The organism is Variovorax sp. AC194 (assembly GCF_979257995.1).
Genome location: NZ_OZ409823.1, coordinates 2,758,446 through 2,812,351 on the forward strand (window position 1 = coordinate 2,758,446; position 53,906 = coordinate 2,812,351).

A 53,906-nucleotide genomic window follows, 5' to 3' on the forward strand; every position below is an offset into this window, starting at 1 on the left:
GGCACGGACGTGAAGATCTCGGGCTTCGGCAACTTCCAGATCCGCGTGAAGGCGCCGCGGCCCGGTCGAAATCCGCGCACCGGCGAAGCCATTCCGATCGGCGAGCGCCGCGTCGCCACGTTCCATGCGAGTGCCAAGCTCAAGGAACAGATTCACGGAAGCATCGAGCAGAGCGGCTCGTCCGAAGTCGAGTGGAGCCTGGGCACGGAATAGTGCTTGGTGCTCGGCGGTTGCGTAGAGTAATCTCTGAGGTTTCCCGCGCACCGTCTTGATTTCAATGGAGAAAACACTCCCGCCGATTCCTGTCAAACGCTACTTCACCATCGGTGAGGTCGGCGAACTTTGCGGCGTCAAGCCGCACGTGCTGCGCTACTGGGAACAAGAGTTCACGCAGCTGCGGCCCATGAAGCGCCGCGGCAACCGTCGCTACTACCAGCACCACGAGGTGCTCATGATCCGCCGCATCCGCGACCTGCTCTACGACCAGGGCTTCACGATCAGCGGCGCGCGCAACAAGCTGCAGGAGCTGGTGCAGGGCGAACGCGATCGCCGCAAGGCCGGCGAGGTGCCGCTCGAAGGCATGGAAGCGATCGAGATCGACCAGGAAGAATTCGACGCCGCCGTACAGGACAGCCCCGACCCGACCGCGCCGCGCACGGTCGATCTGTCCCAGTTGTTGCACCTTCGGCGCGAGCTTTTTGAAATTCGTGAGCTCCTGACCGTCGGACGCTGATTTCAGCCGGCTATAATTGAGAGCTTCGGTGTGTGGCGCAGCCTGGTAGCGCACTTGCATGGGGTGCAAGGGGTCGAAGGTTCGAATCCTTTCACACCGACCAAAACGCTAGATAGAACAACGGGTCAGAGCCACAAGCTCTGGCCCGTTTTTCTTTGTCGGATCGAAATGCTATGCGGCCTTTCCGAAGCCGCCGCCGATCATTTCCAGACGCTCCCAGTCGCTCGCTGCGAGCTGCTTCACTCCCGCAACCCTCACACGCCAGACGTAAAAAAGCCCTCGCAAGGAGGGCTCTTGTCACACGCCTTGCGGCGCCAGCTTCAACGCACCCAATGGCAAACCCGGTGGTGATGACGCGCATCCCACTTGCACACCTTGTGCGCCTTGTGGGGCGCAGCCGAAGCGATGGTCGGTGCGAATGCCGCCAGGGTGGCGAAGGCGACGAGGCTGGAGAGAACGAGCTGCTTGATCTTCATGTGTTTCTTTCTAAGCAATGGCATCAAAGGGTGCGCCGTGTGAACGACGCCCCTTGATAACGTTCGACTTCGTTCTCCGACGACACGCCGGAACCCGCGAATTGCACAAGCCGATCGGCCAAGAAAAAGCCCGCACGAGGCGGGCAAGGGTAGCCCTGAGAAGGGGAGGAGGGAGAAAACAAGGGGCTACCGAAGTGAAGTCTAACGTATTAATTCTCTCTGTGGCGAAAAGTGATTTAGCCGGGAAGGAACGCGCGCCTTTCAATTCCATTGAATGGAATTGGGAGGATGCGGCCAAATGAACGCGGGCCTAAGCTGATCCGTTGAGCAAAAAGATGTCCGCACACAGCGATGCATCCCCAAGGAGACCCGATGCCCCCAACCCTCGCCCCTTCCCGGCGCCACTTCAACGCCATGGGAGGCGCACTCGCGCTCATGGCGCTCGCCCCGCGCGCCTGGGCCGACACCTTTCCCTCCAAGCAGATCCGCATCGTCGTGCCGTTCTCGCCCGGTGGTCCCACGGACCTCATGGCGCGCGCGATCGGCAAGATCATGTCGACGAACCTGGGCCAGCCCGTGATCATCGACAACAAGCCCGGTGGTGGCGGCGTCATCGGCATGAGCGAGGTCAAGCACCAGCCGGCCGACGGCTACACGCTGGTCTTTCCGTCGATCCTGGCGGTCACCAATCCGGCGCTGATGCCCGGCTACCCCTTCGACACGTTGCGCGATTTCGCGCCGTTGACCGTCGTGGGCTTCGTGCCCCACGCGGTCGTGGTGCGCACCGACTTTCCCGCGGCCGACCTGCAGGCGCTGGTCGCGAGCGCGAAGGCCAAGTCGGACGGCCTGTCCTACGGCTCCTCCGGCAACGGCACCTCGGCGCACCTGGGCGCGGCGCTCTTCGCGCAGCGCGCCGGCATCCGCGCGACGCACGTGCCCTACCGGGGCGCGGGCCCCGCGGTGCAAGACCTCCTGGGCGGGCAGATCCAGTTCATGTTCCTCGACATGAGCAGCGCACTGCCGTTCATCCAGGCCGGCAAGCTTCGCGCGCTGGCCGTCGCGACGGCCACGCGCTTCGAGGGACTGCCCGCCGTGCGGACCGTGGCCGAGCAGGGCTTTCCCGGCTTCGAGGTGCACGGCTGGTACGGCCTGCTGCTCAAGGCCGGAACGCCGGCTGCCGTGACGCAGCGCCTCTACGCCGAAGTCAAGCGCGCCCTCGACACCAAGGAAGTGCGCGATCTCTTCAAGGCCCAGGGCATCGCCCCCGGCGGCATGCCGCCCGAGCAGTTCACGGCGCTGGTTCGCAACGACCTGGCGATGTGGAAGCGCACGGTCGAAGAACTTCACATCACGCTGCAATGAACAAGGAGCACCCGCGCATGCGCATCGCCATCCCCGACGACTATCAGGACTGCGTCCGAAGCCTGGACTGCTTCACCAAGCTCGACGCTCACGAGACGCGCATCTTCAACGACACGGTCAAGGGCACCGACGCGCTGGCCGAGCGCTTCGCCGATGCGGAGGCCATCGTGCTCACGCGCGAGCGCACGCGCATCGATGCGGCGCTGCTCGATCGCCTCCCCAAGCTGCGCCTCATCAGCCAGACCGGCAAGCTCGCGGGCCACGTCGACCTGTCGGCCTGCACGGCGCGCGGCGTGCTCGTGGCCGAAGGCAGCGGCGCGGGATCCGCCACCGCGGAGTTGAGCTGGGCGCTCGCGCTCGCGAGCCGCCGCCATCTGGTCGACGAGGCCAACCGCATGCGTCAAGGGCTCTGGCAAGGGCACCTCGGCCAGCAACTGGGCGGGCAGCGCCTGGGCGTCTGGAGCTACGGCCGCATCGGCCGGCAGGTGGCCGCCTACGGCCGCGTGTTCGGCATGAAGGTCTGGGTCTGGGGCCGCGAGGCATCGACCGCCGCGGCGCGCGCCGACGGGTTCGAGGTGGCGCCGTCGCGCGAAGCCTTCTTTGCCGAGAGCGATGTGGTCAGCCTGCACGTGCGGCTCACGGCGGAGACCCACGGGCTGGTCACGGCAGACGACCTCGCGCGCATGAAGCGCACGGCGCTGCTCGTGAACACCAGCCGCGCCGAGCTGGTTGCCGAGGGCGCGCTCGAGCAGGCGCTGCGCGCGGGCCATCCCGGTTTCGCCGCCGTCGACGTCTACGAGCAGGAGCCCGTCATGGCGCCCGACCATCCGCTGCTCGCGCTGCCCAACGTGCTGTGCACGCCGCACATCGGCTATGTCGAGAAGGACAACTACGAGCGCTATTTCGGCATCGCCTTCGACAACATCAATGCGTTCGCCGAAGGGCGGCTCACCGATGTCGTGAACCCTGAAGCGCTGGAGGCCGCGCGCCGCAGGACCTGATCGGCGGCGCCCAGCTCAACCGCGTGCGAGCACGGCCACCCCGTCCGCCGCACGCACGCCTTCTCCCTTCGGCAGCACGAACACCGGATTGATCTCCGCCTCCACGAGCCGCTCGCCGAGCGCCTCGATCATCCGGGAGAACGCGACGATCGCCGACACCAGCGCGTCGACATCGGCCAGCTTGCGCCCCCGGAAGCCATCGAGCAGCGGCCACGTGCGCAGCTCGCGCACGAGCGACAGCGCCTCGTCTCGGCTCAACCCACCGGGCGGCACCATGCGCAGCGCCGTGTCCTTGAGCAGCTCGGCCGTCACCCCGCCCATGCCCAGCAGCACGGCCGAGCCCAGCGGATCGCGATGGCAGCCGAGGATCAGCTCCACGCCGCCTTCGACCATCTCCTGCACCAGGAATTGCCGCGGCCGCACGCCGGCGCGCTCGTTCACCTCGGCGGCCATGCGCTCGAGCCGTTCGCCGACGCGGTCCGCGGAGATGCCGACGGCCACGCCGCCGACGTCGCTCTTGTGCGTGATCTCGGACGACAGGATCTTGAGCACGACCTTGCCTTCGCCCAGTTCGCGTGTCGCCGCCACCGCCTCTTCGGCATTGCCGACGATGCGCTCGCGCACGCACGGCACACCGAAGCGCGCGAAGAGGTTCTTCGCCTCGGCTTCGTTCAACGCGCCATCGGGCAGGTCGTCGATGCGAACGGTGACCGCCTCATCGTCGCCTCGCGCCGCGGGTTCTTTCCATCGCGCCGTCTCCAGCATCGCCGCGAGCGCGCTCGTGCAGCTTTCGGGCGCCATGAAGGCGGGCACGCCGCGCCGGTTCAAGAGGCTCGCGATGCCGGGCGCATGCGGGCTCACGAACACGACCAGCGGCTTGTCGCTGCCCGGCAGGCTGTCGTGGATGGCGCTGGCCATGAGGTCGGGCATCGCCAATCCCGAAGAGCCGACGATCACCACCACCGCGTCGTAGCTCGGGCTCGACAGCAGCGAGGTGATCGCGCCGCGCAGCAGGGCAGGCTGCAGGCCCGCCAGCGTGACGTCGATCGGGTTGCGGTCCAGCACCGCATGGTCGCCGGACTGCAGCGCGCGCAGTGCCGCGGCCGTTGCTTCGTCGGGTGCCGGCGTCTCGAAGCCCGCAGTGCCGAGGCTGTCGGCCACCAGCGTGCCCGCGCCGCCGGTGGATGTGAGCACCGCGACGCGACGGCCCGCCAGGCGCCGGCCCGTGACCAGCGCGGCGGGCAGGTCGAGCAGGTCGGAAAACGCCTGCGCGCGGATGACGCCCACCTCGCGGAACAGCGCGTCGTACATGCGGTCCGCGCCCGCGAGCGCGCCGGTGTGCGACACGGCCGCCGCCGCGCCCGACTCGGAACGCCCGACCTTGAACACGACGACCGGCTTGCCCTTGCGCGCGGCCTTGAGCGCCGCGGCCTTGAACTTCGCGGGGTTGCGCACGCCTTCCATGTAGAGCGCGATCACCGAGGTCGCCTCGTCATCGGCCAGGTGGTCGATGAAGTCGGCCATGTCCAGATCGGCCTCGTTGCTCGTGGAGATCAGTTTCGACAACCCGATGCCCCGCGCCGCCGCGCGCGACAGCAGCGCGCCCAGGATGCCGCCGCTCTGCGACACGACGCCGATGCTGCCGGCCGTGAAGTCTTCCAGCTCCAGCGCGCCGGTGGCCGAGAGCGTGATGCGGTCGGTGAGATTGACGAGGCCGATGGTGTTGGGCCCCAGGATGCGCATGCCGCCCGCGGCCTCCAGCAACTGCTGCTGGCGCCGCGCGCCTTCCGCGCCCACCTCGGTGTAGCCGCTGGCCAGCACGATGGCCGCCGCGGTGCCGCGCGCGGCGAGTTCGCGCACCGCCTCGTGCGCACGCTCCGCGCCCAGCAGCACGATGCCGACATCGGGCGCCTCGGGCAGCGACTGCACATCGGGATAGCTCTTGAGTCCGCCGATCACGTCGGCGCGCGGATTCACCGGATAGATCGCGCCGGCGAAGCCGTGCTTCGTGAGGTACGCGACCGGGCGGCCCGCGGTCTTCGTCGGGTCGGCCGAGGCGCCGATCACGGCCACGCTGCGCGGCTTCATCAGGCGCGCGATCGCGTTGTCGGGCATGTCAGGCAAGAGGGCGCTCATGCCGCCTTCTCCTTGCCCGCATTCAGGAACGCCAGCACCGCGTCGCGATGCTGCTGCGTCGTGTAGCAGATGCCCTGTGCCTGGCTGCCCTTGGCGAACACCTGCTCGGCCGGCGATTCGAAGCTCTGGTTGAGGATCGACTTGCCCAGCGCGATCGCGGCCGCCGAGCCTTGCGACAGCTCGGTGGCCCACGCATGCGCATCGGCGAGCAGGTTCTGCGCGCTGGTCACGCGGTCGGCAATGCCGAGCTTCAATGCTTCGTCGGGCTCGACCTTGCGGCCGGTGAAGATCAGTTCCTTGGCGCGCGAGAGGCCCACGCGCCGCGGCAAAAAGTACATGCCGCCGCCGTCCGGAATCAGCCCGCGCTTGATGTAGCTCCACGCGAAGCTGGCCGCGTCGGAGGCCAGCACGAAGTCGCAGGCCATCGCCATGTCCGCGCCCAGCCCGTTGGCACCGCCGTTGACGGCCGCGACGACCGGCTTGGGCATCGTGTGCAGCAGCGACACCGAGTGGTGCACGCGCTGTTGACGGCTCCAGCCGTTGAAGCCCACTTCGCCCGCGGGCGCGTCCATGCGCCGCTGCATGCCGGCCACGTCGCCGCCGGCGCAGAAGCCCTTGCCGGCGCCGGTCAGCACCAGCGCGCGCACGCTGTTGTCGGCGCCGATCTTCTCGAGCGCGGCGATGAAATCGCTGCGCATGCCGTCGGTGATGGCGTTGCGCTTCTCGGGGCGGTTCAGCGTCAGCGTCGCGATGCCGGCGCGGATCTCCAGTTCGATCAGCGACGGTGCGGTGTCCGGTGTGGTGCTCATGGTGGTGCTCCTCAGTCTGTGGTGATGTGGTTGTCCTTGACGACCTTGCGCCAGCGCACTTCCTCGGCGCGCACGTAGGTCTCCAGTTGCGCGGGCGCGCCGACATCGACGGCGAGCCCTTCCGATTCGGTCTGCTTGATGAAGGCCGGTGCCTTGACGGCTTTCTTGACCGCGGCGTTGAGCTGGTCGATCACGTCCTTGGGCGTCTTGGCCGCCACGTAGAGGCCGTACCAGCTCTCGGCCGCGTAGCCCGGCACGCCGGCTTCGGCGAGCGTCGGCACGCTGGCGTAGGCGGGGGAGCGGCGCGCGGTGGTCACGCCGAGCGCGCGCATCTTGCCGCTGTCCACGAAGGGGCGCACGGCCGAGGCAGTGGCGAACATCATGTCCACCTGGCCGCCCAGGAGGTCGGTCATGGCGGGGCCCGCGCCGCGGTAGGGAATGTGGGTGAGCTCGACCTTGGCGAGGTTCTTGAAGAGCTCGCCCGCCAGGTGCGCCGAGGTGCCGTTGCCCTGCGACGCGAAGGTCAGCTTGCCCGGCTTCGCCTTGGCCCCGGCGATGAGCTCCGCGACCGTCTTGTAGGGGCTGTCGGCGCGCACCACCAGCACGTTGGGCGAGACGCCGATCAGCGCCACGGGCGCGAAGGCCTTGTCGGTGTCGTAGGGCAGCTTGGGCTGCAGCCCCGGGTTCACCGCATGCGCGAACGTCGCCATGACGAGCGTGTAGCCGTCGGGCGCGCTCTTGGCGACGAACTCGCTGCCGATGATCGTGCCGGCGCCCGGCTTGTTGTCCACGATGACTGGCTGGCCCAGCGCCTCCGACATGCCGATGCCCAGTGAGCGCGTGATGGCGTCGGTGCCGCCGCCCGGCGCGAAGGGCACGACGATGCGCAGCGGCTTGTCGGGGAAGGCCGCCCGTGCGGCGACCGGGGCGAGCGGAGCGAGTGCGATCAGCGATAACGCGAGCGCACGAAACGGTGTGAATGTCGGCATGCCTGTGTCTCTCTTTGTAGGGGTTTGAAGCGAGCCTTCAGCTTAGGTCGCATACTCCCGCCGCGCACCGGCCCAATTCCACTGAATGGAAATGAGCGGCCGGTCGCGCCAATGAAATCCAAGGAGACGACATGGCAAGCACGCTCAATCGTTCGCTCGAACGCGGCATGGAAATCCTTCGCGCCTTCCGGCCCGGCTCCACCTTGCTGGGCAACGGCGAGATCGCCGAGCGCACCGGGCTTTCGCCCGCGACCGTGAGCCGCCTCACGCAGACGCTCGTGGCGGGCGGCATGCTCGCGCACGACCGCGGCGCGCGCGCCTACCGGCTGGCCGCGCCGGTGCTGAGCCTGGCGCATGCGATGCGCACCGGCTCGGTCGTGCTGCAGGCGGCCGCGCCGCTGATGCGCACGCTGGCCGAAAAGCTGCGCATCAACGTCGGCCTGGCGGTGGCCGACCGGTCGGAGATGGTCTATCTGGAATCGATCCGCTACAACCGCCGCGCATCGCTACGCAACGTGGTGAGCGGGCAGCGCGTGCCGATCGAGTTGACGTCGCTGGGGCGCGCCTGGCTGGCCGTCGCGCCAGCCGATGCGCGCGAGGCGCTGTACGCGGAATTCGCTGCGCGAAGAACCGACTGGCCCCGGCTGCGCAAGGACATCGACAAGTCCATCGAGAGCGTCGCGCAGCGGGGCTGGTGCGCCGCATCGTGGCAGCCGGAGGTGGTGGCGCTGGCCGCGCCGCTGAAGCTGGAATCCGCGTGGGGCTACGTGCTCAACGTGAGCGTGTCGTCCACGGAATCATCGAGCGACGTCGCCGCCGAACTGGGCGCGCCGCTGCTGGCCCTGAGCCAGAAGATCACCCGCGCTGTCGATACGCGAGAGCCCGCCGGCGCGATGCGCTAGCGGGCGTTGGTCGAGGTCAGCGGCGGACCTTGCCGTCTTCCGTGAGCATCGAGAGCTCGACGTAGTTCGACGCCTTGTGGTCGCGCGCGCTGAAGTCCACGTGGAAGCCGCCGAAGTCGGTGTTCTGCATCGACTCCAGCCCCGTGACCAGCGAGTCGCGCGTGGCCGGCTTGCCGGCGCGCTTCAGGCCTTCGGCGAACACCTTGGCCGCCACGTAGCCCTCCATGCTCGAGTAGTTCGGCCTGGCGTCGCCGCCGGCCTTGCGCACGGCCTCCACGTACTCGCGCGAGATCGCGGTGGTCGTGGAGAAGGGCGAGGGCATCACCTGGCTGATCACGACGCCGCGGGCGTCCTTGCCCAGCTCGTCGGCCAGCGCCTGCGTGCCGACGAACGACACGTTGAAGAAAGTGCCGCCGTAGCCGGCCTTGCGCGCTTCGCGGATGAACGCGGCGCACGCCTTGTAGGCGCCCACCTGGACCACGGCCGCGGGCTTGGCGGCCATGATGTCCTTCACCGCCTTGGCCACGTCGACCGAGTTGCGCTCGACCGTGCCGACCGCGACCGGCGCGAGGCCGATGGGCTTCATCGCGTGCAGCACGCCCTGGAGCCCGGCCTGGCCGTACGCGTCGTTCTGGTGGAACACGGCGATCTTCTGGATGCCCAGCGAGGTGAGCTGCTTGACGATGAGCGCAGTCTCGTCGTCGTACGAGGCGCGCACGTGGAACACGGTCTTGCGGAACGGATCGCGCAGGGCCTCGGCGCCGGTGAACGGGCCGAAGAACGGGATCTTCGCCGCATCGACCAATGGCATCGCGGCCATGCAGGTGGGCGTGCCGACGTAGCCGAAGAGGGCGAAGACGTCGTCCTTGATGAGCTTGTCGGTGTTGGCCTTGCAGCGCTCGGGCTCGTAGCCGTCGTCCAGCGTGCGCAGTTCGATGGTGCGGCCGTTGACGCCGCCGGTGGCGTTGAGCGCGTCGAAGTAGATGCGCGCGCCCTGGTTCATCTGCAGGCCCAGTTGCTCCGCGGGGCCGCTGAAGGCGGCGGACTGGCCGAGCACGATGCGGGCGGATTGGGCAAGGGCCGGAAGCGCGATCGCGGCGCCCGCGGCGGCAACGTACTTGATCGCGTCTCTGCGGTGAAGGGAAGTTTTCAGGGAGGACATTGGACAGGTGCCGAGCAGCTGAAGGCCTCAACAGAACCTGACAGGACCCCCACTGCTCATGTAAGAAGGTGATGCGCAGTGTAACCGCGGGTTCGGGTAAACCCTTGGTGTCGTCGGGCTATGTCGAACCTTGTCCGGGCCATGTCGGGCTATCGCACCCCGAACAAGCCGGCCGCGTTGCCCCACGCCACGCGCTGCGCCACGGCCGGCGGCAGGTCGCCGAGCCAGCCGCGGTAGCCCTGCATGATCTCGTCGTACGAACTCCAGCGCTGGTTGACCCAGGTGTCCGAGCCCACGAGAAAGCGGTCGGGAAACGCCAGGATCAGCTCGCGCCACGGCGCGCACAGCTTGCCGCCTTCGCAGGTGAGCCCGGGGCGGTACGACAGCTCGCCCATCAGCTTCGGATAGCGCTCGAGCATCTGCCGAACCCGCGCGATGGGCGCGCCGCCGATGCCGGTGTGCGCCCAGATCAGCCGCAGCTCGCGGCCCTGCGTGGGCGAGTGCGCCATCAGCAGGTCCACCGCCTCGTCGTCCACGTGCGCGAGCACGGCGAGCTGCCGTTGCTCGGCCAGCACCATCAGCTTCTTGGCGACAGGCCCGTTGGCGTTGGCGCTCTCGTAGAGGTGGAACTCGCCGATGCCGCGGTAGGGGCCGCTCGCCGTGCCGCGCGAAAGCTCGGTCTGCACCATCTCGTGAATGGTCTCGTCGCGGAACCAGTTGGTGTAGTCGGCGCGGGTGCGGTAGAGGCGCACGAAGGGCACGACCGTGACGCCGGCGTCGCGCGTCTCGCGCGAGGCCGCGAGCGTGCGCGTGCCCTCGTTGGGCCGCGAGTTGCCGACGATCGCGCGCACGCCGTTGCGTTGCATGCGCGCGAGCGCATCGGCCGGCGGAAACGGGCCGCTGCTGCCGTTCCAGGCCTCCTCGTTGTAGTGGAGGTGGGCGTCGAAGATCGGGCCGGTGTAGTCGGCTGCATGCGTGGCGAGGGCGAAGGCTGCACCGCAAGCCAGGAGCGCAGCGCGGAAGATCGGGGAGCGGGACATGGGTGTTCCTTGCGAGATGCACGGGGAAGATATGCGATGGTCGATGCAGAATCGGTTTCGATCAACGGAGCCTTCCCCGATGCCAGTCGAACAAGCCCCCCAGTACCCCACGCCGTACGAAACCGGCAACCACAACCAGACCACCACCTGGGCCGAGTGCATCGCCTTCTACGAGCGGCTCGCCAAGGACTTCCCCTCGGTGCTGCGATGGCAGCAGATCGGCACCTCCGACAACGGCATCCCGATGCACGCGGGCATCGTCACTGCCGATGCGCAGTTCGACCGCGAGGCGCTGCAGCGGCAGCGCCGCCCGGTCTTCTTCAACAACAACGGCATCCATCCTGGCGAGCCCGAGGGCATCGACGCCTGCATGGCGCTGGTGCGCGATTTCTGCACGCAGCCCGCGCGGCTCGCGGCGCTGGGCAGCACGGTCTTCCTCTTCATCCCGGTCTACAACGTCGACGGTTGCCTCAACCGGCAGAGCACCTCGCGCGCGAACCAGCTCGGCCCGGAATCGTTCGGCTTTCGCGGCAACGCGCGGCACCTGGACCTGAACCGCGACTTCATCAAGTGCGACAGCCTCGCCGCGCAGGTGTTCAACCGATTCTTCACCGCGTGGGACCCGGACGTGATGGTCGACACCCACACCTCCAACGGCGCCGACTACGCCTATACGATGACGTTGATCCCGACCCAGCCCGACAAGCTCGGCGGCGGCCTGGGCCAGTTCCTGCGCGGCCGCATGCTGCCGGCGATCTACGGCGGCATGGACGCGCGCGGCTGGCCCACCTGCCCCTACGTGAACTGCGTGGCCGAGACGCCCGACGACGGCATCGCCGACTTCCTCGACATGCCTCGTTTCTCGACCGGCTACGCGGCCCTGCACCACACGATCGGCTTCATGCCCGAGACGCACATGCTCAAGCCCTACGCCGACCGCGTGGCGGCGATGCGCACGCTGGTCGAGGTGGTGCTGGATTTCACCGTCGCGCATGCGGCGCAGATTCAGGAACTCCGCCGCGAGACGAAGGCCGGTGCGGCCCAGCAGACGCGCTGGCCGCTGTCGTGGCGTTCGGACCAGAGCCAACCGAACAGCTTCCGCTTCAAGGGATACGAGGCGGTCTATTCGCCGAGCAGCCTGGGCGCTTACCAGCGCCTGGCCTACGACCGCAGCCAGCCCTGGGAAAAAGACATTCCTTACTTCGACCGCTTCGTGGAAGACGTGGCCGTCGCCGCCCCCAAGGCCTATCTCGTTCCGCAGGCCTGGCGCGAAGTGATCGAGCGGCTCGAGTGGAACGGTGTGGCGATGCGGCGGCTGGAAGAAGACCAGGTCTTCGACAACGCCCGCGTCTACCGCATCGAGCGCGTGGCTTCGCGCCCCGGCCCGTACGAAGGGCACATGTTCCACGACGAGGTGACGCTCGTTGCGCACACCGAGACCGTGCATGCACGCGCCGGCGACGTGTGGATCTCGCTCGACCAGCCGAAGGCCCGTTACGTCGTCGAGACGCTCGAGCCCGAAGCCCACGACAGCTTCTTTCGCTGGGGCTTCTTCAACGGCGTGCTCGAAAAGAAAGAGTTCTTCTCGGACTACGTGTTCGAAGACACGGCGCACCGGATGCTGGAAGAAGAGCCGGCGCTGAAGGCCGCCTTCGAGGCATGGAAGAAGCGCCATCCCGACAAGCTCTCCGATCCGCGTGAAGTCCTCGGCTTCATCTTCGCGCACGGCCGGCGCCATGCGGAAGCTGGCTGGCGGCGCTACCCGGTGGTGGCGTTGACCTGATTCACTGCCTCAGGGCCGCGCGGCGCTCGCCGTCTTCGGCCGCGACGACGGCTCCCACGAATCGGGCGTGGTCGCGACCAGCCCCTTGAAGTCCTTCCACGACCGCGCGCCCGGCACGGTGCGCCCGCCGATCACCACCACCTTCGCATACGCCACCATGCGCTCGCGCAAATAGCGCCGGTCGGACTCGGGCCAGGTCTCGATCGAATGCGGACCGCGCGCCAGCACGATCTCCTTCACGCCGCGGATGCGGTTGTAGGCCGCGACGGTGCCTTCCAGCGTTTCCGCGCGGTCCCACAGCCCCTTGCCGAAGAAGGCCGCGGGCCACCGGTCCATGCCCGCGAGCGGGGCGGAGTTCGGATAGAAAAGGATGTGGTGGTCCGCCGCCATGCCGCCCAGGAACAGGTTGCGGTCCGCGAGGTCGGGCGCGTCGCCCACATAGCCCGCGCCGCTCGCGAACGACGACAGCAGGATCGCCCCGCGGATGTTCTTGAGCCCCCGCGGCTTGGCGCACGTGACCTCCGGCAGGTCGAAGCTGCAGGAGGCGACGTAGTTGGTGGTCATCGCCCATGCGGTGGACATCGAGCCGCGCGAGTAGCCGCCCAGCACCAGCGGAATCTCGTTGGCCTTCATGCCCGCCAGCAGCCGGCCGCGCGCGGCGGTGCCTTCGAGCACTTCGCCCGAGGGCGTGAGCATGCGCAGGCCCCGGCCGTCTTCCAGCTGCCCGAGCGTGCGGAACACGTCCTCGCCTTGCTCCAGCGTGTTGGTGTCGCTGAAGCCGCCCGAGAGCCCTTCGCCGCGCAGGTCGTAGGCCAGCACGTCGAAGCCGGCCTGGTTCAGCGCATGCAGGTTCTCGCGCCACCAGCGCTGGCCCATGGTCTCGGTGGCGGCGTTGGGAAACTTCACGGGCGTGGTCTTGCCCGTCCTCTCGTCGGTGCGGTAGGACACCTCGTCCGGATGCTGGATCGCCGTGAGCTGCCCGCCGCCGCCGGGCGCCATGATCGCGAGCGCGCGCACCTTGCGGCCCTTGCCGTCGTCCACGCCGGCGCCTTCGATGTACCAGCCGCGCAGCTTGATGTCGGCGGTCTTCTTCAAATCGATGCGCTCGAAGGCATCGGGCGGCACGGTGAATTCGACCGTGTAGGTGCGGCCCTCCGCCTCGGCAATGCCTTCGCGGTAGGGCGCCTTGGCGAAGAAGGCGGGCCGGCGGATCTGCTTGAGGTCCACCTGCCCCTCGGGGTCGATCTTTCCGGACGGATCGACCACGCCGGTGGAGCGCGTGGCGCGCTCCTTGTTCGGCGGCAGCCAGCGCTGCATCTGCGCGTCGATGCGCTTGAAGCAGGCCGCATCTTCCTTGCACGCGCGCCAGCGGGCCTTGAGCTTGTCGTCGGTGAATTCGCTGATGTGATAGTCGCCGCCCGCGTAGCTGGCCGGCGTGGGGTTGGCCGTGAGGAGAAGCGGCACGCAGACCGTGCTGCCCGTGCCCTTGGGGCCCTGGTGCAGCAGGTAGCCGGGCAGCATCGCGTTGCGGTCGGTCCCGACCCAGGCGGTGCAGTCGGTGGGCGGGGGCGTGCTGTTCTCGGCCTGGCGCTTGGCCTCGGTGGTGCCGGTGCAAGCCGAGAGCGCGAGCACTGCGCAAAGGCCTACCGCACAGAGACTTCGTTCGAGGCGGGGCGACAGATCGTTGGGGGTCATGCGGGCGAGGGCTGGTGCAGTGAGGCGTGCCATTGTGTGCGCCGTCCGTGACGAACGGGGCGGGGCCGATGGCGCTTTGTGGTGCGGGAGGGCTCCTACCGCGGAAAGTGCCCGCGCGCGATGTCCAGCAGCGCATCGACCAGCGGCGCCCGCACGGTCGAGCGTTGCCAGAGCACGCCCACGGTGCGTGTGGGGCAGGGCGAGGGAAGCGGCCATTTCTTCACCGCCCGGTTGAGCGCGCCGACCACGGCCCAGTCGGGCAGCACCGAGACGCCCAGCCCCTCGGCCACCAGCTTCGCGATGTACTCGATGCCATCGAGCTCGACGCGCACGTTGGGGCGGATGCCGCGCTGGCGCAGGTAGTCGTCGGCCATCTTGCCGCCGACGACCTGGCGGTCGTAGCGGATGAACGGCTCGCGCGCGATCGTGGCCAGCGCATCCGTGACCTTCATCCGCGCGGGCGCGAGCAGCACCAGCGGCTCTTCGCGCAGGGTGTGCCAGTTGTTCGTCTTGGGCAGCTCGAACACCGGATGCACGAGGATCGCCGCATCGAGCTCGCCCGCCATCACGCGGCCATACAGCGCCGTGCTGGTGCCGAGCTCGATGTAGATGCGGATGTGCGGATGCCGCCGCACCCAGTCTTTCAAGAGCAGCGGCACGATGCCCATGAGCCCCGTGGGAATCGCGCCGAGCCGCAGCGGCCCCGCGGGAAGCTCGGTGTCCGAGGCTTCGGATTGCAGGTCGCGCAGCTCCCGCAGCACGTTGCGCGCCCGCGCGAGGATGCGCGCGCCGGAAACGGTCGGCCGCACGGTGCGCCCCGAACGCACGATCAGCTGGCTGCCGATGTCCGCCTCCAGCGCGCGCACGCGCTGCGCGATCGTGGCGGGGGTCATGTCCAGGTGGCGCGCGGCCTCGGCGATCGAGCCGAGTTCGACGACCGAGACGAAGCTCTGAAGGAAGCGTGAATCCATGGGACAGGTGTCGAAAGGGCTCGAAAGGGCCCGAAGTGGAAGAAACAATTTACTGCTTCAGAAGATATGAAACAACCATTTTTCTTTGCTTTGAAGAATTCCAGAATTCGTTCCGATCCGAGCCCTAGGGGCCGATTCGCACAACCCTCCTGGAGACTTCCTTGCCAAAGATTCAATCGATCCATTTCTGCGCCGCCGCCGTTCCGCTCGACCGCGTGACCTCGTTCTCCAACCGCACCGTGAGCGTTCGCCACTACGGGCTCGTCAAGGTCCGCTCCGACGAGGGTGTCGAAGGCATCGGCTTCTGCTACGTGGGGAGCGCGGGCGGCGCGCTCTTTGCCACCGCGGTCGAGCAGCTGCTCGCGCCGGTGCTCATCGGCAAGGACTCGTACGCCGTCGAAGGCCTGTGGTCCGCCATGTACCAGGAGTCGCTGCTGCAGGGGCGCTCGGGCATGGTGATGCGCGCCCTCAGCGCGCTCGACACGGCGCTGTGGGACCTGAACGCGAGAACGCACGGCCTGCCGCTGCACAAGTACCTGGGCGCGGTCGAGCTCGACTCGGTGCCGGCCTATGCGAGCGGCGGCTACTACCTGGAGGGCAAGACGCCCGCCATGCTGGGCCAGGAGATGGCCAGCTACGTCGACAAGGGCTTCAAGGCCGTGAAGATGAAGACCGGGCGCCTCTCGCCCAGGGAAGAGGAAGAGCGCCTGAAGGCCGCGCGCGATGCCGTGGGCCCCGACGTCGAACTCATGATGGACTGCAACAACGGCTGGGTCGACACCACCCAGGCCATGCAGTACATCCGCCGCTTCGAGGCCTACGACCCGTACTTCATCGAAGAGCCCTTCGGCCCCGACGACATCGACAGCCACGCCAAGCTCGCGCGGCTCACCCGCATCCCCGTGGCGACCGCCGAGATCGGCTACGGCCGCTGGTACCACAAGGAGCTGCTGGACAAGGGCGCCGCATCGATCCTGCAGACCGATGCGCTCGTGTGCGGCGGCATCACCGAGTGGCGGCGCATCGCCGCGACGGCGTCCAGCCACGGCGTGGTGATGTGCCCGCACTGGTTCCACGACGTGCACGCGCCGCTCGTGGCGGCCACGCCCAATGCGCGCTATGTGGAGTTCTTCTGGGACGACCAGGTACTGAACTTCCGGCGCCTCGTCGATCGCCAGCTCGATCACAAGAACGGCCGCGTCGTGCTGCACCAGACGCCGGGGCTGGGCTTCGGCTTCGACGAGAAGGCGGTGCAGAAGTACGGCAAGTGGGGCTCGGTGCAATGAGCACACCCAAGTTGCGCGGCGTGCTCTCGCCGGTGCTCACGCCGTTCGATGCGGACCTCTCGCCGTCGGCGCCGCGCTTCGTGAAGCACTGCCGCTGGCTGCTCGAACAGGGCGTGGGCCTCTCGGTCTTCGGCACGAACTCCGAGGCCAATTCGCTGACGGTCGCGGAGAAGCGGGGCCTGCTCGATGCGTTGCTGGAAGACGGCGTTCCGCCCGAGCGCCTCATGCCCGGCACCGGCACCTGCGCGCCCGGCGACACCATCGAGCTCACGCGGCATGCGGTGGCAGCCGGTTGCGCTGGCGTGCTCATGCTGCCGCCGTTCTTCTACAAGGGCGTGTCCGACGAAGGCCTCTTTCGCAGCTTCGCGCGGGTGATCGACGCGGTGGCCGACGAGCGGCTGCGCATCTACCTGTATCACATCCCGCCGGTGGCGCAGGTCGGCCTCAGCCTGGCGCTGATCGAGCGATTGCTCAAGGCCTATCCGCGCACGGTGGCCGGCATCAAGGACAGCTCGGGCGACTGGAACAACACCGCAGCCCTGCTGCGCGAGTTCCAGCCGCAGGGCTTCGACGTGTTTGCCGGGACCGAGGCGGTGCTGTTGCACACGCTGCGCGGCGGCGGCGCGGGCTGCATCACGGCCACGGGCAATGTGAACCCTGCAGCCATCGTCGATCTGTACGAACACTGGACCGACGCCGGCGCCGACGACAAACAGAAAGCCCTCAACGAGACACGCGCGGCCTTCCAGAAGCTGCCGATGATCGCTGCGATGAAAGCGACCATCGCGCGGCAGACCGGCGACGCCGGCTGGGCAACGGTGCGCCCGCCGCTCGTGGAGATCGAGGCGGCGCAACGCGCGATGCTCGCGGCCGATCTCGAGGCCTGCGGGTTCCGCATGCCGCATGCGTCGGCGCTCGCCGCCTGACACCCGAAGAAGAAAACAGGAGACAAGACAAATGAAACGAAGACTCTTCACTGGCGGTGCCGTGGCGGCCGCGCTGGCGCCACTTGCCGGAATGCGCGCGTTCGCCCAGACCTTGCCCAAGAGTGTTGTGCGCATCGTCGTGGGCTTCCCGCCCGGCGGCGGCACCGACGTGCTCGCGCGGCTGCTGGCCCAGAAGCTGGGCGTGATGTGGGGCGTGCCGGTGGTCGTCGAGAACAAGGCGGGCGCGGCCGGGATCATCGCGGCGGGCGACGTGGCCAAGTCGCAGCCCGACGGCAGCACCTTGTTGATGGCGCACATCAACAGCCACGGCATCGCGCCCGGGCTGCAGTCGCTGAGCTATTCGGCGGAGCGCGATTTCGCGCCGATCGCGCTCGTCGGCGCCACGCCGCAGATGCTGATCTGCGCGAGCAACCAGCCGGTCAGGACGCTCAAGGGGCTGGTCGAGCTGTGCCGCAGCCGGCCGGGGGAAATCATCTTCGGCTCGGCCGGCAACGGCTCGGCGCAGCACCTGGCGCTGGAGCTCTTCAAGGCGCGCGCCAACATCGACGTGCTGCACGTGCCGTACAAGGGCTCCGCGCCGCTGGTCACCGACATGCTGGGTGGCCACGTGCAGTACAGCTTCGAGGGCATGACCACGGCCACGCAGTACCTGGCCGGCGGCAAGATGACGGCCATCGCGCAGACGCGCGCCAAGCGCTCCAGGAGCTTTCCCGCGGTGCCCACGCTTGCCGAGTCGAACTTCGGGGGCTTCGAGGGCTACGAGGCGAGCATCTGGTTCGGCCTGGTCGGTCCGGCCCGCATGGATCCGGCGCTTGTCAATCGCATGAACAAGGATGTGAACACGGTGCTCGCGATGCCGGACGTGATCGCACGGCTGGAGCAGTTCGGCGCGGAAGACGGCGGCGGCAGCCCGCAGCGCTTCGGCGACTTCATGCATGCCGAGCGCGAGAAATGGGCCCGCATCATCAAGACGGCGAACATCACCGTGGACAAATAAACAAGTCACACGGAATTTATCGCCGCACTGGTAATAGTTCCTTGGGGCGGCAGGGGGCGAGCCACTACGCTCGACCCCCTCATGGACGCAACCCCCCTCGCCATCGACCTGCCGGCGCACTGGACCGGCTCCTTCGTGCTCACCCGGACTGGCGGTGGCAGCTATGTCGGCATGGCGAGCCTGAGCTCCGGTGGCGTTCCCCGCGGCGTGCTCGTGATCACCCAGCAACTCACCTGGGACGCCGCCATCGCGCGCGTGAAGCTGCGGGTCGGTCACTTCATCCAGGAGTGGGACCTGCGGCCCCGCAGCTGACGCCCAACCCCTGTGTCCCGGGGCCTGTGCAACGCGGCCCGCCAGAGTTTTGTAGCCCACTGTATCTGCCTGCCCGATCCGTACACGGGCATTCAAAACCCCTGTCCGAGGACACATCGCGGATACACCGCGCCGGTCCAATGTCTCCATCGCAAACGCTTTTGGAGAAGCAGATGACCGAAGAAATCAACCGCCACCGCCGCATCTTTTTCGGCGCGGCCGCCGCAACGATCACCGCCGCGCAGTTCGGCATCGTGGGGAGTGCCAACGCACAGACCGCGGGAGCCAAGGTGGCGCCGTCGCTGGGCAGGACCGGGGGCAACACATCGTTCGCTGCGATCAAGCAGATCGATGCCGGGCTCCTGAACATCGGCTACGCCGAAGCCGGCCCCGCCGATGGCCCGGTCGCGATTCTTCTGCACGGCTGGCCGTACGACATCCACAGCTTCGTCGACGTCGCACCGATCCTCGCGGCGGCGGGCTACCGGGTGATCGTTCCGCACCTGCGCGGCCATGGCTCCACGCGCTTTCTCTCGGACAGCACCGTCCGCAATGCCCAGCAGTCGGCCGTGGCGCTGGACATCATCGCGCTGATGGACGCGCTCAAGATCCAGAAGGCCAGCATCGCCGGCTTCGACTGGGGCGCGCGCACCGCCTGCATCCTGGCGGTGCTGTGGCCGGAGCGCTGCAAGTCGCTGGTCTCGGTGAGCGGCTACCTCATGACCAACCTGGAGGCCGGCAAGAAGCCGCTGCCGCCCAAGGCCGAGTTCGACTGGTGGTACCAGTACTACTTCACGACCGAGCGCGGCCAGGCGGGCTACGCGCAGTACCGGCGCGAATTCGCCAAGCTCATCTGGGAGACGGCATCGCCCAAGTGGAAGTTCGATGCCGCCACCTTCGAGCGCAGCGCCGCGTCGTTCGACAACCCCGACCACGTCGCCATCGTGATGCACAACTACCGCTGGCGCCTGAGCCTCGCCCCCGGCGAGGCGCGCTGCGACGAGCTGGAAAAGCGCCTCGCCACGGCCCCGGCCATCGGCGTGCCCACGATCACGCTCGAGGGCGATGCCAACGGCGCGCCGTTCCTCGACCCGTCGAAGTACCGCAACAAGTTCACCGGCAAGTACGCGCACCGCACGCTGCAGGGCGGCATCGGCCACAACCTGCCGCAGGAGGCGCCCGAAGCGTTCGCGCAGGCGGTGATTGACGTGGACCGGTTCTGACCCGCTGGGATCAGCCGCCCGGCGACACCGTCAGGTAGAACGGCGTGAGCGTCCCGGCCACGGGCCGCAAAAGCTTGAGCAGCAGCGGGCGCCCGTAGCCTTCGCCCGCCAGCCGCTTGAGCAGGTCGGACAGCTGCGCGAGCGGCGTGCCGTCGCAGCCGACCAGGATGTCGCCGCTGCGAAGGCCATCGCGCGCCGCGGCCGAGCCCGCGACCACTTCGACCACCCGCACGCCGGTCGCGACCGGCCATTCGTTCTCGCGCACCCAGCGCCGAGGCAGCGGCACGGCCGCGCACTGCACGCCCAGCTTGCCGCGCCGCACCGTGCCATGGCGCATCAGCTCGCCGGCCACCCAGCGCGCCGTGTCGATCGCCACCGCGAAGCTCAGGCCCTGCGCCGACGGGATCACCGCCGTGTTCACGCCGATGACCTGCGAGGTGCTGTCCAGCAAGGGGCCGCCCGAGTTGCCGGGGTTCAGCGCCACATCGGTCTGGATCACGTCCTCGATCATCCGGCCGCCGCGCGAAGGGAGGCTGCGGCCCAGCGCGCTCACGATGCCGGCCGTCACGGTGAAATCGAAGCCCAGCGGGTTGCCGACCGCCACCGCCAGCTGCCCGGGCTGCAGGCCCGCCGAACTCCCGAGCGGCAAAAAGGCGCTCGGGTGCGACTCGAAGCGCAGCACCGCGATGTCGGTCGATGCGTCGATGCCGACGAGCCGCGCGGCGCTCTCGGTGCCATCGATGAAGGCCGCGCGCAACTCGCTCGCGCCCTCGACCACATGCGCGTTCGTGATGGCGAAGCCATCGGGCGTGAAGAGAAAGCCGGAGCCGCTGCCCTGGCCGCCCGCAGTGCCGCGCTGCGGCGGTTTTCGGACCTTGATGTGCGCGACGGCCGCGCTGGCGGTGTGGGCCACCTGGGTCACGGTGGCCGAGTAGGAGTCGAGAAGGAATTCGTCGCGTGAGCCCATGGGAGCGCCTCTTTCAATCGGCAGGTCCGAATGAAATGGCGGCGCTCCCGGGCGTTTTCAACCCGCCCTCAAGTCACGAGGCCGGGGCAGGCGGCGTCACCTGCGATGCGGCGGCGGTCGGCGAATGCTGCAGCGCGGCGGGCAGCCGGTTGTCCAGCCAGTCCATGCGCCACGCCAGCACGACGAGCGCCAGCGCCAGCACCACGGCCGCGGCGAAACCGGTGGTGCCATGCCGCTCGCGGTACGGGTCGCGCGCCACCCGCCGCGCGCCCGGCGGCACGTGCGCGGTCTGCGAGAGCATGCCGCCCAGCCGCACATTGACCTTCATGCGCCCGTTGATGGCCCAGCCGCTCGCGTCCAGGATCGGCCCCAGGCTGCGCTGGCGCAGCTTGAGCCACGCGATCAGCATGCTCGGCCCGGAGATCGCCGCCACGATGCCGACGAGCGCCACCGGTATCCACTGCCCCAGGTCGATGAACTTGCCGAAGATCGCGACCAGCACCGCGCTGATGCTCCCGAGCGCCACGCCGATGGCCGCCACGGTGCCCACGTCCACGCGGCCGGCCGTGCGAGGCGCCGCCGCGGGAGTCTTGGCCGCGCCCGCCGCAGTCTGGTCGGCGGTCGTGAGCTTGGTCGCAAAGCCCGTGAGCGTGCCCTGGCCCGCGGCCTCGCTGGCGGCCGCGCGCTTGGCCACCTGCTCCTCGATGACCCGCACGAACTTCTTGTAGGGCGCGAAGAAGGCCTGCGCCACGCTGGTCGGGTTCTCGATCAGCTTGGTGATGGTGGCGTCCCAGTCGCGGCCCTGGCGGTCGTAGAAGACGCCGTTGCGGCCGACGAAAAGAAAGTCGATGTCGCCCGCGGTGAACGCCGCCACGATGCTCATCTTCTGCCCCTGGCGTGTGCAGTCGCAGTACGCGAGGCAGGTCTTCGCCAGGCCCGCCAGCACCGCGTGCTTGGCCGTGTCCTGCACCTGCACCGTGAGCTCGCAGCTGCGGCCGTCCAGGTACAGCGTGCCGGCCTGAAAGATCGCGCCCTCGCGCCGGTAGAAGGCCTTGAACGACACGAAGTTGTTGAGCAGCACCACCAGGTCGCGCTGCAGCCGGATGAGCTTTTCCAGATCGACCAGCAGGTTGTTGTGCGTCTCGGCGGCTTCGTCGTCGTGCAGCAGTGCGAAGAGGGCTTCGCGGGTTTGCAGGAACGCGTCGAGCTGCGCGAGCGACAGCGACGCCGCGGCGTTGTCGGGCCGCTGGGCCATCAGCGATTGCAACGGCGCGAGCTGCTGCTTGACGGCGAGCCACTCCGTCTCTGCGAGTTCGTCGCGCGCGCCCAGCAGCGGCGTGGCGGCGCGGTCGGCGAACGCGGCGATGTCTTCGGTCCACGCGGGGTTGATGCGGTTGCCGTGCAGCGGCAGCACGCAGCGCGGCGTGACGGGCGCGAGCGGCAGGTCGGCAATCGGGTCCGCGCTCAGGTCGAGCTTGTTCGCGCCCAGCGCGTCGTAGGCCTCGGGCGAGGGGTTCAATGCCGCGACGGCCTGCACGTCGAAGGCGGCGACGCGGCAGCGCGCGAAATAGTCGTCGAGCTTGGCCTGCACCTTGCGCGTGGCGTCGGCGGCGGCCAGCGTGGGCTCGCCGAGCGGCATCAGCGTGCGGTCGTTGGCATCCGCCTTGGCGTGCCAGTCGCGCGCGGCCTGCACCTGGGCGAAAAACGCTTCGATGCGGGCGCGGTCCACGCCCGGCGTTTGCTTGTGGCGGTCGGGCACGCTGCCGTGGCTGCGCATGATCTCGGCGACCGTCGCGCGCACGGCATCGTCCTGCGTCGTCGCGGGCGTGATCACGCCGTCGCCGTTGAAGCGCATCGCGGACAGCAGCTCGCCGCGGTCGGCAATGTCGGCCAGCGTGAGCGTGGCCGAATCGGGCTTGCCCTGGATCTGCAGCAGCCGGCGCGCCTCTTCGATCAGGCGCGCGCCATCGGCGTTGCCGGCATCCAGGTCGTCCAGCGCCAGCACGTCGCTGCCTTGCAGCAGCACGTCGGGGTTGCGCAGCCGCGCGCACACCCATTCGCAGGCCGCGACCACCTCGGGCGGGCGGACGCGGCCGTCGCGGTCGGCATCGATGAGGTCCAGCGTGCGCGCATCGAAGTCGATGCCGCGCGTCGGGCAGGCGAGGGCGACCCACAGCTTCTGGTCCAGCTCCCCGAGGCGGGCAATGTCCTCGCCCGTGCGGAAGATGACCTGGTCGGCGCCCCCGACGCGGATGAATTGCCAGCGGTGCGGTGCCGGCGCTGTCGTCGCTGTCGTTGTCGTTGGCGGCTCTGCACGCATCAGGAAACGGCGACCTTCTTGTGTTCGCCCAGGTCCGGCGTCTTGCCAGTGACCGCGGCCTTGGCCATCTTGAACAGCTGCACCATCTTGCTGTCGTCCACGTCCCAGTATTCGGCACGCAGCACGCTCACGGCCAGGAGGCCCAGGTTGGGGTCGGTCGGTCCGTCGGGGAACCAGGCCTTGGCCATCTTGGTGAACAGGGCCTCCTTCTTGGCTGCGTCTTCGAGCAGCGCCGCATGGCCCGAGACGGAGACGTAGCTGTCGTCGTCGGTGTTGGCGTAGGAGACGTTCACGGTCGGGTCGGTCGCGACGTGGCGCGCGATCTCCCCGTCCTTCGGCACGAAGAAGTAGAGCGTCGCGTTCTCGTCGACGTCCTTGTTCTGCGTGGTCAGCGGGTGGCTGTGCAGCTGGCCGTCGGCATGGCGGTGCGTGAGCATGCCGTAGCGGGTGTCCTTGATCAGCTCCCAGAGCTTGCTGGTGTTTCCGGTGGTGGCGGTCATGAAATGTTCTCCGTGGTTGGTGATTGCAAGAGGCAACCGTAGAGGCTCGCGCGGCGCCGGCATGAGGACACACGGCGCACACCCGTGTCGTCCGGCGCCGACACCCGGGCCGTCTCAGGCGCGGCGATGCCGGGGTGCGAGGCGAATGCGCGCGGAGGGCGTGGTCGGCAGGTTCTGGACCTCTTCCAGCTGCCGCAGCACGGTCTCGTTGCGCCTGGCCGACTGCGAGGCCACGCAATCACGCGGCACCACCACCGCCAGGTCGCGCATGCCCGCTTCGGTGGCCGTGACCAGCACGCACTGGTCGCTCGCAACGCCGGTCAAGATGAGCCGCTGCGCATCCAGGTGCCGCAGCAGCAACTCCAGCGGCGTGCCGAAGAACGCCGACTGCTTGGGTTTCAGCACGAAATAGTCGTCGGGCTCGGGCTGCAAGGCGCGCGTGACGCCCGCGCCCGCGCTGTCCTGTGCGAGCGTTTCCTCGACCAGCGCGGGAAAGTCCGAACGCCAGCGGCCGCGGTTGTCGTTCGCGTAGATGACAGGCACGCCCGCCTTGCGGCAGCGCGCCTTGAGCGCGGCGATGCGCGGAGCGATCGCCGCGGCCCGCGGCAGGAGTTTCTCGGCGTCCGGAAAATCCCAGCAGCTGATCATGTCGATGACCAGCAGCGCGGTATGCCCGGCGGCACGCTCCGGTGCGAGGATGCCGGACGGCTTGGAGGGCATCCCCGGGCAGCCCTCAGGCGGGTTCGCCCATCAGTTCGGCCATCAGCTCTTCCTTGCGCGCGGCGAGCAGCTCGCGCATCGCGACGAGGTCCAGCTTGGTGGCGCGCGCCTTGGGGAACATCTCGTTGCGCTCTTCCTTGACGTGGTGGTCGATGTACTCGCCGAGCACCTTCACCTTGGCGTCGAACATCTCGTCGATTTCGGTGGCGTCCTGCAACTGGGCGATGAGGTCCTTGGCGGTGGCGTGCTCCACCTCGGCTTCGTCGAGCAGGTCGGTTTCCTTGATGGCTTCGCGCACGGCGGGGTAGAAGATTTCTTCCTCGATCTGCGCATGCACCGTCAGCTCCATGCAGATCTGGTTGGCCAGCTCGCGCTTCTTGTCGGTAGCGCTCGCGGCCCTGGACTCCATGAGCTCTTCGTAGGCGCTGAACATCTTCTTGACGTTCTTGTGGTCGGTGTCGAGCAGGCTGCATGCATCGGGCTGTGCGCGCTTGGTGGTGGGCATCGTGGGCTCCTGGTTGAGGGTTGTGGGGAAGCCAAAGATGCGCAGCGACGTGCAGCGGCTGCGTAGGAATTCTTCGCGTGCGCGTGCAAGGCGCGCAGCACCGCCTGCACTTACCCCTCTTCGGTCTTGAAGAGGCCCCGGATGTTCAGCGCCGCCAGGCACACCTGCAGCGCGATCAGCGCCCACGCCTGCGTGTGCACGCCCCACACCGTCCACAGCACATTGCTCGCCAGGAAGACCCAGAAGCCGACGTTCCGGCGGCCTTTGGCATTCGAGGCCACCAGCCAAGCCGCGGCGACCGAGGCGGCGAAGGCCGGCCATTGAATGAGGGAGAGGATTTCCATGATGGGCGTGCTTGTATGTGGATGTTCACCGACCGTAACGCAGCGCGCAGCCGCCGATCCGGTGCTTCTGCCGACGCGCGACGTGGGCCGGTTCTCACACGCGTCCCTGGGAGCGCGGCGCAGATTGAAGGCCGATCACAAGGAAAGACAAGGCCACCCATGGACACCACCTCACCGCCGCTCGACGAGCGTCTCGTCACCTTCACCTACAGGGGCTGGATGTTCCTGTGCCGCGCCGAGCGCATCGACGACCTGACCTACCGGCCGGTCGTGCGCTGCCAGGGCCGGTCGGACCAGCCCGAAGACATCGAGCTGCCCAACGACACCGACGAAGGCTCCTACGCCACCGAGGTGGAGGCGCTGCGCCATGCCGAGCAGCAGGCGGTGCGCTGGGTGCACGACCGCACCAGCGACGGGCAGGGGCAGATGTAGGCCGGCCCGACGCGGTTCAGTCCGTGCCGTGCACCAGGCGCTCGAACACGTCCTCGGTGCCCATCTGGCCGCCCTTGAGCATGATCTCCATGCCGTCGAGCCGCGCGTCGTCGCTGTGCACGCGGCACAGCGAGGCGCCCGCGCCCATGTCGGCCACGTAGGAAAGGCCCCAGGCGTCCAGCGCCTGCACGCCGTGGCTCGAGGTGTCGCCACCGGCGACGCCGACGCGGCGCAGCGGCGTTTGCGCCAGCACGCGAACCAGCAATTCACCACCGGCGCGCGCGAGGGCCTGGGCATCGACGTCCGGCGATGGCGATGCCTGCTCGGGCGGGCGCGTACAGGCGAGGACGTTCCGGCCGCGAGCGAGCGCCTGCGCGATTTCCAGGGCATGGCGCTCCAGCGTGGATGCGTCCTGCAGGGCGAGTTTCGGCGCGTCGAGCCACACGACGTCGAATGACCGCGTCGCCGCCACCTGCCGCGCCGTGACGGGCGAGAGGCTGCCCGCAAGGACGAGCACGGGCCCGTTCGCCGGTGTCACGACCGACTGCGTAGTTGCCGCATCGGCGCGCGTGCCGAGCGCCGTGGCCAGTGCGTCGACCACGCTGCTTGGTCCTACCGCCAGCAAGGTGTCGCGCAATGCGTGGGCCCACAGCACTTCGCCGATGGCCGCGAGTTGCGCGGCATCGGCCACGTCGAACAGCACGGCCTCGGGTTGTGTTGCGGGTGAAGGCGGATGCAGCGTGCCGTGCAGCGCCTCGCCGAGCGCATCGCCGCCCTTCGACGCGACGGTGAAAGGAATGGAGCGCACGTCGGCCAGCCCCTGCCCGGCCAGGTGCAGCCGCAGATCGGCCTCGTGCATCGGCGTCACCGGATGCCGGCTCATCGTCGGATGCCGGTCGATGCGGAACACCTCGCCGCCGGCGCCCGCCGCGGCGAACAGGTTGCCGAACAGGCAGTGCCGGCCGAGGTTCGGCTGCCCGCCGACGATGGCGGTCCACGGCTGTTCGACCGCGCCGCGCAACGCGCGCACGGCCGCACCGATGGAGCCGATGTGCGGTGCGCTGTCGAAGGTCGAGCAGGTCTTGTAGTGCAGCACGCGCGCGCCGAGCGCGCGGAACAACGCGGCGACGGGCGCAAGTTCGGCCTGCATCGCTTCGGGCGTCATGGCGCGCGCCGCGCCCGCGATGCCCAGCACGTCGAGCGGGCCGGCGCGTTCGAGCCGCGCGGCATCGGGCGTCTCCAGGAACAGCAGGGCGCGCAGGCCCGCGCGGGCCGCGGTGCCGAGCGTGTCGGTCGCGCCGGTGAAATCGTCCCCGTAGTAGACGACGGCCGGTGCCGGGTTCGCTGGCGTCACGGCTTGCCGAAGAAGGCGAGGGCGCGCGCGAGTTCGGGCGCGCTCATCGCGGCGTCCAGCAACGCGGTGCCCGCGCGCGCGGCCGACCAGGCCTGGCGGATGCTGGTCACGCCGGCCTCGGCGCCGTCCGGGTGCGCGAGGATGCCGCCGCCCGCCATGAAGAGCAAGTCGTCGCTGCCGATGGCGGTCCAGGTGGCGGGCACGGTGCCGGCCCACTGGCCCGAGGAGAAGGCGGGCATCACGCAATCGTTCGCCGCATCGGTGAGCGGCGTGAAGCAGTCGCGCGCCGATTCGATGACTTCGCTGTCGGGCTGCGAGAACTTGCCCTGCAGGCCGTGCACGTGCATGTGGTCCACGCCCGCAAGGCGCCAGAGCGTCTGGTACGCCTGGAACGAAATGCCCAGCAGCGGATGCCGCGACAGCGCGCCGTAGCCGTTGCGGTGGCCGTGCAGCGCAAGGCCCGTGTGGCGCCGCAGCGTCTGGATGCCCGAGTGGCCGCACCAGTTGAGGCTGGCCATCACGCAGGAGCCGCCTTCGCGTTCCACGAGATCGGCGTGCCGCTTCATCGCATCCGTTTCGTCGGTGATGTTGAAGGCCACCATCACGTGCTTGCCGGTGCGCTCCTGATGCGCGCGCACGACCGCCATCACGGCCGGCACGCGCTCGGCCAGCGGCGCGTGCGCGGGGTCGGCGCAGACCTCGTCGTCCTTGATGAAATCGACGCCCGCGGCGCAGAGCCTGGCGACCAGTGCGGCGGTGTCCGCCGCCGAGAGGCCCACGTTCGGCTTGATGATCGTGCCGACCAGCGCGCCGCTGGCCACACCCGTGGCGCGCCGCGTGCCCGCGATGCCGACGCGCGGCAGCTCGAACTGCGCGCGGTAGGCGGCCGGCACGTGCAGCGATTCGAGCCGAAGGCCCGTCACTTCGCCCAGGTCGTAGAGGTTGCCCGAGACGGTCGCTGCGAGCGTCGGCAGGTTGGCGCCGATGTTCGCGACGGGAAACGAGATGTCTACATGCGCACGCCGCCACGGCCCGCGCGTGCCCTTGCGTTCGAGCAGTGCGTTCGGCAGGCTCGGCGAAGAGGCCGGGTCCAGCTCGGTGATCGCCTCGACGGTGGCACGCGCGCGTTCGCGCAGTGCATCGGTCTCGCCCTCCACGCGCGTGAAGGTGCCGCACGATTGCTCGCCGGCCATCACCTCGGCCACGGCCGCCGGCTCGACCGGCGTCTCGATCAGGTAGCGCGCGCGGATGCGTTCGGCCGCCATCGTCACAGCTTGCTCAGGTCGGGGAAGGGCCGCACGGGTTCGCTGCCGTCCCAGCCTTCGGAGGCGCTGCGGATCAGGTCGAACATCTTGCCCTTGGGGCCTGCCACTTCGGACAGCTCGATCACCGTGCCCGGGTGGTACTCGGTGTCGAAGTAGATGAAGCGGCCGCGCTCGCCCACTTCGCCGCTCATCACGGGCTTGAAGCCCTGCGCGGTGAGGCGCGCGAGGTCGGCGTCGTAGTCGGCCGTCCAGTAGGCGACGTGCTGCAGGCCCGTGCGGCCGGCCTGCAGGAAGTCGCGGTACATCGAGGGCACGTCGTTGCGCGTCTGGATCAGTTCGACCTGCACGTAGCCCGAGTTCGCGAGCGCCACCGAGTTGTGCGGCTCATGGGCTTCACCGTTGTAGCGGTAGTTCTTGATGGGCACCTTCGGGTTGTAGAACCACGGGCCCACGCCCAGCTTGGTGCTCCAGTAGTCCATGGCGGCTTCGATGTCGTGCACGACATAGCCCAGCTGGCGGATCTCGCCGAGGAATCGACTCATTGCAATTGGCTCCGGTGATGTGAGTGTGTTGTTGTGATCAGAACTTGAGGAAGCCGGTCGAGAACCACGGGAAGGCGGCCACGATCACGAGGCCCACCAGCATCGCGGCGATGTAGCCCCAGATGTGCTTGATGCCCTCGTCGGGGTTGACCTTGCTCACGGCGCACGCGCCGTAGTAGCCGACGCCGAAGGGCGGCGCGAAGAGGCCGATGCCCATCGAGAAGATCACGACCATCGCGTAGTGCACCTCGTGCACGCCCGCCGCCTTGGCGATGGGAAAGAGGAGCGGTCCGAACAGCACGATGGCCGGAATGCCCTCGAGCACGCTGCCCAGCACGATGAACGCGACGATCGATACAGCGAGGAAGCCATACGCGCCGCCCGGCAGCGCGCCCATGATGCGGGCCAGGTCCTGCGAGAAGCCCGACTGCGTGAGGCCCCAGGCCATGGCCGTCGCGCAGCCCACGATGAAGATGATCGCGCCCGAGAGCGAGGCGGTGTCGATCAGCATTGGCTTCAGCCGCTTCCAGTCGAACTGCCGGTACACGAAGAGACCGACGAGCGCCGAATACACGATGCCGATGGTCGACACCTCGGTGGCCGTGGCCACGCCTTCGACCACCGCGGCGCGGATCACGAAGGGCAGCAGCACCGCGGGCAGCGCGACCATCAGCAGCTTGCCGATTTCGCGCTTGCTGTAGCGCTGCACGCCGCTCAGGTCTTCGCGGCGGTAGCGCCACCACACGACCACGCACAGCGCCACGCCGAGCACCACGGCCGGCAGCAGCCCGCCGGTGAAGAGCGCGGCGATCGAGATGCCGGTGACCGAGCCGATGGTGATGAGCACGATCGAGGGCGGAATGGTCTCGGTCTGCGCGCCCGTGGCCGAGAGCAGCGCCACCAGGTCGCCGGGCTTGGCGCCGCGCTTGACCATCTCGGGGAACAGCACCGGCGCGATGGCGGCCATGTCGGCGATCTTGGAGCCCGAGATGCCCGACACCAGGTACATCGCGCCGATCAGCACATACGAGAGGCCGCCGCGCACATGGCCCAGGAGGCTCGCGAGGAACTGGATCATGGCGCGCGCCATGCCCGTCATCTCGATCAGCGCGCCCAGGAAGATGAAGAGCGGCACCGCGAGCAGGATGAGGTGCGACATGCCTTCGTCCAGCCGCCCGACCATCACCAGCAGCGGCGTGCGTGTGGTGAGCGCCAGGTACCCGAAGGTGGCGAGCGCGAACGAAAACGCGATCGGCACGCCCGAGAGCACGGTCGCCGCCACCACGATCACGAAGAAGATCACGAGGTTGAACTTGCCGAGCGTCGCGAACAGCGGCGCGGCGAGCCAGAAGGCGCCCACCAGCGCGGCCATGCCGAGCACCGCGACGGCGATCTGCTTGCCCGTGCACACGCGCACGAGGCGCAGCAGCGCCATCGCCAGCATGATGCCGATGCCCGCCGGAATGGCGGCGGCGCGCCAGGCGTTGCTGATCTCCAGCGCGGGCGTGACGATGAACGACTCTTCGTGCGCGTAGTCGATCGAGGGCCAGATGATGAGCACGAGGAATGCGATCGACGCGGCGATGGCGAACGCATCGAGCATGGCGCGCGTCGAAGGCGTCACCTTCTGCAGCAGCGCCGTCATGCGCATGTGCTCGCCGCGCCGCAGCGCCACCACGGCGCCCAGCATCGAGAGCCAGAGAAAGAGGATCGAGGCGAGTTCGTCCGACCACACCAGCGGTGCATGGAACACGTAGCGCGACACCACGCCCGCGAACAGCACGCAGATTTCGGCCAGCACCAGCAGCGCGGCCACCGCCTCGACGGCGCCGCCGAGCACGCGGTCGGCGCGCGCGGCGATGCCGCTCAGCGCGTTGGCCGAAGGGCCGGCGCCGGTGAAAGGCGCAGCTTCGAAAGTGGATTCATGCACCATGGCCCGCTCAGGCCAGCTTGCCGACGGCGCCTTCGAGCAGCGCCCACGCCTCGGGGCCGAAGCGGCCCTTCCACTCGCCGTAGAAGCCCGATTCGCGCAGCTTCGCGCGGAAGCTGTCGGCCGTGGGGCGGTTGATGGCGAGGCCCTTGGCCTGCAGGTCGCCGACCACCGATTCGTTGAGCTTCTTGATGTCCTCGCGCTGCTGCATGCCCGCCTCGTTGATGGCGCGCGCGACGATGGTCTTCAGGTCATCGGGCAACGCGTCCCACGCGCGGCCGTTGGCGATGAACCAGTAGCCGTCCCAGATGTGGTTGGTGAGCGAGCAGAACTTCTGCACCTCGAAGAGCTTGGCGACCTGGATGATGGGCAGCGGGTTCTCCTGCGCATCGACGATCTTGGTCTGCAGCGCGGAATACACCTCGCTGAACTGCAGGCTCGCGGGCGCGGCGCCCAGGCCCTTGAACATCGAGATCGACAGCGGGCTCACCGGCACGCGAATCTTCAGGCCGTCCATGTCCTTCGCATTTGCGACCGCGGCCTTGCTGCTGGTGGTCTGGCGAAAGCCGTTGTCCCACATCTTCTCGAAGGCGTAGAGCCGCGACTTGGCGATGGCGCCGCGCACGTGCGCGCCGAGCTTGCCGTCCATCGCGCCCCACACCTGGTTGTAGTCGCTGAACGCGAAGCCCACCGCGTTGATGGCGGCCACCGGCACGAGCGTGGCGATCACGAGCGCCGAGGGCGTGAAGAACTCGATGCCGCCCGAGCGCACCTGCGCGAGCATGTCGGTGTCGCCGCCCAGCTGGTTGTTCGGGAAGATCTTGATCTCGACCCGGCCCTTGGTTTCCTTGGCGATGCGGTCCGCGGCCTCTTGCGCGCGGATGTTCAGCGGATGGCTCAGCGGCAGGTTGTTGCCGTACTTGTACGAGAACTCCGCGGCGCGCGCGATGCGCGGCACGGCCGACACGATGCCGGCGGCGGGGAGGGCGGAAAGGGTGCGCAGCGCACTGCGACGGGTCAGCGAGTTCATGTCTTTTGTCTCCAGGATCTTCGGAATGCGGTTGATGCAATCTGATGCACCATTGGATTCGGGCCACAGCGAAGATAAAAGGATGCATCATCCGGGTCAAACTTGCTCCTGATGGTTTTTGATGTATGCGGGATAACCCTTCACCTCCTTCCGATGCACCTCCTTCCGATGCACGGCGTGCGCGCGTGGTGGACATCGCCCGCGCGGCGCAGGTGTCCACCGCCACGGTCGATCGCGTGCTCAACCGGCGGCCCGGCGTGCGCGACGCCACGGTGCAGCGCGTGCTCAAGGCCGCGGGCGAGCTCGACTACCTGCCGGGGCCCGAGCTCTATGCGGCGCTGACGCCGCCGCCGCTGCGGCTGGTGTTCCTCTTGCCCGCGGGCACCAACCGCTTCATCCGCATGCTGGGCGACATGGTGGGTTATTCGCAGGAGCACTGGGCGCCGTTCAACGTGCAGTGCCGCACGGTGTTCATCGAGAGCTTCAATCCGCACGAGCTCGCGAACGCGTTGCGGCGACACGGGCAGCGCTGCGACGGCATCGCGATGATGGCGCTGGAGCATCCGGCGGTGCGCGAGGCGGTGGCCGCACTGGCGGCGCGCGGGCTGCCGGTGGTCACGCTGATCTCGGACCTTTCGAACTCCGAGCGCGCGGCGTTCGTGGGGCTCGATAACCGCGCGGCCGGTCGCACCGCGGGCTACCTCATCGGCCGCTTCATCGGCGCGCGCGCCGCAAAGGTCGCGCTCATCGCGGGCAGCCTGAGCTACAAGGCGCACGAGGAGCGCGAGGCGGGCTTCCTGCACGTCATCGACGAGATGTTCCCGCGGCTCGAAGTGGTGGGCCTGCGCGAAGGCCAGGACGACGCGGGCAAGAACTACCGCCAGACCCGCGCGCTGCTGGAGCAGTACCCCGACATGGGCGGCATCTACAACATCGGCGGCGCCTCGGACGGCGTGGCGCGCGCGCTGAAGGAAGCGGGGCGCGAGCAGAAGGTGGTCTTCATCGGCCACGGCCTCACGCCCGACACGCGCGCGCTTCTCATCGACGGCAGCATGGACGCGGTGATCACGCAGAGCCCGCACACCACGCTCATGAGCTGCGTGCGCATCTTCACCAACCTGCGCGACAAGCGCGAGGCGCTGAGCGGCGTGGAGACGACGCGCAGCCAGGTGATTTTTCGCGAGAACCTGCCTTAGAGCGGATCTTCGAAGGGGCGTTGAATTTGGGGGGAGCCTGGTGGAAACGTCGCGGGCCGCGTGGGCCGTAACCGTCTCCTGGCACTTCCAGAATATAACTCACAAGGGGCCTTGCAGAAGCCCCGGGGGTGTACTTCAGAATCGCCGGCCCTCGCCGGAGTCGGCGGATTTTGGAGTCAATCGATGCATTTGTTTTTGTTTGTGGAATGGCTGCGGATCGGAGTGCGGCAATGAGCGCGCACGCAGTGGTGATCGCGGGCGGGGGCCCGACCGGGCTCATGCTGGCAGCCGAATTGGCGTTGGCAGGCATCGACGTGGCCATCGTCGAGCGGCGCGTCAATCAGGAAGTCGATGGCTCGCGCGCGGGCGGCCTGCATGCCCGCACGCTCGAGCTGCTCGACCAGCGCGGCATCGTCGAGCGCTTTCTCGCGCTGGGGCAAGTGCACCGCGCCGTGCATTTCCGCACGGCGATGGACATCGGCGACTTTCCTTCGCGCCACAACTGCAGCCTCGCGCTGTGGCAGCGCCACACCGAACGCCTGCTCGCTGAATGGGTCGGCGAACTGGGCGTGACGGTCTATCGCGGATGCGAAGTGACGGGGTTCGCGCAGGACGGCGCGGGCGTCGATGTCGCGCTCTCCGACGGCCGCTCGCTGCGGGCCGCGTACCTCGTCGGCTGCGACGGCGGCCGCAGCCTGGTGCGCAAGACGGCCGGCATCGGCTTCCCCGGCTGGGAGCCGACCACGAGCTGGCTGATGGCCGAGGTGGCGATGACCGCGGAGCCGAAGTGGGGCTTTCACGAGAACGCGTTCGGCATCCATGCGATCGGCAAGGCCGAGAACACCGGGAAAGCGTTGGCGCGCGTCGTGCTGACCGACCGGCAACTGCAGCGCGATGCCAACCCCACGCTGCACGATGTGCGCGAAGCGCTGGTCGCCGTCTACGGCACCGACTTCGGCGCGCACAGCCCCACCTGGATCTCGCGCTTCACCGACATGACGCGCCAGGCGGACGCCTACCGCGATCGGCGCGTGCTGCTGGCCGGCGACGCGGCGCACGTGCATCCGCCGATCGGCGGGCAGGGCCTGAACCTCGGCGTGCAGGATGCGGTGAACCTGGGGTGGAAGCTCGCGCAGGTGGTGGGCGGCACATCGCCGGACAGCCTGCTCGACACTTATCACGCCGAGCGCCACCCGGTGGCCGCGCGCGTGCTGCGCCACACGATGGCGCACGTCGCGCTGCGCCGCACCGACGACCGCACCAAGGCGCTGGACGCGACGCTCGCCGAACTGTTCGCGATGGACGAGCCGCGCAAGCGGCTGGTCGCGGACATGTCGGGCCTGGGCATTCGCTACGACCTGGGCGAGGGGCACCCGCTGCTCGGGCGGCGCATGCCCGATCTCGATCTCGTCACCGCGGCGGGCCCGTTGCGCGTCTTCGCGTTGCTGCAAGCGGCGCGGCCGGTGCTGCTCAACCTCGGCGAGCCTGGCGGCTTCGACATCTCGCCGTGGGCCGATCGGGTCCGGCAGGTCGATGCGCGGTACGAAGGCGTGTGGGAGCTTCCGGCCATCGGGCAGGTCGCGGCGCCCGCGGCCGTGCTGATCCGGCCCGACGGCCATGTCGCATGGGTGGGTGATTCGACGCAGCAGGGGCTGGCCGAGGCCCTGGCCACTTGGTTCGGACCGCCCGCCGTGGCTTAAGCCGGCGCCGTCATGCGCTGCAACAGCGGCTGCCGCGCAAGCACTTCGTCGCGCGGGCCGTGGTCGAGCACATGGCCGGCCTCCATCAGCAGCACGGTGTCGAAGCGCTCGAGCAGGCTCAGGCGATGGATCGACGCGATCACGCAAGCGTTGGGAAACGCGGCCGCGATGCGTTCGAGCACGCGCGCTTCGGTGTTGGCATCGAGCGCGCTGGTCGGCTCGTCCAGCAGCAGCAGCGAGCTGCCCTCGGCCGCGAGCACGCCGCGCGCGAGGCACAGGCGCTGGCGCTGCCCACCCGAGAGGTTGAAGCCGCGCTCCGACACGGCCGTGTCCAGGTCGCCGTGGTTGGCCTTGAGCACCTCGTCGAAGGTGCTGGTGTGCAGCGCGGCGAGCAGGCGCGCATCGTCCGCGGGCTGGCCGAAGGCGAGGTTCTCGCGCACGCTGGCTTCGAAGAGTTCGGTCTCCTGCGGGATCAGCGTGGCGAGGCGGCGCAGCTGCGGCCAATCGACCGGCCGGCCGTCGAGCATGAGTGTGCCGGCATGGGGCGCATAGAGGCCCGCGAGCACGCGCAGCAGCGTGCTCTTGCCGCCGCCGCTCGGGCCGACGAGGGCCACGCGCTGGCCGCGGCGCAGCGTGAGCGCGACGTCGTGCAGGCCGCTGCGCGGCGGCTCGGTCGCATCGGCGATGGGTTCGCCGCGCGGCGCGTACTTCCATTGCAGCGCGTCGACGCCCAGCTGCGCCCACGTCGCGCCCGCATCGATGCGCTCGCGCTCGGGCACCTGCTCGGGCGCAGTGGCAAGCACATCGCCCGAAGGCGCCTGCCAGATCGGCTCGGCGCTCGAATAGTCGGTGTGCATGCGCGCGAAGAAGCTGAAGTTGGCGGCCACCGAGGTCACCACGCCGGCCGCCTGCTGCGCGTACTGGTAGATCATGAACACCGCGCCCAGCATCACCGCCTGCCCCGGCGTGCGCGCCTGCCACACGTAGATGACGACCAGCCCCCAGGTGAGCGCGAGCCCCATCAGATCGACCGCGAACCACTTGCCTTCGTTCAGCACCACGGTGCGCTTGAGCGGCAGCGAAATGGCCGCCATGCGACGGCGCAGCAAGAGCCGCGACGCGCCCTGCAGCCGCAGGCCGATGACGGTCGATGCGTTGCCCAGGAAATCGAGCAGCGCTGACACATAGCGCCGGTCGGCATCGTTCTCGGCGCGCGCGAGCTTCATGAGCGCGCGGTCGATGCGCACGATCACCAGGCCGATCAGCACATAGCCCGCAAGGGCCGTCACGCCGCTCGTGCGCGACAGCAGCGCGAGCGCCACCAGCGGTCCGACGAAGTTGACCGCGTTGGTGAGCCAGATGAACTGGTTCTGCGCGAAGTCCGCGAGCGCGCGGCTGGCCTGGTGCACGCGGTGCTGCAGCTCGCCCGAATGGTGGCCGTCGTGCCAGGCCAGCGGCGCAGCGGCGATGCGCGCGTAGAGCTCGTCGGCCAGGCGCTCGCGCACCTTCAGGCCGACGTTGCGCTCCAGGATGCGGCCCGGCCCGTGCAGCGCCCACGCGCCCACGTACACCGCGGCCAGCGTGCCGATCCAGCGGCCGGCACCGCTGAAGTCGCTGCGCTGCAACGCGTTGATGGCCTGGCCCGCGAGGTAGGGGAGCGCGAGGCGGATGAGCTGTGAGGACGCGAGCAGTGCGGTGGCGCCGAGCAGTTGCCCGCGTGCGCCGGCCGCGAAGTGCCAGAGCGCGACATAGAGCGCGCGGATCGCGTTGCCGGGGTCGTTGGTCTCGGTGGTCTTGTGCGTCTTCTGCATGCGGGCTCAGCCGGCCTTCCGGAAGGTGAGGTTGATGCGCAGGCTCCCGAGCGCCGGATGCGGCTGGTCCTTCAGCGCCAGCACGCCGTGGTAGCGCAGCCGGTCCTCGCCGCCCCAGACCACGACATCGCCGTGCGCCAGCGGGATGCGCGCGGCCTTGTCGCCGCGTTCGTGCCCGCCGAACAGGAACACCGCCGGCATGCCAAGCGAGACCGAGACGATCGGCGCGCCGTAGTCATGCTCGTCCTTGTCTTGGTGCAGCGAAAGCCGCGCGCCGGGTGCGTAGCGGTTGATGAGGCACGCATCGGGCGCGAAGCCCTCGAAGCCGGCGGCCGATGCGGCCTCGCGGGCCAGGCGCGCGAATGCCTCGGGCATGGCGGGCCACGGCCTGCCGGTGTCGGGATCGGTGGCGCTGTAGCGGTAGCCGCGGCGGTCGCTGGTCCAGCCGAGCGCGCCGCAGTTGGTGAGCGCGACCGACATCGTGAAGCCGCCGGGCGTGACGAGGTGGCGAAAGGGCGCATCTTGCGCAACCGCCCGCACGGCCGAGAGCAACGCGTCGGCAAGGGGCAGAGCGAAACCGGGGAGGACGAAGGCGCCGGAACCGATCGCTTCGCGGGCGCTGCGGGGAGGGTCGTCGAACAGGTCGAGCGTCATGCGGCAGGCCGGCCCGCGCGGGCCGGCGAAGAAAACGCCTAGCGGACCGTCGACATCACCGTCGCGCGGCAGCGCGGCTGGTCGCGGGGCGCGAGCAGGTTGCAGTTGTTCAGGGCGCGCTCCTGCATGTCGCTGAGCTTGGGGCGTTCCTGCTGGTACTGGGGCTGGCGCTGGTACTCGGGCACGTAGACCGGCGCGGGCTCCTGCCAGCGCTGGCGGCCTTCGTACTCGCGGCGCTGCTCGTATTCGCGCCGCTCGTACTCGCGGCGATCCTGGCGTTCGCGGTCGTGACGCAGTTGCCGCATGCAGGAGTTGAAGTCCATACCCGAGCGGCCGCTGGCGCAGTAGCGGCGGTCGTTTTCGTAGCTGTACTCGCCCTGGGCCATGGCGGGGACGGCGCTCATGAGGCCGAGGAATGCGAAGAGAGCGAGTTTTTTCATGATGCGTGGCCTGTTCTGTGATTGCCGGATGTCTGTGCAGTGTGAAAGGTCTGCCGTGGGCCGAATGTAGCCGGTCGTCCTGCACGCACGTAGGGTCGAGGCTGCCGCGTTCGCACGGGTCCCTGCTCAACGTCCGCGGGCCGCGGCCAGCCGACGCAGCCGGGCGCCTGCCCCACCGCGCAAACCTTCACATCCCATGAACAGGTGAAGTAGTACTAAGGGATTCACTTATTGGAATCCGCGGCACAAAGGCCTATGGTCTGGAAACTATGGACACAGTGCGCCTCGATATCCACGTCCCGGAAGGCTGGGCATGCTGGATCGAGCTCGCGCGTACGCACCATGGCACCTACGCGGGGCTTGCGGAGTTGAGCCAGCACGGCGTTGCGCGGTGCGCGCTGGTGATCACGCAGCAACTGTCGTGGGAGTCGGCGGTCGAGCGCGCGACGCTGCGGGCGGACCACTTCGTGCGGCAATGGACGCCGCAGCGCAGCCCGGCGAGCGACGTCTCGGGCATCACCATTCCTGCAGACGCCTGAGCGCCGCGCACCGAGCGGCGCCACAAGGGGCGCCCTCCGCCGCAGCGCGCGCGCATGGTAGAAACCGCGAGCCGCGGATGTCCTCCCATTCCGCTTCGTGCGCTTGCCCCACTTCTCTCGCTTCCATGTCCCACATCCCCGACCGGGTTGAAAAACCGTGCGCCCAATGGCTGGTGCAGCTGGTGCAGCTGGTGCAGCTGGTGCAGCTGACGCAGCTGGCGCGGCTGGCGTGGCTGATCGCCGGCCTCGCCGCGCTCTGCATGGCCGGTTGCGCGGGCCTGCCCACCGACGTGCAGCGCAAGCCCTCGATGGCCGTCGCCGACGGCGCCCAGACGATGCTCGGCCGCCTCGTGAAAGCGGCCGCGCCGCCGGGCGAACCCCTGAGCGGATTCCGCCTGCTGCCGATGCCGCAGTTCTCGCTGCATGCGCGCATCGAACTCGCGCGCCGCGCGCAGCGCTCCATCGACGTGCAGTACTACCTCGTGCAGAACGACGAGACCGGCCGCTATCTGCTGCGGGCGCTGCGCGATGCGGCCGACCGCGGCGTGCGCGTGCGCCTCTTGGTGGACGATCTCTACACGGCGGGCGCCGATCCGCTCTTCACCAGCTTCGCCTCGCATCCGAACGTCGAGGTGCGCCTGTTCAACCCGTTTCCCGCGGGGCGCGACCGCTTCGGCACGCGCTGGGCCGCGTCGCTGTTCGACTTCGACCGCGTGCACCGCCGCATGCACAACAAGCTCTTCGTGGTGGACAACACGATGGCGGTCATGGGCGGGCGCAACATCGCCAACGAGTATTTCCTGCGCGACGGGGGCTCGAACTTCATCGACATCGACACGCTGGTCGCGGGCGCCGTGGTGCCCCGCCTCTCGTCGCTGTTCGACATGTACTGGAACAGCCCCTACGTGTACCCGATCGAATCGCTGGTGGCCAAGGGCAGCGAATCGCCGAAGGAACTGCGCGAGCGTTTCGACCGCCTGACCAGCGGGCCCGAGACCCTGCATCCCGAGGAGCCCGACTCCACCGACCTGCTGGGCAACAACCCGCTGGCCAAGGACCTGGATGCGGGCACGCTGAAGCTGGTGTGGGCACGCGCCGAGGCCTATGCCGACCCGCCGGCCAAGGCCCTCGCGCCCACGCCGGAAGGGCGCGGGCTGCCCGCCGACGAGGCGAGCGAAAGCGTGCTCTACAACGTGCGGCGGTACCTGGGCGGCGCGCAGAGCGAGATCATGCAGACCACGCCCTACCTGATTCCCGGGCGTGGCGGCATGGAGTCGATCCGCGTCATCCGCGGCAACGGCGTGAGCTACAGCATCGTGACCAATTCGCTCGCGGCCACCGACGAATCGCTGGTGCACATCGGCTACCGGCGCTACCGCGCCCAGATGCTGCGCCTGGGCGTGGAGCTCTACGAGCTCAGCCCCAAGCGGGTGGAGGAGACCAAGCGCTTCGGCATGTACGGCTCGGCGAGCGGCCGGCTGCACGGCAAGTCGGCGGTGATCGACCGCAAGACGGTGTTCATCGGCTCGATGAATTTCGATCCGCGCTCGGAGCTGCACAACACCGAGATCGGCATCTTCATCTTCAGCCCGCAGATCGCGCAGCAGCTCACCAGCCTGATCGGCTTCATCCGCCTGGACGGCGCCTACCAGCTGCAGCTGGGCCCCAAGGGCGGCATCGAGTGGGTGAGTCCGGCGTCGGGCGATGCGGCCGACACCATCCTGCACACGGAGCCCGAAACGCATTTCTGGGCGCGCTGGAAGCTGGAGCTGCTGGCGCCGCTGGTGCCCGAGAGCCTGCTCTAGCGGACCGTCGACATGACCGTCGCGCGGCAGCGCGCACGGTCCTGGCGGGTCGGCAGCACGATGCAGTTGTCCAGCGCGCGCTGCTGCATGTCGCTCAGGCGCGGGCCCTCGCGCGGGGCTTCCCGCTCGGGCTCGTAGTAGGGCCGCGGCGGCGGGCGGCCGTAGTAGTCGTTGTCGCGATCGCGGCCGTGGCGGGTGGTTTCGCAACCCACGAGGCTCAGCGCCAGGAGGCCGCCCCAAAGAATCAGACGCAAATTCGTTCTCCGTTTCGAAGGGGAGGGCTGCAAGACGTGCCCCACCCCGGTCGCACGCAGCTTAGTGCGCACGGACGGAAAAACCTGAAGGAAAGATGAAATGCGGCCTGCAGGCGCCGACCGCTCAATCCTGCAGGCGCCCGTTCAGATAGGGCTCGGGATCGACGGCGGTGCCGTTCTTGCGGATCTCGAAATGCAGCTTCACGCGATCGGCATCGCTGCGGCCCATCTCGGCGATCTTCTCGCCCTGGCGCACGACCGCGTTTTCCTTCACGAGGATGGTCTGCGCGTGCGCGTAGGCCGTGAGGAAGGTGTCGTTGTGCTTGACGATGACCATGTTGCCGTAGGAGCGCAGTTCGCCGCCCACGTACACCACGCGGCCGTCGGCCGATGCCACGATGGGGTCGCCCAGGTTGCCCGCGATGTCGAGCCCCTTGTTGCGCACGCCGTCGAAGCGGCCGATGGTGGTGCCGCTCGCGGGGCGGATGAAGAGCGCCTGCTTCGCCGGAGGCGGGGTGACGGTCTGGCCGGGCCGTGCCGGCGGCAGCGGCGTGGTGGTGCATGCGGCGAGCGCGGCGGCAACCAGCGCTGCGGCGCCGGTGCGGAAAAGAAAAGTCTGGTGGATGTGCATGGCGCTGTTGGAACGGGTTCGTTGCGGAGGGTTCCTGCGGTCGGGCACGCCGGGCGCGCCACGCGGGGGATGCTAGCAAACTCGTGCGTACCCTCTGGAAGAGCGGAATGCGCGAAGGGCTATCGCGCGGCTACTTCAGCGGAATCGGCGTGCCGCGGTCGATGGGCACCGCGGTCACGCTGTTCTTGGGCGAGCCGTCGATCAGCAGGTCCGAGTAGGTGAGGTAGACCAGCGTGTTGCGCTTGGCATCGACCATGCGCACCACGCGCAGTCGCTTGAAAAGCACCGAGAGGCGCTCGCTGTACACCTCCTCGCGCTTGGGCAGCGGCTGCGTGATGCTCACCGGGCCGACCTGGCGGCAGGCGATGGAGGCCTCGGCCTTGTCCTCGGCCACTCCGAAGGCGCCGGCCAGGCCGCCGGTCTTGGAGCGCGAGACATAGCAGGTGACGCCGTTGACCTTGGGGTCGTCGTAGGCCTCGATCACGATCTTGTGGTCGGGGCCGATGAGCTTGAAGGCGGTGTCGACTTCGCCCACCGTTTCGGCCCGGGCCGCCGAGGCCGCCAGCGCAAAGCCGAGGCTGGCGGCGCACAAGAGGGTGGCGCGGAGTGTCTTGTTCATGAGGTTCGTCAAACGATGCTCAGTTCGTGCACGCGGTCGAAGCTGCCGCGGCGGCGGTCTTCGAAGAAGTGTTCCAGCGCCTCGCGCACGGTGCGAAAGGCGATCTCGTCCCAGGGAATCTCTTCTTCGGTGAAGAGCTTCGCCTCGATGGTCTCGTGGCCCGGATCGAACTTGTCGTCCAGGAGCCGCGCGCGATAGAACAGGTGCACCTGCCCCACGCGCACGACGCTGATCACCGCGAACAGGCCCTGCATCTCGAAGTTCGCGCCGGCCTCCTCGTCGGTCTCGCGCGCGGCGCCCTGGGCGGTGCTTTCCTCCAGCTCCATGAAGCCCGCGGGCAGCGTCCACTTGCCCCAGCGCGGTTCGATGTTGCGCTTGCACAGCAGCACCTTGTCGCCCAGGACCGGGATGGTGCCCACCACGTTCAGCGGGTTCTCGTAGTGGATCGTGTGGCAGGCCGGGCAGACGGCGCGCGGCTTGGTGTCGCCGTCGTCCGGAATGCGGTAGACCACCGCGGTGCCGCAGTTCTTGCAGTGCTTGATGGGGACGCGCAGGAGCATGGGCGGTGCTGCCGTCTTCAGGCGATCTTGACGGTGAGCGTCGGCAGGCCGGCGACGGCGCCGACCAGCGTGTCGCCCGAGACCACGGCCGCCACGCCTTCGGGCGTGCCGCTGTAGATCAGGTCGCCGGGCTGCAGCTCCCAGGCCGCCGACAGGTGCTCGATGGTCTCGGCCACGTTCCAGATCAGCTTGCTCACGGTGCTGCGCTGGCGGTCGGTGCCGTTCACCTGCAGCGAGATCTCGGCGTTCTCGGCGTCGCCGGCTTGCGCCACCGGCACGATCGGGCCGATGGGGGCGCTCTGCTCGAAGCCCTTGCCGATGTCCCAGGGGCGGCCCTGCTTTTTCATTTCGCCCTGCAGGTCGCGGCGCGTCATGTCCAGGCCCACGGCGTAGCCGTAGATGTGCTTGTGCGCATCGGCCGCCTTGATGTTTTTACCGCCGGTGCCGATGGCGACGACCAGCTCGATCTCGTGGTGCAGGTTCTTGGTGAGCGAGGGGTAGGCCATGGTGCCGGTCTGGCCTTCGTCGACCACCACCAGCGCGTCGGTGGGTTTCATGAAGAAGAAGGGCGGCTCGCGGCCGGTGAAACCCATTTCCTTGGCGTGATCTTCGTAGTTGCGGCCCACGCAGTAGATGCGGTGCACCGGAAAGCGGGCGGGCTGTCCGGCCACGGGAACCGAAACGGTGGCGGGCGGGGCGAAAACAAACTCGGAAGCCATTGCGACGTGTCCTTTTTCAGCGAAACGGGAGGGAGACCGGCAGTGTGCCAGAGGCAGGGCGGGGTTGCCGGAGCGCTGGAACCGGGATTTCCGGGCGCTTCACAATAGGCGTCCTGCGCGTCCTTCGAACCGTTTCCTCGATTTCCCCGCCACACCATGCCCCTTCGAATCGGCAAAGCCAGCAAAGCCACCGCCCTCAACGAACTCGGCCGCCGGCGCGACGATGAGGGCGACCAGGACGCCGCCCTGGAGGCCTACGCCCAGGCGAGCGCCATCCATCCCGGCTGGGCGGTGCCCTGGTACAACGCCGGCCTCATTCACAAGTACCGCGGCGAATGGGCCGCGTCGCTGCAGGCCAACGCGCGGGCCGTGCAGTGCGAGCCGGGCAACGAGGGCGCGCTGTGGAACCTGGGCATCGCCGCCACCGCGCTGGGCGACTGGACGACGGCGCGGCGCGCGTGGCAGCAGTACGGCATCCAGGTGCCCGAAGGCGAAGGCCCGGTCGATTTCTTCATCGGCCTCACGCCGATCCGCGTGCATGGCGATGAGGCCAGCGACGTGGTCTGGTCGGACCGCATCGATCCGGCGCGCGCCATCCTGCGCAACGTGCCGTCGCCCGCCTGCGGTCACCGCTTCGGCGACCTCGTGCTGCACGATGGCGCGGCCAACGGCTACCGCAAGCGCGGCGACCGGGAGATTCCGGTGTTCGATGCGCTGGAGCTCATCGCGCCCTCGGACTATTCGACCTATGAAGTCTCGATCGACGACGCGACGGAAGAAGACATTGGCGCGCTCATCGCGCGCTTCGAAACCGCCGGCGCCGCCGCCGAGAACTGGACCACCAGCATCCAGGTGCTCTGCAAGGCCTGCTCCGAAGGCCGGCCCGATGGCGAGCACAACCATGCGCCCGGTGAGCCGCCCGCGGCGTGCGGACCGTGGCACGTCGGCATCGCCGCGCGCGAGGAGGTGCAGGCGCGCCGCATCCTCGACGAATGGCGCCAACTCACTCCGAAGGCCGGGCTGCGCGATTTCAGCTGCGTGCTGCAGGCCACTCCATGCTCCTAGTTCCAGCGAGCGCTATCCTTGGAAAATCATGAAGCTGCATAACTATTTCCGCTCCTCCTCCTCGTTCCGCGTGCGCATCGCCCTCAACCTGAAGGGCGTCGATTACGAATACGTTCCCGTGCACATCGCGCGCGGCGAGCACCGCACCGGCCCCTACGCCACCATCTCGGCCGACAAGCTCGTGCCGCTGCTCGAAGACGAAGGCGAGCGCTTCTCGCAGTCGCTGGCCATCATGGAATACCTGGACGAGACGCACCCCGAGCCGCCGCTGCTGCCGAGCGACCCGGTGGGCCGCGCCCATGTGCGCGCGCTGGCGCAGTCCATTGCCTGCGAGATCCATCCGCTCAACAACCTGCGCGTGCTCAAGTACCTCGTGAAAGATTTGAAGCTGGACGACGAAGCCAAGAACGCCTGGTACCGCCACTGGGTGCGCGACGGCATGGAGGCCTTCGAGCGCCAACTCGCGCTGCGTCCTGGCAGCACCTTCTGCTACGGCAACACGCCCACGCTGGCCGATTGCTGCCTGGTGCCGCAGATCTTCAACGGCCGCCGCTTCGACTGCGACTTCAGCGGCCTGCCGCGCAGTATGGCCGCCTTCGAGGCCTGCATGCAGCTGGAGGCCTTCCAGCGCGCGCAGCCCTCGCAAGCCCCCGACGCGGAAGCCTGATCGAACGTGAGCACAGCCGTCATCGATCCGCGCTGGCTCGTGCCGGACTGGCCCGCACCGTCGAACGTGCGGGCCGTGTGCACCACGCGCGAGGGCGGCGTTTCGCACGGCCGCTACGAAAGCCTGAACCTGGGCGATCACGTGGGCGACCTGGCCGCCGACGTGGCCGAGAACCGCCATCGCCTCGGGCAGGCCATCGCCGCGCGGCCGGTGTTCCTGCAGCAGGTGCACGGCACGGGCGTCGTGACGCTGGATGCCGAATCGGAGCTCGTGCGCGATGCCACCGTGGCCGATGCCTGCACGGCCACGGCGATCGGGCTGGCCTGCACGATCATGGTGGCCGACTGTTTGCCCGTGCTCTTCACCGACGAATCGGGCCAGCGGGTGGCCGCCGCGCATGCGGGCTGGCGCGGCCTTGCGGGCGGCGTGCTCGAGGAAGCAGCCCGCTGCTTCGCGACCGAGCCGCAGGCCGGACCCGCGCGCGGCAACAGCAGGGTCATCGCATGGCTCGGCCCGTGCATCGGCCCGAAGGCCTTCGAGGTCGGTGCGGAGGTAAAGGCGGCCTTCGAGGCGCATGCGCCGGAAGCTGCAAACTGTTTCAAGCCCGCGGGCGCGCCCGGCAAATGGCTGGCGGACCTGCCCGCGCTCGCGCGCCAGCGGCTGCGCACGGCCGGTGTCGACGCGGTGTACGGCAACGACGGCGGCGATGCGTGGTGCACCGTCGCCAACCCGTCACGGTTCTTTTCGCACCGGCGGGACGGCGTCAGCGGGCGCTTCGCCGCGCTGGTCTGGAAGGCCTGAGTCTTCGGGCTTTTTCGTCGCGGCCTCTGCCGCTGCGCGCCGTGCCGCTTCCTGCGCTTGCGCCTCGCGCTCCTTGATGGCGCGGCGCCGGCCCGGCGTCCCCATCAGGTAAACCACCAGTGCCACCGGCGCCAATCCGTACAAAAGAAATGTGAAGATGGCACCCAGCACGGTGCCCGTGGTGTTGGTGGCTTCGGCCACCGCCATCATCACGACGACGTAGAGCCAGCCGATCACGACCAGATGTATGAACACGAGAAGTTTCAGTCGGTAAGAGGAAAGAGCGGCGTTGTCGGTGCCGTGCGAATGCAGGATACTCAAAACACGCACCCATCCGGATTCGATTCAGGCGAGGACCAGGAGACATGATGAAGCAACAAGCGACGGGGGCGGATGCATTCGCGCCCTTCCAGCAGGCACTTTCCGAGGGATGGACCCAGGCGCTGGCATCGTTCCAGCAGTCCGCCGCGAAAGGGGCCTCGGCCTTCGATGTCGGCGGCAGCCCGCTGTGGCAGATGCCGCAGATGCCGGGCGCCAGGATGCCCGATCTGCCGAAGATCGCCATCGACCCGCAGAAACTCCAATCGATCCAGCAGCAGTACGTCGCGGAGGCCACCGCGCTCTGGGGCCAGGGCTTCCAGGCGAAGCCCGAAGGCGACAAGCGCTTCGCCTCCGATGCATGGGGCAGCAACCCGCTCGCAGCCTTCTCGGCCGCCGTGTACCTGCTCAACGGCCGCACCATGCTCAGCATGGCCGAGGCCATCGATGCCGACGAAAAGACCAAGGCGCGTCTGCGCTTCGCGGTCGAGCAATGGATGGCCGCCTCCTCGCCCAGCAACTCGCTCGCCTTCAACGCCGAGGCGCAGAAGAAAGCCATCGACTCGCAGGGCGAGAGCATCGCCAAGGGCATCCAGAACCTGCTCAACGATGTGAAGCAGGGCCACCTGAGCATGACCGACGAGAGTGCCTTCGAAGTGGGGCGCAACGTGGCCACCACCGAGGGCGCGGTGGTGTTCGAGAACGAGTTCTTCCAGCTGCTCGAATACAAGCCGCTCACCGCCAAGGTGTACGAGCGCCCCTTTTTGCTGGTGCCGCCGTGCATCAACAAGTTCTACATCCTGGACCTGCAACCGGAGAACTCGCTGATCCGCTATGCGAACGAGCAGGGCCATCGCGTGTTCGTGGTGAGCTGGCGCAACCCCGACGAATCGCTCGCCCAGGCGACGTGGGACGACTACATCGAGAACGCCGCGATCCAGGCGATCCACACGGTGCAGGACATCAGCGGGAGCAAGCAGATCAATGCGCTGGGCTTCTGCGTGGGCGGCACCATCCTGAGCACCGCGCTGGCCGTGCTCGCGGGGCGTGGCGAAAAGCCCGCTTCGTCGGTCACGCTGCTCACGACGTTCCTGGACTTCAGCGACACCGGCATCCTCGATATCTTCGTGGACGAGACGATGGTCGCGTACCGCGAGATGCAGCTGGGCAAGGGCGGGCTGCTGCCCGGCGGCGACCTGGCCTCGACCTTCAGCTTCCTGCGCCCCAACGACCTCGTGTGGAACTACGTGGTCGGCAATTACCTCAAGGGCGAGACGCCGCCGCCCTTCGACCTGCTCTACTGGAACAGCGACGCCACCAACCTGCCGGGGCCGTTCTACGCCTGGTACCTGCGCAACACGTACCACGAGAACAAGCTCGCCAAGCCCAATGCGCTCACGGTGTGCGGCCAGAAGATCGACCTCGGAAAGATCGACATCCCGGTCTACATCTACGGCTCGCGCGAAGACCACATCGTGCCGATCGGCGGCGCCTATGCATCGACGCAACTCTTGCCGGGCAAGAAGCGCTTCGTGATGGGCGCCTCGGGCCATATCGCGGGCGTGATCAATCCGCCCGCCAAGAAAAAGCGCAGCCACTGGATTCGCGACGACGGCAAGTTCCCCAAGACGCAGGCCGAGTGGCTCACGGGCGCGACCGAGCACCCCGGCAGCTGGTGGACCGACTGGGCACAATGGCTCAAGGGCCATGCGGGCAAGCAGGTGGCCGCGCCCAAGGGCTACGGCAACGGCAAGGTCTACAAGGCCATCGAGCCTGCACCGGGACGCTACGTCAAGGCCAGGGCCTGACCGGACCGCACCACAACCACGACTTCAACATCACTTCAACGGAGAACCTCATGGAAGACATCGTCATCGTTTCGGCCGCACGCACGCCGGTCGGCAAATTCGGCGGCTCGCTCGCCGGCATTGCAGCCACCGAGCTGGGGGCCCTGGTCATCAAGGAAGTGATTGCGCGCGCCAACCTTTCGGCCGAGCAGGTCGGCGAGGCCATCATGGGCCAGGTGCTGGCGGCCGGTGCCGGCCAGAACCCCGCGCGCCAGGCGTGGCTCAAGAGCGGCGGCGCCAAGGAAACCCCGGCGCTCACCATCAACGCCGTGTGCGGCTCGGGCCTGAAGGCCGTGATGCTCGCCGCGCAAGCCGTGGCCACGGGCGACAGCGAAATCGTCATCGCCGGCGGCCAGGAAAACATGAGCGCCGCGCCGCACGTGCTGCCCAACTCGCGCAACGGCCAGCGCATGGGCGACTGGAAGCTGGTCGACACCATGATCGTGGACGGCCTGTGGGACGTCTACAACCAGTACCACATGGGCATCACCGCCGAGAACGTGGCCAAGAAGTACGGCATCGACCGCGCCGCGCAGGATGAGCTCGCACTCGCCAGCCAGACCAAGGCCGCCGCCGCGCAGGACGCCGGCAAGTTCAAGGACGAGATCGTCGGCGTGAGCATTCCGCAGAAGAAGGGCGACCCGATCGTCTTCAGCCAGGACGAGTTCATCAACCGCAAGACCAACGCCGAAGGCCTGGCGGGCCTTCGGCCCGCCTTCGACAAGGCCGGCGGCGTGACCGCGGGCAATGCCTCGGGCCTGAACGACGGCGCCGCCGCCGTGATGGTGATGACGGCCAAGAAGGCCGCCGCACTGGGCCTGAAGCCCCTCGGCCGCATCGCCAGCTACGCCACCGCGGGCCTGGACCCGGCCATCATGGGCATGGGCCCGGTGCCCGCATCGACCAAGGCGCTGCAGCGCGCCGGCTGGAAGGCCGCCGACCTCGACCTGCTCGAGATCAACGAAGCCTTCGCCGCACAGGCCTGCGCGGTGAACCGCGAAATGGGCTGGGACGTGAACAAGGTCAACGTGAACGGCGGCGCCATTGCCATCGGCCATCCGATCGGCGCGTCGGGCTGCCGCATCCTGGTGACGCTGCTGCATGAGATGCAGCGTCAGAACGCCAAGAAGGGCATTGCCTCGCTGTGCATCGGCGGCGGCATGGGCGTGGCGCTCACGATCGAACGCTGATCGCGACGGCGCTCAGCGCGCCGTCGTTGCCGCTCAGCGCGACATCGACGGCCGCTCGGCCATCGCAGCGCGCCAGCGCACGAGCTCGGGGTGCTGTTCCCCGGGCTTGATGCGCACCACGCGCGCGAAATCCACCGCCACCACGGCGGTGATGTCGGCCAGGCTGAAGCGGTCGGTGGCGATGAACTCGCGGCCGGCCAGCCGGTCGTTCAGCGCCTGGAAGAAATGCTGCACGCGCGCGAGCCCGCGCTGTGCCAGTTCCGGAATCTGCGCGTAGTTCACCGGGCCGGGCAAGGCCCGGTCGGCCATCGCAGGTGAGCCGTTGCGCAGCGCTTCGGCAATCGGCAGCAAACCCTCGAACTCGACGCGCCAGTTCCAGCTGGCGATCTCCGCCTTCTCGGCGGGCGTGCGGCCCATGAGCGGCGGTTCGGGGAACTGCGCTTCCAGCCAGGCCGCGATGGCGGCGTTGTCCGTGAGCAGGCCGTCTTCTTCGGTGCGCAGCGCCGGCACCGTGCATTGCGGATTGATCGCGCGGTAGGCTTCGCCCAGTTGTTCACCACGAACCAGATCGACCTGCACCGCCTCGTGGGCAATGCCCTTCTCCGCAAGCAGGATGCGGGCGCGCCGCGGACTCGGCGCCGTGGCGCAGTCATAGAGAATGATCATCGTCTGTCAACTTTCGGAACTCATCGCATGAATGGCACGACCGCCTACACGCCGCCCACCGTCTGGTCCTGGAACAAGGAAAGCGGCGGCCGCTTCGCGAACATCAACCGCCCCATCGCAGGTTCCACCCATGAGAAAGACCTGCCGGTGGGCAAGCACCCGCTGCAACTCTATTCGCTCGCGACGCCCAATGGCGTGAAAGTGACGGTGATGCTCGAGGAATTGCTGGCGCTCGGCCACGCGGGCGCCGAGTACGACGCCTGGCTGATCCGCATCAGCGAGGGCGACCAGTTCGGCAGCGGCTTCGTGGCGGTGAACCCCAATTCCAAGATCCCCGCGCTGATGGACCGCAGCGGCGCCGCGCCGATCCGGGTGTTCGAGTCGGGCGCGATCCTGCAATACCTCGCGGAGAAATTCGGCGGTGCGTTCTTTCCGACCGATCGCGCGGCGCGCGCCGAATGCCTCTCGTGGCTCTTCTGGCAGATGGGCAGCGCGCCGTACCTGGGCGGTGGGTTCGGACACTTCTATGCCTACGCCCCGACAAAGATCGAATACGCCATCGACCGCTTCGCGATGGAGGTCAAGCGCCAGCTCGACGTGCTCGACCGCCGCCTGGCCGAAAGCCGCTACCTGGCCGGCGACGACTACACGATCGCCGACATTGCCGTCTGGCCCTGGTACGGCGCGCTTGCCAAGGGGCAGCTCTACGAATCGGGCGAATTCCTGCAGGTGAGCGAGTACAAGAACGTGCTGCGCTGGAACGACGAGATTGCGCAACGTCCCGCGGCGCAGCGCGGCCGCATGGTCAACCGCGCCTGGGGCCAGCCCGAAAGCCAACTGCACGAGCGCCACGACGCCAGCGATTTCGACACGCGGACACAGGACAAGCTCACAGCGCCAAGCTGAACACCGCGGCCCGACTTGTTCACCGCCTGATTTTTGAGCAAAGTGTGGAATCCCTTTGTAGAACAACGAGTTAAATCCGTTTTACAAGGCTCCACGTGAGTTGTCCCCAAAGTTGTGCACAGAAAATGGGGATGAGATCGCGGGCCTGAGGTCCGGCCTGCAAGTTGGCGCAATACCACGAGAAAAGGCCTCCGGCGCCACCGGCAGCGCCTCAGCGCTCGAAGATCCGGTTGCGCACCGGCACCTTGCCGTCGAACGCGATTTCCACCGCCTCTCCCGTGACCGCGTCCACCGCGTGGATGTGCAGATGGGGCTCGGTCGTGTTGCCCGAGTTGCCCACCGCCCCCACGCGCTGGCCCGCGGTCACCGCATCGCCCGTCTTGTGCACGACGCTGCCTTGCCGGAGGTGAGCGAGCTCGACCTGGAGCGCGTCGCAGCGGATCACGACGTGGTTGCCCGAAGCGTTGGCCTTGTCGCGCCGGGGCGGCGCCAGGTCGGGCAGCCCATCCCGCACGCTCGCCACCGTGCCCGTGCAGGGGCTCACGACCTTCGCGCCATGCACCGCGTAGCGCGACAGGTCGGCGGGCGCGGCGCCGATCGCGCGGAACCCCGCGGGGCCGATGGCCACGATGTCGCTCGCATACCGTTGGCGGGGGTGTGTGTGGTGATGGTTCAACAGCGTGCGGTTCCCGCCTTGCGCGACCATGAAGCGGCCGCCTTCGAGCGGGAACGCGAGCGATGTCGGCGCTCCCGCGGGTGCGAGGCCGGCGGCGAGGTAACCGAAGGCCGTCGCGTAGAAAACCAGCGAGACCAGCGTCACCCCGTGTGCGCGCCCCAGCGGCCGTGCCAGCGCCCACGGCCGGCGCGCGTGCCGCCACCCCGAAGCGACGAACGCGAGCAGCACCAGCACGACGAGCACGGTCCGCGTCCAGAGTCCCGCGATGTCCCAGCGTCCCGCGAGCAGGATCAGGCCGAAGAAGAAAAGGCTGTCCGCGGCCTTCAGCGCCCAGGCGTCGCGCGATGCCTCGTCCAGTTTGGCGATCCGCCATGCGAGGCCGAGCGGGAAGGCGATGCAGACGACCAGGAGGATGGTCAGCGGGAGCAGATGTTCCATGCGCCCGCATGCTAGGGCGACCGGCTCGTTGCCGATGCAACCACCCGCAACGCGGGGGGACTTGGGCGCTGCCCGGAAGCCCGTCTCAGGCCGGCGGCACCTCCGCCGCGTAGTGCCGGCACAGCGTGTCCACCAGCGCCTGCGCATACACCGGCAGCGCTGCCCGGCTGCGCACCAGCAGGTACCGCTCCCGCACGCACCACGCATCGCTCAGGTCGATCAGCGCAAGCTGCATGCTCTCCCGGTTGCGCCGCGCCGCCGACTCGGGCACCACGCCGATGCCCACGCCGCTGCCGATCATCCGGCACATCGCATCGAAGCTGCCCAGCTGGATGCGCAGCTTCTGGCGCTTGCCCAGGTTGTCGGTGATCTGCGCGAGAAAGGTCTGCAGCGTGCTGCCTTGCTGCATGCCGATGGCGTCTTCATCGAGCGTCTCGGCGAATGAAATCCGTCGGCGCTTGGCGAAGCGGTGCTTGCGCGAGGTGACCAGCACCAGCCGGTCGGTGCTGAAGTGGATCGCCTCCAGCCCCAGCGTGTCGACGCGGCCCGCGACGATGCCGATGTCGGCGCGGCCGTCGAGCACGCCGCGCGGGATCTGAGCATTCGGTTTTTCCTGAAGGTCGACGTTGATGCGCGGGTTGCGTGCGAGAAAGCCCGGCAGGATCTCGGGCAGGAAATCGGTCACTGCGGTGGTGTTGGCGAACACGCGCAGGTGGCCGCGCAGGCCCCCGCCGTATTCGAGGAGGTCATCGCGCAACTGCTCGGTCTGGTGGAGCACGAGGCGCGCATGGTGAAGAAAGGCTTCGCCCGGCGGCAGCAGGCGCACGCCGCGCGCTTCGCGCTGCAGCAGCTGCAGGCCGGCTTGCGTCTCCAGCGCCTTGATGCGCGCGCTGGCCGCGGCGAGCGACAGGTGCTGCCGCTCGGCCGCCCGCGTGAGGTTGCCGAGCTCGGCGGTGGCGACGAAAAGACGCAGGTCCGTCAGGTCGAAAAGCATGGCGCATCGTAGCCCGAGCCTTCGGAAATTCAGAAGCCTGGGTTCCGAAATCGCAGATTGCGCACGTTGCCGTGGCGCACGACCATGCGGCCATGGAGACAAAGACGATGACATTCCGCGCCCTCGCGCTTCTTTCGCTCGCTGCGGCCTCGCTGGTTGCGGCGAACCCCGCCACCGCACAGCCCCATTCCTCGTATCCCTCGCGCCCCATCACGCTCGTCGTGCCCCAGGCCGCGGGCGGCACCAACGACATCGTCGGGCGCCTGGTCGGCCAGAAGCTCGGCGAGGTGATGAACAACGCCAGCGTGGTCGTCGACAACCGCCCCGGCGCGGGCGGCAACATCGGCACGCAGCTGGTCGCCAAGGGCCCAAAGGACGGCTACACGCTGCTCATGACCATCAGCAGCAGCCAGGCGATCAACCCCGCGCTCTACAAGAACCCGGGCTTCGATCCGGTGAAAGACTTCAGGCCCGTCGGCCTCGTCGGCGCCGTGCCCAACGTGCTGCTGGTCAACCCCTCGTTCCCCGCGAAGAACTTCGCCGAATTCCTGAAGCTCGCGCGGGAGAAGGGCGCGAACTACCAATACGCCTCGGCCGGCAACGGCACGCTCAACCACCTGCTGGGCGAAATGCTCAACAGCATGGCGGGCATCTCGCTGCAGCACGTGCCCTACAAGGGCGTGGCGCCCGCGCTCAACGACGTGCTGGGCGGGCAACTGCCGATCGTGTTCGCGAGCCTGCCCTCGGCGCTCTCGCACATCAAGGCCGGCAAACTGCGCGCGCTGGCCGTGAGCGGCGACAAGCGCTCGCCGGTGCTGCCCGACGTGCCCACCATCGCCGAGGCGGTGCCGGGCTACAACGGCACGCTGTGGATCGGCCTCTTCGCGCCCGCAGGCGTGCCGGCCGACGTGCTCGCCGCGCTGCAGGACGCGACGCGCAAGGCGCTCGCTGCGAAGGACCTGCGCGACAAGCTGGACCAGCAGGGCGTCGAGATCGCGGCGCCCACAACCCCCGAGCAATTCACAAAGCTGCTGCAGGACGACCTCGCCAAGTGGGCGCGCATCGTCAAGGCCTCCGGCGCTGCGGTCGATTGAAGAAACCATGAATCCTGAAAACCCCACCCCATCGATCGATGCCGACGCGCTCGCGAAACTGCAGGCCTGGCAAGGCCGCAGCGAAACGCTGGCCGACGACATCACCGCCGCGCCCGTGCGCGCGCTCTCCGCCACGCTCGACCGCGCCGACGCGCCGCCCGCCGCCGGCACGCGGCTGCCCGCGCTCTGGCACTGGCTCTACTTCCTGCCGCACCACCGTCAATCGGAGATCGGCGAAGACGGCCATGCGAAGCGCGGCGGGTTCCTGCCGCCCGTGCCGCTGCCGCGCCGCATGTGGGCGGGCGGACGATTGAACTGGGAAGCGGGCAACCCGCTGCAGGTCGGCGACAAGATCGAGCGCACCTCGACCATCGCCTCGGTCACCCACAAGGCCGGCCGCACCGGCGAGCTGGTCTTCGTGCTCGTGCGCCACGAGGTGCGGAACGACCGCGGCCTCGCGTTGACCGAGGAGCACGACATCGTCTACCGCGCCGCCGCGGCACCCGGCGAGAAGGCGCCGCCCCCCACGCCCGCGCCGAAGGACGCCGCCTTCAGCCGCGAGATCGTGCCCGACGACGTGCTG

At 68.5% G+C, this 53,906-nt stretch carries 55 protein-coding genes and 1 tRNA gene (2 of these 56 cut by a window edge); 25 read left to right on the forward strand and 31 right to left on the reverse strand.

Features of this window, described 5'->3' with window-relative positions:
* The 3 genes from ACZYRS_RS13190 to ACZYRS_RS13200 all read left to right on the forward strand — a co-directional run.
* Positions 1–213: the 3' portion of an integration host factor subunit alpha gene (locus ACZYRS_RS13190; RefSeq protein WP_198784729.1), read on the forward strand. The gene continues 159 nt to the left of window position 1, outside the view; the window shows 213 of its 372 coding nt (coding positions 160–372); the start codon falls outside the window, past its left edge; its stop codon occupies positions 211–213.
* A gap of 64 nt (positions 214–277) precedes the next feature.
* Entirely contained in the window at positions 278–733 is a 456-nt protein-coding gene (locus ACZYRS_RS13195; RefSeq protein ID WP_198784728.1) for a MerR family transcriptional regulator, read from the forward strand.
* 26 nt (positions 734–759) lie between these two features.
* Positions 760–836, forward strand: a tRNA-Pro gene (locus ACZYRS_RS13200).
* Positions 837–1,053: 217 nt separating this feature from the next.
* Here ACZYRS_RS13200 and ACZYRS_RS13205 read toward each other — a convergent pair.
* Complete coding sequence (locus tag ACZYRS_RS13205; protein WP_198784664.1) at positions 1,054–1,209, reverse strand: HHHH-motif protein; 156 nt, start codon at positions 1,207–1,209, stop codon at positions 1,054–1,056.
* 372 nt (positions 1,210–1,581) lie between these two features.
* On the opposite strand from ACZYRS_RS13205, the gene ACZYRS_RS13210 reads away from it, so the two are divergent.
* Together ACZYRS_RS13210 and ACZYRS_RS13215 are read left to right on the forward strand one after the other, a co-directional pair.
* Entirely contained in the window at positions 1,582–2,571 is a 990-nt protein-coding gene (locus tag ACZYRS_RS13210) for a Bug family tripartite tricarboxylate transporter substrate binding protein (protein WP_463419627.1), read from the forward strand.
* Between the two features lie 17 nt (positions 2,572–2,588).
* The gene (locus tag ACZYRS_RS13215) at positions 2,589–3,572 is read left to right on the forward strand and encodes a D-2-hydroxyacid dehydrogenase family protein (protein WP_463419628.1); all 984 of its coding nucleotides are present in this window, start codon (positions 2,589–2,591) and stop codon (positions 3,570–3,572) included.
* A gap of 15 nt (positions 3,573–3,587) precedes the next feature.
* Here ACZYRS_RS13215 and ACZYRS_RS13220 read toward each other — a convergent pair whose 3' ends face one another.
* From ACZYRS_RS13220 to ACZYRS_RS13230, 3 genes are read right to left on the reverse strand one after another with little or no spacing between them, the layout of a single operon-like run.
* A complete protein-coding gene (locus tag ACZYRS_RS13220; protein ID WP_463419629.1) occupies positions 3,588–5,708 on the reverse strand; it encodes an acetate--CoA ligase family protein in 2,121 nt (706 codons plus the stop codon).
* Positions 5,705–6,517, reverse strand: coding sequence for an enoyl-CoA hydratase/isomerase family protein (locus ACZYRS_RS13225; protein WP_463419630.1), 813 nt, complete (start codon positions 6,515–6,517; stop codon positions 5,705–5,707). Before ACZYRS_RS13225 ends, ACZYRS_RS13220 begins: the two co-directional genes overlap by 4 nt.
* 11 nt (positions 6,518–6,528) lie before the next feature.
* Positions 6,529–7,506: a tripartite tricarboxylate transporter substrate binding protein gene (locus ACZYRS_RS13230; protein ID WP_198784660.1), complete on the reverse strand. Its 978-nt coding sequence runs from the start codon at positions 7,504–7,506 to the stop codon at positions 6,529–6,531.
* Positions 7,507–7,637: 131 nt separating this feature from the next.
* Here ACZYRS_RS13230 and ACZYRS_RS13235 point away from each other — a divergent pair, with 131 nt between their 5' ends.
* Positions 7,638–8,408 (forward strand): IclR family transcriptional regulator, encoded by a 771-nt coding sequence (locus tag ACZYRS_RS13235; RefSeq protein ID WP_463419631.1) that lies wholly within the window; start codon positions 7,638–7,640, stop codon positions 8,406–8,408.
* Between the two features lie 16 nt (positions 8,409–8,424).
* On the opposite strand, the gene ACZYRS_RS13240 is transcribed toward ACZYRS_RS13235, so the two are convergent.
* Both ACZYRS_RS13240 and ACZYRS_RS13245 read right to left on the reverse strand, forming a co-directional pair.
* Entirely contained in the window at positions 8,425–9,570 is a 1,146-nt protein-coding gene (locus tag ACZYRS_RS13240) for an ABC transporter substrate-binding protein (RefSeq protein WP_463419632.1), read from the reverse strand.
* Between the two features lie 149 nt (positions 9,571–9,719).
* Entirely contained in the window at positions 9,720–10,610 is an 891-nt protein-coding gene (locus ACZYRS_RS13245) for an amidohydrolase family protein (RefSeq protein ID WP_463419633.1), read from the reverse strand.
* A 79-nt stretch (positions 10,611–10,689) separates the two neighbouring features.
* Between ACZYRS_RS13245 and ACZYRS_RS13250 the strand changes: the two genes are divergently transcribed.
* Positions 10,690–12,393 carry a M14 family zinc carboxypeptidase gene (locus ACZYRS_RS13250; RefSeq protein ID WP_463419634.1) on the forward strand — a complete coding sequence of 568 codons (1,704 nt, stop codon included), beginning with the start codon at positions 10,690–10,692 and terminating at the stop codon, positions 12,391–12,393.
* 9 nt (positions 12,394–12,402) lie between these two features.
* Here ACZYRS_RS13250 and ACZYRS_RS13255 read toward each other — a convergent pair whose 3' ends face one another.
* Complete coding sequence (locus tag ACZYRS_RS13255) at positions 12,403–14,088, reverse strand: alpha/beta fold hydrolase (protein ID WP_463419635.1); 1,686 nt, start codon at positions 14,086–14,088, stop codon at positions 12,403–12,405.
* Between the two features lie 95 nt (positions 14,089–14,183).
* The gene (locus ACZYRS_RS13260; protein ID WP_198784655.1) at positions 14,184–15,059 is read right to left on the reverse strand and encodes a LysR family transcriptional regulator; all 876 of its coding nucleotides are present in this window, start codon (positions 15,057–15,059) and stop codon (positions 14,184–14,186) included.
* Positions 15,060–15,220: 161 nt separating this feature from the next.
* Between ACZYRS_RS13260 and ACZYRS_RS13265 the strand changes: the two genes are divergently transcribed.
* From ACZYRS_RS13265 to ACZYRS_RS13285, 5 genes are all read left to right on the forward strand, one after another.
* Positions 15,221–16,345, forward strand: a complete 1,125-nt coding sequence (locus tag ACZYRS_RS13265) for a mandelate racemase/muconate lactonizing enzyme family protein (RefSeq protein ID WP_463419636.1) — start codon at positions 15,221–15,223, stop codon at positions 16,343–16,345.
* Entirely contained in the window at positions 16,342–17,271 is a 930-nt protein-coding gene (locus ACZYRS_RS13270) for a dihydrodipicolinate synthase family protein (RefSeq protein WP_463419637.1), read from the forward strand. Before ACZYRS_RS13265 ends, ACZYRS_RS13270 begins: the two co-directional genes overlap by 4 nt.
* Positions 17,272–17,302: 31 nt before the next feature.
* A complete protein-coding gene (locus ACZYRS_RS13275; protein WP_463419638.1) occupies positions 17,303–18,289 on the forward strand; it encodes a Bug family tripartite tricarboxylate transporter substrate binding protein in 987 nt (328 codons plus the stop codon).
* A gap of 81 nt (positions 18,290–18,370) precedes the next feature.
* Positions 18,371–18,601 carry a hypothetical protein gene (locus tag ACZYRS_RS13280; RefSeq protein ID WP_198784651.1) on the forward strand — a complete coding sequence of 77 codons (231 nt, stop codon included), beginning with the start codon at positions 18,371–18,373 and terminating at the stop codon, positions 18,599–18,601.
* Between the two features lie 173 nt (positions 18,602–18,774).
* Positions 18,775–19,824, forward strand: coding sequence for an alpha/beta fold hydrolase (locus ACZYRS_RS13285; protein ID WP_463419639.1), 1,050 nt, complete (start codon positions 18,775–18,777; stop codon positions 19,822–19,824).
* A 10-nt stretch (positions 19,825–19,834) separates the two neighbouring features.
* On the opposite strand, the gene ACZYRS_RS13290 is transcribed toward ACZYRS_RS13285, so the two are convergent.
* The 6 genes from ACZYRS_RS13290 to ACZYRS_RS13315 form a co-directional block, all read right to left on the reverse strand.
* Positions 19,835–20,791: a S1C family serine protease gene (locus ACZYRS_RS13290; RefSeq protein ID WP_463419640.1), complete on the reverse strand. Its 957-nt coding sequence runs from the start codon at positions 20,789–20,791 to the stop codon at positions 19,835–19,837.
* Positions 20,792–20,864: 73 nt separating this feature from the next.
* The gene (locus ACZYRS_RS13295; protein WP_463419641.1) at positions 20,865–23,111 is read right to left on the reverse strand and encodes a hypothetical protein; all 2,247 of its coding nucleotides are present in this window, start codon (positions 23,109–23,111) and stop codon (positions 20,865–20,867) included.
* Entirely contained in the window at positions 23,111–23,611 is a 501-nt protein-coding gene (locus ACZYRS_RS13300; protein WP_463419642.1) for a pyridoxamine 5'-phosphate oxidase family protein, read from the reverse strand. The genes ACZYRS_RS13295 and ACZYRS_RS13300 overlap by 1 nt, the downstream gene beginning before the upstream one ends.
* A gap of 114 nt (positions 23,612–23,725) precedes the next feature.
* Positions 23,726–24,331: a cysteine hydrolase family protein gene (locus tag ACZYRS_RS13305; protein WP_463419643.1), complete on the reverse strand. Its 606-nt coding sequence runs from the start codon at positions 24,329–24,331 to the stop codon at positions 23,726–23,728.
* Positions 24,332–24,344: 13 nt separating this feature from the next.
* Positions 24,345–24,836 (reverse strand): hemerythrin domain-containing protein, encoded by a 492-nt coding sequence (locus tag ACZYRS_RS13310; protein ID WP_463419644.1) that lies wholly within the window; start codon positions 24,834–24,836, stop codon positions 24,345–24,347.
* Between the two features lie 110 nt (positions 24,837–24,946).
* Entirely contained in the window at positions 24,947–25,180 is a 234-nt protein-coding gene (locus ACZYRS_RS13315; protein ID WP_198784644.1) for a hypothetical protein, read from the reverse strand.
* A 159-nt stretch (positions 25,181–25,339) separates the two neighbouring features.
* Between ACZYRS_RS13315 and ACZYRS_RS13320 the strand changes: the two genes are divergently transcribed.
* Positions 25,340–25,612 (forward strand): hypothetical protein, encoded by a 273-nt coding sequence (locus ACZYRS_RS13320; protein ID WP_198784643.1) that lies wholly within the window; start codon positions 25,340–25,342, stop codon positions 25,610–25,612.
* A gap of 16 nt (positions 25,613–25,628) precedes the next feature.
* On the opposite strand, the gene ACZYRS_RS13325 is transcribed toward ACZYRS_RS13320, so the two are convergent.
* The 5 genes from ACZYRS_RS13325 to ACZYRS_RS13345 are packed head-to-tail and all read right to left on the reverse strand — an operon-like array spanning position 25,629 to position 31,733.
* Complete coding sequence (locus ACZYRS_RS13325) at positions 25,629–26,966, reverse strand: four-carbon acid sugar kinase family protein (RefSeq protein WP_463419645.1); 1,338 nt, start codon at positions 26,964–26,966, stop codon at positions 25,629–25,631.
* Entirely contained in the window at positions 26,963–28,231 is a 1,269-nt protein-coding gene (locus ACZYRS_RS13330; protein WP_463419646.1) for a ribulose-bisphosphate carboxylase large subunit family protein, read from the reverse strand. Before ACZYRS_RS13330 ends, ACZYRS_RS13325 begins: the two co-directional genes overlap by 4 nt.
* A gap of 2 nt (positions 28,232–28,233) precedes the next feature.
* Complete coding sequence (locus ACZYRS_RS13335; protein WP_042581441.1) at positions 28,234–28,773, reverse strand: VOC family protein; 540 nt, start codon at positions 28,771–28,773, stop codon at positions 28,234–28,236.
* A 37-nt stretch (positions 28,774–28,810) separates the two neighbouring features.
* Positions 28,811–30,706: a TRAP transporter large permease gene (locus tag ACZYRS_RS13340; protein ID WP_463419647.1), complete on the reverse strand. Its 1,896-nt coding sequence runs from the start codon at positions 30,704–30,706 to the stop codon at positions 28,811–28,813.
* Between the two features lie 7 nt (positions 30,707–30,713).
* The gene (locus ACZYRS_RS13345; protein ID WP_198784638.1) at positions 30,714–31,733 is read right to left on the reverse strand and encodes a TRAP transporter substrate-binding protein; all 1,020 of its coding nucleotides are present in this window, start codon (positions 31,731–31,733) and stop codon (positions 30,714–30,716) included.
* 125 nt (positions 31,734–31,858) lie between these two features.
* On the opposite strand from ACZYRS_RS13345, the gene ACZYRS_RS13350 reads away from it, so the two are divergent.
* Both ACZYRS_RS13350 and ACZYRS_RS13355 read left to right on the forward strand, forming a co-directional pair.
* Entirely contained in the window at positions 31,859–32,929 is a 1,071-nt protein-coding gene (locus ACZYRS_RS13350) for a LacI family DNA-binding transcriptional regulator (protein WP_463419648.1), read from the forward strand.
* Positions 32,930–33,159: 230 nt separating this feature from the next.
* The gene (locus tag ACZYRS_RS13355) at positions 33,160–34,629 is read left to right on the forward strand and encodes an FAD-dependent monooxygenase (RefSeq protein ID WP_463419649.1); all 1,470 of its coding nucleotides are present in this window, start codon (positions 33,160–33,162) and stop codon (positions 34,627–34,629) included.
* Here the strand turns inward: ACZYRS_RS13355 and ACZYRS_RS13360 are convergent.
* Genes ACZYRS_RS13360 through ACZYRS_RS13370 form a run of 3 tightly spaced genes read right to left on the reverse strand, consistent with a single transcriptional unit; the run spans position 34,626 to position 37,534 of the window.
* Entirely contained in the window at positions 34,626–36,440 is a 1,815-nt protein-coding gene (locus tag ACZYRS_RS13360; RefSeq protein ID WP_463419650.1) for an ABC transporter ATP-binding protein, read from the reverse strand. The two genes, ACZYRS_RS13355 and ACZYRS_RS13360, sit on opposite strands and share 4 nt — an antisense overlap.
* 6 nt (positions 36,441–36,446) lie before the next feature.
* Positions 36,447–37,094: a DNA oxidative demethylase AlkB gene (gene alkB, locus ACZYRS_RS13365; protein WP_463419651.1), complete on the reverse strand. Its 648-nt coding sequence runs from the start codon at positions 37,092–37,094 to the stop codon at positions 36,447–36,449.
* 38 nt (positions 37,095–37,132) lie between these two features.
* The gene (locus tag ACZYRS_RS13370) at positions 37,133–37,534 is read right to left on the reverse strand and encodes a hypothetical protein (RefSeq protein ID WP_463419652.1); all 402 of its coding nucleotides are present in this window, start codon (positions 37,532–37,534) and stop codon (positions 37,133–37,135) included.
* A gap of 269 nt (positions 37,535–37,803) precedes the next feature.
* Here ACZYRS_RS13370 and ACZYRS_RS13375 point away from each other — a divergent pair, with 269 nt between their 5' ends.
* Together ACZYRS_RS13375 and ACZYRS_RS13380 are read left to right on the forward strand one after the other, a co-directional pair.
* On the forward strand, positions 37,804–38,073 hold the full coding sequence (locus ACZYRS_RS13375; protein WP_463419653.1) for a hypothetical protein: 270 nt from the start codon (positions 37,804–37,806) through the stop codon (positions 38,071–38,073).
* Positions 38,074–38,333: 260 nt separating this feature from the next.
* Complete coding sequence (locus ACZYRS_RS13380; RefSeq protein ID WP_463422484.1) at positions 38,334–39,878, forward strand: phospholipase D family protein; 1,545 nt, start codon at positions 38,334–38,336, stop codon at positions 39,876–39,878.
* Here the strand turns inward: ACZYRS_RS13380 and ACZYRS_RS13385 are convergent.
* From ACZYRS_RS13385 to ACZYRS_RS13405, 5 genes are all read right to left on the reverse strand, one after another.
* The gene (locus ACZYRS_RS13385) at positions 39,875–40,132 is read right to left on the reverse strand and encodes a hypothetical protein (RefSeq protein ID WP_463419654.1); all 258 of its coding nucleotides are present in this window, start codon (positions 40,130–40,132) and stop codon (positions 39,875–39,877) included. The two genes, ACZYRS_RS13380 and ACZYRS_RS13385, sit on opposite strands and share 4 nt — an antisense overlap.
* 124 nt (positions 40,133–40,256) lie before the next feature.
* Positions 40,257–40,763: a murein hydrolase activator EnvC family protein gene (locus ACZYRS_RS13390; protein ID WP_198784629.1), complete on the reverse strand. Its 507-nt coding sequence runs from the start codon at positions 40,761–40,763 to the stop codon at positions 40,257–40,259.
* Between the two features lie 130 nt (positions 40,764–40,893).
* Entirely contained in the window at positions 40,894–41,382 is a 489-nt protein-coding gene (locus ACZYRS_RS13395; protein ID WP_463419655.1) for a CreA family protein, read from the reverse strand.
* An 8-nt stretch (positions 41,383–41,390) separates the two neighbouring features.
* Positions 41,391–41,942 (reverse strand): NUDIX hydrolase, encoded by a 552-nt coding sequence (locus ACZYRS_RS13400; RefSeq protein WP_013542278.1) that lies wholly within the window; start codon positions 41,940–41,942, stop codon positions 41,391–41,393.
* A 17-nt stretch (positions 41,943–41,959) separates the two neighbouring features.
* Entirely contained in the window at positions 41,960–42,661 is a 702-nt protein-coding gene (locus ACZYRS_RS13405) for a fumarylacetoacetate hydrolase family protein (protein WP_198784627.1), read from the reverse strand.
* Between the two features lie 156 nt (positions 42,662–42,817).
* On the opposite strand from ACZYRS_RS13405, the gene ACZYRS_RS13410 reads away from it, so the two are divergent.
* The 3 genes from ACZYRS_RS13410 to pgeF are packed head-to-tail and all read left to right on the forward strand — an operon-like array spanning position 42,818 to position 45,194.
* Entirely contained in the window at positions 42,818–43,726 is a 909-nt protein-coding gene (locus tag ACZYRS_RS13410; RefSeq protein ID WP_463419656.1) for a tetratricopeptide repeat protein, read from the forward strand.
* Between the two features lie 28 nt (positions 43,727–43,754).
* The gene (gene maiA / locus ACZYRS_RS13415; RefSeq protein ID WP_463419657.1) at positions 43,755–44,393 is read left to right on the forward strand and encodes a maleylacetoacetate isomerase; all 639 of its coding nucleotides are present in this window, start codon (positions 43,755–43,757) and stop codon (positions 44,391–44,393) included.
* Positions 44,394–44,399: 6 nt separating this feature from the next.
* Positions 44,400–45,194 (forward strand): peptidoglycan editing factor PgeF, encoded by a 795-nt coding sequence (gene pgeF, locus ACZYRS_RS13420; protein WP_463419658.1) that lies wholly within the window; start codon positions 44,400–44,402, stop codon positions 45,192–45,194.
* Here the strand turns inward: pgeF and ACZYRS_RS13425 are convergent.
* Positions 45,126–45,449, reverse strand: a complete 324-nt coding sequence (locus ACZYRS_RS13425) for a hypothetical protein (protein ID WP_198784908.1) — start codon at positions 45,447–45,449, stop codon at positions 45,126–45,128. The genes pgeF and ACZYRS_RS13425 overlap by 69 nt on opposite strands.
* A gap of 113 nt (positions 45,450–45,562) precedes the next feature.
* Between ACZYRS_RS13425 and phaC the strand changes: the two genes are divergently transcribed.
* Positions 45,563–47,320, forward strand: a complete 1,758-nt coding sequence (gene phaC, locus ACZYRS_RS13430) for a class I poly(R)-hydroxyalkanoic acid synthase (RefSeq protein WP_463419659.1) — start codon at positions 45,563–45,565, stop codon at positions 47,318–47,320.
* 50 nt (positions 47,321–47,370) lie between these two features.
* A complete protein-coding gene (locus ACZYRS_RS13435) occupies positions 47,371–48,549 on the forward strand; it encodes an acetyl-CoA C-acetyltransferase (protein WP_198784623.1) in 1,179 nt (392 codons plus the stop codon).
* A gap of 33 nt (positions 48,550–48,582) precedes the next feature.
* Here the strand turns inward: ACZYRS_RS13435 and ACZYRS_RS13440 are convergent, their stop codons facing one another.
* Positions 48,583–49,215 (reverse strand): glutathione S-transferase family protein, encoded by a 633-nt coding sequence (locus ACZYRS_RS13440; protein ID WP_463419660.1) that lies wholly within the window; start codon positions 49,213–49,215, stop codon positions 48,583–48,585.
* A 27-nt stretch (positions 49,216–49,242) separates the two neighbouring features.
* On the opposite strand from ACZYRS_RS13440, the gene yghU reads away from it, so the two are divergent.
* Positions 49,243–50,121: a glutathione-dependent disulfide-bond oxidoreductase gene (gene yghU, locus ACZYRS_RS13445; RefSeq protein ID WP_463419661.1), complete on the forward strand. Its 879-nt coding sequence runs from the start codon at positions 49,243–49,245 to the stop codon at positions 50,119–50,121.
* A 211-nt stretch (positions 50,122–50,332) separates the two neighbouring features.
* Here the strand turns inward: yghU and ACZYRS_RS13450 are convergent, their stop codons facing one another.
* Both ACZYRS_RS13450 and ACZYRS_RS13455 read right to left on the reverse strand, forming a co-directional pair.
* Positions 50,333–51,235 carry a M23 family metallopeptidase gene (locus ACZYRS_RS13450; RefSeq protein WP_463419662.1) on the reverse strand — a complete coding sequence of 301 codons (903 nt, stop codon included), beginning with the start codon at positions 51,233–51,235 and terminating at the stop codon, positions 50,333–50,335.
* A gap of 85 nt (positions 51,236–51,320) precedes the next feature.
* Positions 51,321–52,229, reverse strand: a complete 909-nt coding sequence (locus ACZYRS_RS13455; protein ID WP_198784619.1) for a LysR family transcriptional regulator — start codon at positions 52,227–52,229, stop codon at positions 51,321–51,323.
* Positions 52,230–52,336: 107 nt separating this feature from the next.
* Here ACZYRS_RS13455 and ACZYRS_RS13460 point away from each other — a divergent pair, with 107 nt between their 5' ends.
* Complete coding sequence (locus tag ACZYRS_RS13460) at positions 52,337–53,323, forward strand: tripartite tricarboxylate transporter substrate binding protein (RefSeq protein ID WP_463419663.1); 987 nt, start codon at positions 52,337–52,339, stop codon at positions 53,321–53,323.
* A gap of 7 nt (positions 53,324–53,330) precedes the next feature.
* A protein-coding gene (locus ACZYRS_RS13465; RefSeq protein ID WP_463419664.1) for an HTD2 family dehydratase crosses the window boundary here: on the forward strand, positions 53,331–53,906 show its 5' portion. Its footprint extends 315 nt past the window's final position; the window shows 576 of its 891 coding nt (coding positions 1–576); its start codon is at positions 53,331–53,333; the stop codon falls past the right edge of the window.

Excerpts from the sequence above, each read along its gene's own strand:
- ACZYRS_RS13195 (WP_198784728.1), top strand. The coding sequence starts at position 278 with ATGGAGAAAACACTCCCGCCGATTCCTGTCAAACGCTACTTCACCATC.
- ACZYRS_RS13205 (WP_198784664.1), bottom strand. The coding sequence starts at position 1,209 with ATGAAGATCAAGCAGCTCGTTCTCTCCAGCCTCGTCGCCTTCGCCACC.
- ACZYRS_RS13210 (WP_463419627.1), top strand. The coding sequence starts at position 1,582 with ATGCCCCCAACCCTCGCCCCTTCCCGGCGCCACTTCAACGCCATGGGA.
- ACZYRS_RS13215 (WP_463419628.1), top strand. The coding sequence starts at position 2,589 with ATGCGCATCGCCATCCCCGACGACTATCAGGACTGCGTCCGAAGCCTG.
- ACZYRS_RS13220 (WP_463419629.1), bottom strand. The coding sequence starts at position 5,708 with ATGAGCGCCCTCTTGCCTGACATGCCCGACAACGCGATCGCGCGCCTG.
- ACZYRS_RS13225 (WP_463419630.1), bottom strand. The coding sequence starts at position 6,517 with ATGAGCACCACACCGGACACCGCACCGTCGCTGATCGAACTGGAGATC.
- ACZYRS_RS13230 (WP_198784660.1), bottom strand. The coding sequence starts at position 7,506 with ATGCCGACATTCACACCGTTTCGTGCGCTCGCGTTATCGCTGATCGCA.
- ACZYRS_RS13235 (WP_463419631.1), top strand. The coding sequence starts at position 7,638 with ATGGCAAGCACGCTCAATCGTTCGCTCGAACGCGGCATGGAAATCCTT.
- ACZYRS_RS13240 (WP_463419632.1), bottom strand. The coding sequence starts at position 9,570 with ATGTCCTCCCTGAAAACTTCCCTTCACCGCAGAGACGCGATCAAGTAC.
- ACZYRS_RS13245 (WP_463419633.1), bottom strand. The coding sequence starts at position 10,610 with ATGTCCCGCTCCCCGATCTTCCGCGCTGCGCTCCTGGCTTGCGGTGCA.
- ACZYRS_RS13250 (WP_463419634.1), top strand. The coding sequence starts at position 10,690 with ATGCCAGTCGAACAAGCCCCCCAGTACCCCACGCCGTACGAAACCGGC.
- ACZYRS_RS13255 (WP_463419635.1), bottom strand. The coding sequence starts at position 14,088 with ATGACCCCCAACGATCTGTCGCCCCGCCTCGAACGAAGTCTCTGTGCG.
- ACZYRS_RS13260 (WP_198784655.1), bottom strand. The coding sequence starts at position 15,059 with ATGGATTCACGCTTCCTTCAGAGCTTCGTCTCGGTCGTCGAACTCGGC.
- ACZYRS_RS13270 (WP_463419637.1), top strand. The coding sequence starts at position 16,342 with ATGAGCACACCCAAGTTGCGCGGCGTGCTCTCGCCGGTGCTCACGCCG.
- ACZYRS_RS13275 (WP_463419638.1), top strand. The coding sequence starts at position 17,303 with ATGAAACGAAGACTCTTCACTGGCGGTGCCGTGGCGGCCGCGCTGGCG.
- ACZYRS_RS13280 (WP_198784651.1), top strand. The coding sequence starts at position 18,371 with ATGGACGCAACCCCCCTCGCCATCGACCTGCCGGCGCACTGGACCGGC.
- ACZYRS_RS13285 (WP_463419639.1), top strand. The coding sequence starts at position 18,775 with ATGACCGAAGAAATCAACCGCCACCGCCGCATCTTTTTCGGCGCGGCC.
- ACZYRS_RS13290 (WP_463419640.1), bottom strand. The coding sequence starts at position 20,791 with ATGGGCTCACGCGACGAATTCCTTCTCGACTCCTACTCGGCCACCGTG.
- ACZYRS_RS13295 (WP_463419641.1), bottom strand. The coding sequence starts at position 23,111 with ATGCGTGCAGAGCCGCCAACGACAACGACAGCGACGACAGCGCCGGCA.
- ACZYRS_RS13300 (WP_463419642.1), bottom strand. The coding sequence starts at position 23,611 with ATGACCGCCACCACCGGAAACACCAGCAAGCTCTGGGAGCTGATCAAG.
- ACZYRS_RS13305 (WP_463419643.1), bottom strand. The coding sequence starts at position 24,331 with ATGCCCTCCAAGCCGTCCGGCATCCTCGCACCGGAGCGTGCCGCCGGG.
- ACZYRS_RS13310 (WP_463419644.1), bottom strand. The coding sequence starts at position 24,836 with ATGCCCACCACCAAGCGCGCACAGCCCGATGCATGCAGCCTGCTCGAC.
- ACZYRS_RS13315 (WP_198784644.1), bottom strand. The coding sequence starts at position 25,180 with ATGGAAATCCTCTCCCTCATTCAATGGCCGGCCTTCGCCGCCTCGGTC.
- ACZYRS_RS13320 (WP_198784643.1), top strand. The coding sequence starts at position 25,340 with ATGGACACCACCTCACCGCCGCTCGACGAGCGTCTCGTCACCTTCACC.
- ACZYRS_RS13330 (WP_463419646.1), bottom strand. The coding sequence starts at position 28,231 with ATGGCGGCCGAACGCATCCGCGCGCGCTACCTGATCGAGACGCCGGTC.
- ACZYRS_RS13335 (WP_042581441.1), bottom strand. The coding sequence starts at position 28,773 with ATGAGTCGATTCCTCGGCGAGATCCGCCAGCTGGGCTATGTCGTGCAC.
- ACZYRS_RS13340 (WP_463419647.1), bottom strand. The coding sequence starts at position 30,706 with ATGGTGCATGAATCCACTTTCGAAGCTGCGCCTTTCACCGGCGCCGGC.
- ACZYRS_RS13345 (WP_198784638.1), bottom strand. The coding sequence starts at position 31,733 with ATGAACTCGCTGACCCGTCGCAGTGCGCTGCGCACCCTTTCCGCCCTC.
- ACZYRS_RS13350 (WP_463419648.1), top strand. The coding sequence starts at position 31,859 with ATGCGGGATAACCCTTCACCTCCTTCCGATGCACCTCCTTCCGATGCA.
- ACZYRS_RS13355 (WP_463419649.1), top strand. The coding sequence starts at position 33,160 with ATGAGCGCGCACGCAGTGGTGATCGCGGGCGGGGGCCCGACCGGGCTC.
- ACZYRS_RS13360 (WP_463419650.1), bottom strand. The coding sequence starts at position 36,440 with ATGCAGAAGACGCACAAGACCACCGAGACCAACGACCCCGGCAACGCG.
- alkB (WP_463419651.1), bottom strand. The coding sequence starts at position 37,094 with ATGACGCTCGACCTGTTCGACGACCCTCCCCGCAGCGCCCGCGAAGCG.
- ACZYRS_RS13370 (WP_463419652.1), bottom strand. The coding sequence starts at position 37,534 with ATGAAAAAACTCGCTCTCTTCGCATTCCTCGGCCTCATGAGCGCCGTC.
- ACZYRS_RS13375 (WP_463419653.1), top strand. The coding sequence starts at position 37,804 with ATGGACACAGTGCGCCTCGATATCCACGTCCCGGAAGGCTGGGCATGC.
- ACZYRS_RS13380 (WP_463422484.1), top strand. The coding sequence starts at position 38,334 with ATGGCCGGTTGCGCGGGCCTGCCCACCGACGTGCAGCGCAAGCCCTCG.
- ACZYRS_RS13390 (WP_198784629.1), bottom strand. The coding sequence starts at position 40,763 with ATGCACATCCACCAGACTTTTCTTTTCCGCACCGGCGCCGCAGCGCTG.
- ACZYRS_RS13395 (WP_463419655.1), bottom strand. The coding sequence starts at position 41,382 with ATGAACAAGACACTCCGCGCCACCCTCTTGTGCGCCGCCAGCCTCGGC.
- ACZYRS_RS13400 (WP_013542278.1), bottom strand. The coding sequence starts at position 41,942 with ATGCTCCTGCGCGTCCCCATCAAGCACTGCAAGAACTGCGGCACCGCG.
- ACZYRS_RS13405 (WP_198784627.1), bottom strand. The coding sequence starts at position 42,661 with ATGGCTTCCGAGTTTGTTTTCGCCCCGCCCGCCACCGTTTCGGTTCCC.
- ACZYRS_RS13410 (WP_463419656.1), top strand. The coding sequence starts at position 42,818 with ATGCCCCTTCGAATCGGCAAAGCCAGCAAAGCCACCGCCCTCAACGAA.
- maiA (WP_463419657.1), top strand. The coding sequence starts at position 43,755 with ATGAAGCTGCATAACTATTTCCGCTCCTCCTCCTCGTTCCGCGTGCGC.
- phaC (WP_463419659.1), top strand. The coding sequence starts at position 45,563 with ATGAAGCAACAAGCGACGGGGGCGGATGCATTCGCGCCCTTCCAGCAG.
- ACZYRS_RS13435 (WP_198784623.1), top strand. The coding sequence starts at position 47,371 with ATGGAAGACATCGTCATCGTTTCGGCCGCACGCACGCCGGTCGGCAAA.
- ACZYRS_RS13440 (WP_463419660.1), bottom strand. The coding sequence starts at position 49,215 with ATGATCATTCTCTATGACTGCGCCACGGCGCCGAGTCCGCGGCGCGCC.
- yghU (WP_463419661.1), top strand. The coding sequence starts at position 49,243 with ATGAATGGCACGACCGCCTACACGCCGCCCACCGTCTGGTCCTGGAAC.
- ACZYRS_RS13450 (WP_463419662.1), bottom strand. The coding sequence starts at position 51,235 with ATGGAACATCTGCTCCCGCTGACCATCCTCCTGGTCGTCTGCATCGCC.
- ACZYRS_RS13455 (WP_198784619.1), bottom strand. The coding sequence starts at position 52,229 with ATGCTTTTCGACCTGACGGACCTGCGTCTTTTCGTCGCCACCGCCGAG.
- ACZYRS_RS13460 (WP_463419663.1), top strand. The coding sequence starts at position 52,337 with ATGACATTCCGCGCCCTCGCGCTTCTTTCGCTCGCTGCGGCCTCGCTG.